Source organism: Streptomyces flavotricini (assembly GCF_020639365.1).
Lineage (GTDB): Bacteria > Actinomycetota > Actinomycetes > Streptomycetales > Streptomycetaceae > Streptomyces > Streptomyces flavotricini.
In genome coordinates, this window is sequence record NZ_JAINUL010000001.1 from 6,234,029 (window position 1) to 6,282,586 (window position 48,558).

Sequence of the window (48,558 nt, forward strand, 5' to 3'; positions counted from 1 at the left end):
AGACTTCCTCCACACCTACAACCACCACCGCTGCCACACGGCACTCGGCGGACACCCGCCCATCAGCCGAATCAACAACGCTGCGGGTCAATACAGCTAGGCCGTGTCTTTCGGATCAGGGCGGCCCGGGTCCGAAAGGCACGGCCTAGTCCCCGTACGCCGCTGTCGAGGCGATCAGGCGGGCCGAGGCCGGCGGGACGCTGATCCCGTGGATCTGCGAGGGCGCCACCCGGTCCGGCCGGGGGTCCGCCGGGACCGCCCAGTGCGGGGCCATCCTGGCGCAGTCACCCAGCAGCCGTGCGAAACCGGGCCGCGTGTCGGCGGCACCCTTCGCGGCGCCGTCCTTGGCCGTGCCCGCGTACCCGAAACCATCGGTGTAGGTCATGGGGCACGGTAGGCACGGCCCGGCGGGCGAAGAAAGACCTACTACGGGGTAGTTTCGGTCGGTCGGCGACCGGGCGGCGACCGGGTAGTTTTGACTGTCCCCCTCGCCGTCCTCCGCAGGAGCGTCCACGCCGTGCGTATCGCAGTCACCGGCTCCATCGCCACCGACCACCTCATGACCTTCCCCGGCCGCTTCGCCGACCAGCTGGTCGCGGACCAGCTGCACACGGTCTCCCTCTCCTTCCTCGTCGACAACCTCGACGTACGCCGGGGCGGCGTCGGCCCGAACATCTGCTTCGGCATGGGCCAGCTCGGCACCCGCCCGATCCTCGTCGGCGCGGCCGGGTACGACTTCGACGAGTACCGCGCGTGGCTGGACCGGCACGGCGTCGACACCGAGTCCGTGCGGATCTCCGAGGTGCTGCACACCGCGCGCTTCGTGTGCACCACGGACGCCGACCACAACCAGATCGGCTCCTTCTACACGGGCGCGATGAGCGAGGCCCGCCTGATCGAGCTGAAGGCCGTCGCCGACCGGGTGGGCGGGCTCGACCTCGTCCTCATCGGTGCCGACGACCCCGAGGCGATGCTGCGCCACACGGAGGAGTGCCGGACGCGGGGGATCCCGTTCGCCGCCGACTTCTCGCAGCAGATCGCCCGGATGGACGGCGAGAACATCCGCACGCTGATGGAGGGCGCGACGTACCTCTTCTCGAACGAGTACGAGAAGGGCCTGATCGAGTCGAAGTCCGGCTGGACGGACGCGGAGATCCTGGGCAAGGTCGGCACGCGCGTGACCACCCTCGGCTCGCGGGGCGTGCGGATCGAGCGGGTCGGCGAGGAGCCGATCGTGGTCGGCTGCCCGGACGAGACGGCGAAGGTGGACCCGACGGGCGTCGGCGACGCGTTCCGCGCCGGGTTCCTGACCGGCCTCGGGTGGGGCGTGGGGCTGGAGCGGGCGGCGCAGATCGGCTGCATGCTGGCCACCCTCGTGATCGAGACGCTGGGCACGCAGGAGTACACCCTGGCCCGTGCCCACTTCATGGAGCGTTTCACGAAGGCGTACGGCGAGGACGCCGCCTCCGAGGTCCGCGCCCACCTCGCCGCGTAGCCCCGGACGCCGGCGGGGCTGGAGGTCAGACCCGCCGGCGGACCGTGTACGCGACCCCCGCCGGGCGCGGGGCCTCGCCCTCGTAGGTGTGGCCGCGCATCGTGCACCAGGCAGGGATGTCCAGGCGGGCCACCTCGTCGTCCGACAGGACGGTGACGGTGCCGCCGACCGGGACCGTGCCGATCGCGCGGGCCAGCTCGATCACCGGCTGGGGGCAGCGCAGGCCCAGGGCGTCGATCTCCAGCGCATCCGACACCGGCGCCACGGCCGCCGGTTCGCCGACGCCGAGCGTGGCGCGGACCCCCGCCACCACCCCCGGCAGGACCTCCAGGAAGCCGTTCACCTCCTGCGCCGTGGTCCCCGTCGGCAGGGAGACCCGTACGTTCCCCTCCGACAGCACGCCCATCGCCCGGAGCACATGACTCGGGGTCAGCGTGGAGCTGGTGCACGAGGAGCCGGAGGAGACCGAGTAGCCCGCCCGGTCCAACTCGTGCAGCAGCGTCTCCCCGTCGACGTACAGGCAGGAGAACGTGACCAGGTGCGGCAGCCGCCGCTCCGGGTCCCCGACCACCTCCACGTCGGGCACCAGCCGGGCCACGCGGCGCCGGATGCGGTCCACCAGGATCCGCAGCCGGGCCGCCTCCGCCTCGGCCTCGGCCCGTACGGCGCGCAGCGAGGCCGCCGCCGCCACGACCGCCGGGAGGTTCACGAAGCCGGGGGAGCGCCCCGACTCCCTTTCGTCCGCGGGGAACTGGGGGGAGAAGCGGACGCCCTTGCGGACGGCCAGCAGTCCGACCCCCGCCGGTCCGCCCCATTTGTGCGCGCTCGCGGTGAGCACCGACCAGCCGTCCTCCACCGGGCCCCAGCCCAGGGACTGCGCCGCGTCCACGAGCAGCGGCACCCCGGCCGCCGCGCAGACCTCGGCCACCTCCGCCACCGGCTGGACGGTGCCGACCTCGTGATTGGCCGACTGGAGGCAGGCCAGGGCCGTCGACGCGTCCAGCGCGCCGGCGTATCCGGCCGGGGACACCGCGCCCGCGCGGTCCACCGGGACGTGGGTCACCGTCCCGCCGGCGGCCGCGTGCGCGTCCGCCGCGTGGAGTACAGAACTGTGTTCGACCGCCGATACGACCAGATGACCGCCGACGCGCCGGCGCCCGGCGAGCGCTCCGGCGACCCCCGTGTGAACCGCGTGCGTCCCCGAAGGAGTGAACACGAGCTCGTCTGGGCGACACCCCACGGCCTCCGCCGCCGCTTCGCGCGCCGCGTCCAGGAGCAGCCGGGCGCGCCGGCCCTCCCGGTACAGCCGGGCGGGGTCCGCCCAGCCCTCGTCCAGGGAGGCCTGCAACGCCTGCCGGGCCACGGGGTGCAGGGGAGCGGCGGACGCTGTGTCGAAGTACGGCATCGGGCCACGCTAACCGGCGCCCGGCGGCGTTCGAGGTCAGGGGCCGTCAGATGCTCTCCGGAGGCCGCCATTCAGGGGGTGTTGGGCCGTCCCCCGTACGGCGGATCCATCCCTTCGGGGGCAGTAGCGGCGCGTTGGGCACCCTCCCCGCGCGACCCCAAATAGCGTCCAGTAGGGTTTGGTCCGCATAAACATCCAAACCCCTGCCTGCGTCAGGGCCGGCGACCGACCCGAATACGGCCGCGGCCGGCCGCGCGGGCCGAGACTCTCGGGAAGGCGCTACGTGAGTCCCTACGGCTCCGACCGCTCGCCGCGGCGCCCGATGCGGCGGAAGCTGCTGCAGGCGCTGACTGCGGGCGCGGTCCTGGCGACCGCCACTGGTTGCTCGTACAACTGGCAAGACTTCCCCCGGCTCGGAATGCCCTATCCGGTCACGGAGGAGGCGCCTCGCATCCTGTCCCTGTGGCAGGGGTCGTGGGCAGCTGCCCTCATCACGGGCATCCTGGTCTGGGGCCTGATCATCTGGAGCATCATCTTCCACCGGCGCAGCCGGACGAAGGTGGAGGTCCCCCCGCAGACCCGGTACAACATGCCCATCGAGGCGCTGTACACCGTGGTCCCGCTCATCATCGTCTCGGTGCTCTTCTACTTCACCGCGCGTGACGAGTCGAAGCTGCTCGCCCTCACCCCGAAGCCGGCTCACACGATCAACGTGATCGGCTTCCAGTGGAGCTGGGGCTTCAACTACGTCGAGAACGTCGACGGAGACGCGGCGACCCCGAAGGCCGGCGAGGTCCCCAAGGAGCTCGCCAACATCCCGGACCGCTTCACCAAGGAATTCCCCGCGGGCGCCGAGGGCGTCTACGAGAAGGGCGTTCCCGGCGACCGGAACCTGGAGACGGGCAACCCGGGGCCGACCCTCTGGCTCCCCAAGGGCGAGAAGGTCCGCTTCATCCTGTCGTCGAACGACGTCATCCACTCCTTCTGGGTGGTCCCCTTCCTGTTCAAGCAGGACGTGATCCCGGGCCACACCAACGTTTTCGAGGTCACCCCCTCCGAAGAGGGCGTCTTCATGGGCAAGTGCGCCGAGCTCTGCGGCGTCGACCACTCCCGGATGCTCTTCAACGTCAGGGTCGTCTCGCCCGAGGCCTACCGGGCGCACCTCAAGGAACTGGCCGAGAAGGGGCAGACCGGCTTCCTCCCGGCCGGCATCAAGCAGACTGACCCGGCCCGGAATGCGGAGACGAACAAACTGTGAGCATCCTCAACGAATCTCAGGGTGCCGCCGCCGACTCGTATGAAAACGAGCTGCCGGTACGGCGCAAGCAGCCGGGCAATGTCGTCGTGAAGTGGCTGACCACTACCGACCACAAGACCATCGGCACGATGTACCTGGTCACGTCGTTCGTGTTCTTCATCATCGGCGGTCTGCTGGCGCTCTTCATGCGCGCCGAGCTGGCTCGTCCGGGCACGCAGATCATGTCGAACGAGCAGTTCAACCAGGCGTTCACCATGCATGGCACGATCATGCTGCTGATGTTCGCCACTCCGCTCTTCGCGGGCTTCGCGAACTGGATCATGCCGCTGCAGATCGGCGCGCCCGACGTGGCGTTCCCGCGGCTGAACATGTTCGCGTACTGGCTGTACCTCTTCGGCTCGACCATCGCGGTGGCCGGCTTCGTGACGCCGAACGGCGCCGCCGACTTCGGCTGGTTCGCCTACTCCCCGCTGTCGGACGCGGTCCGCTCGCCGGGCATCGGCGCCGACATGTGGATCATGGGTCTGGCCTTCTCCGGCTTCGGCACGATCCTCGGCTCGGTCAACTTCATCACCACGATCATCTGCATGCGCGCCCCCGGCATGACGATGTTCCGCATGCCGATCTTCACCTGGAACGTGCTGCTGACCGGTGTCCTGGTCCTGCTCGCCTTCCCGGTGCTGGCCGCCGCGCTCTTCGCGCTGGAGGCCGACCGCAAGTTCGGCGCCCACGTATTCGACGCCTCCAACGGCGGCGCATTGCTGTGGCAACACCTCTTCTGGTTCTTCGGACACCCAGAGGTGTACATCATCGCGCTGCCATTCTTCGGAATCATTTCCGAGATCATCCCGGTCTTCGCCCGCAAGCCGATGTTCGGTTACATCGGCCTGATCGCCGCGACGATCTCGATCGCCGGCCTCTCCGTGACCGTGTGGGCCCACCACATGTACGTCACCGGCGGCGTGCTGCTTCCGTTCTTCTCCTTCATGACCTTCCTGATCGCGGTACCGACCGGTGTGAAGTTCTTCAACTGGATCGGCACCATGTGGAAGGGCTCGCTGTCCTTCGAGACCCCGATGCTCTGGACGATCGGCTTCCTGGTCACCTTCACCTTCGGTGGTCTGACCGGCGTCATCCTGGCCTCGCCCCCGATGGACTTCCACGTCTCCGACTCGTACTTCGTCGTCGCGCACTTCCACTACGTCGTCTTCGGCACCGTGGTGTTCGCGATGTTCGCCGGCTTCCACTTCTGGTGGCCGAAGTTCACGGGCAAGATGCTGGACGAGCGCCTCGGCAAGATCACCTTCTGGACGCTGTTCATCGGCTTCCACGGCACGTTCCTGGTGCAGCACTGGCTGGGCGCCGAGGGCATGCCGCGCCGTTACGCGGACTACCTCGCGGCCGACGGCTTCACCACCCTGAACACGATCTCGACGATCAGCTCGTTCCTGCTGGGCATGTCGATGCTGCCGTTCATGTACAACGTCTGGAAGACGGCGAAGTACGGCAAGAAGGTCGAGGTCGACGACCCGTGGGGTTACGGCCGTTCGCTCGAGTGGGCGACGTCCTGCCCGCCGCCGCGGCACAACTTCCTCACCCTGCCGCGGATCCGTTCCGAGTCGCCGGCGTTCGACCTGCACCACCCTGAGATCGCGGCCCTCGACCACCTCGAGGACCACAGCGTCGCCGCCAAGGGCGTCACCGGTGGCAAGGAGGCCGGCAAGTGAAGATCCAGGGCAAGATGTTCCTCTGGCTCTCCTTCTTCATCCTGATCATGGCCGTCGTGTACGGCGTGTGGTCGAAGGAGCCCGTCGGTACCACCGCGCTCTTCCTGGCCTTCGGCCTGAGCGTCATGATCGGCTACTACCTGGCCTTCACGGCCAAGCGCGTCGACGAGATGGCCCAGGACAACCTGGAGGCCGACGTCGCCGACGAGGCGGGCGAGCTGGGGTTCTTCTCCCCGCACAGCTGGCAGCCGCTCTCGCTGGCGATCGGTGGCGCCTTCGCCTTCATGGGTGTCATCTTCGGCTGGTGGCTCATGTACTTCTCCGCTCCGCTGATCCTGATCGGTCTGTGGGGCTGGGTGTACGAGTACTACCGCGGTGAGAACCAGAACCAGTAGGACCGCAGCACCGAGACAAGACCTGGGGCCCGGACACCTCCAATGGAGGAGTCCGGGCCCCTCGTTTGCAGTCACCCCGCGCGCAGTAATGGTCATATCTTCATAGCGTGGGCTCCATGAAGCACTCACCGCGTCTTTGGACGGTAGTCAGCTGCTCTGTGCTGGTGGCGTCCCTCGGGGCCGGCGCCACCGCTTGCGGGCCCGGGGACAACCCGCTGTCAGCCCGCCCGTACGACGCGGGCGACCAGGTCGTCTTCAACCAGCCGCCGGGCGGGCGGCCCGTCGACCCCGAGAAGCCCCTGGAGATCACCGCCAAGGGCACCGGCGGCAGCCGGATCACCGACGTGTCCGCCGTGGACGCCCAGGGACGCCGCCTCGCGGGCGAACTGAGCGCCAAGGGCGACCGCTGGCACAGCACCGCCCCCATGGCCGCCGGCGTCCATTACACGGTCCTGGTGAACACCGAGGACGAGCGGGGCGCCCCGGGGCAGCGCAGGCTGGCGTTCGAGACGACTCCGGCCGACAAGGTCCTCAAGGTCGAATTCGGGCCGGACGAGGGCAAGTACGGCGTCGGACAGCCCCTCACGGCCGTGCTCAACGAGCCCATCACGGACAAGGCCGCCCGGGCGATCGTGGAGCGGGGCCTGGTCGTCAGCACGCCGCCGGGCGTCGAGGGCGCCTGGCACTGGGTGGACGACAAGAACCTGCACTTCCGCCCCAAGGACTACTGGCCCGCGCACTCCACCGTCTCCGTACGGAGCAATCTGGAGGGCATCAAGATCACCGATGAGCTCCACGGGGCCGCCGCCACGCCGTTGACACTGGAGATCGGGGACCGCGTCGAGGTCACCACGGACGCCTCCGCGCACTACCTGACGTTCGAGCGCAACGGAGAAGTGATCAACACCATTCCGGTGACCACCGGAAAGCCCGGCTTCTCCACCCGCAACGGGGTCAAGGTGGTGCTCGGCAAGCAGTACTTCGTCCAGATGCGCGGCGACACCGTCGGCATCGGCGGCAGCGAGTACTACAACCTGCCCGTCTACTACGCGACCCGCGTCACCTGGAGTGGTGAATACGTGCACGCCGCGCCGTGGTCCCTGGACTCACAGGGCTCCGAGAACGTCAGCCACGGCTGCACCGGCATGAGCACGAGCAACGCCGCCTGGTTCTACGAGAACATCACCGAGGGCGACATCGTCCGGGTGATCAACAGTATCGGCGATGACATGGAGCCCTTCGGCAACGGCTTCGGCGACTGGAACCTGGACTGGAAGGAGTGGCGCGACGGCAGCGCCCTCCTCAAGGGCACCCAGGAAGGCCGCAGTCCGATCGACCAGGCCCGGCTGCGCCCGCAGGTCTGAGCCCGGCGGGCCCGCGCTCCGGGCGCGGGCCCGGCCGGCCGCCGCGACCGGCGCCGGCGCACCGAAGTCCGTACGTACGGATGACGGCGCGCCGGCGCCGGCGCTAGGTCACGCGGCCGACGACAGCCGGGAACGCACCAGGGCCGCCAGGGCGTCGGCGAACTCCACCGGGTCGACCGGAAGGGTCACCGCCGCGTCCGCGCGGCTCCAGGTGGCCAGCCAGGCGTCCTGCGGACGCCCCATCAGCAGCAGTACCGGAGGGCACCGGAAGATCTCGTCCTTGATCTGCCGGCACACGCCCATGCCGCCGGCCGGGACCGCCTCGCCGTCCAGCACGCACACGTCGATCCCGCCCGCGTCCAGCTCGCTCAGGACGGCCGGGAGCGTGGCGCATTCCACGAACTCCACCGGTGGCAGGTCCGCGGCCGGCCTGCGCCCGGCCGCCAGCCGCACCTGCTCGCGGGTGCTCGCGTCGTCGCTGTAGACCAGAACCCGTGCAGTCGACCGCATTTCGTTCCTCCACGGTGCCGTGAATCACGTTGATGTTGCGCGGGATGCTACTCCGTCCGACCCGGTGTCAACATCGGTTCGGACAGCCTCGCCGATGAAGGTCCCCGGGCCGATCTGATGGGCCGTTCGGGCCTTGCACACGCCCCTGACACTCCGAACGGCACCCCCCGGGGTGAGGGCGGGATAAGCGACCGACATAATGTCGGTCGTGGCGACAGCAACGACAGTAGATACCGGGCACGCGCACCCGACGGTCAACCGGCCGAACCTCGTCAGCGTCGGAACCATCATCTGGTTGAGTTCCGAGCTGATGTTCTTCGCGGCCCTCTTCGCGATGTACTTCACCCTGCGATCCGTGACAGGTGCCGAGTACTGGTCAGAGCAGGCTTCGGCCTTGAATCTGCCCTTCTCGGCGACGAACACGACGATCCTGGTGCTTTCCTCCCTCACCTGCCAGCTCGGCGTATTCGCAGCCGAGCGCGGTGACGTGAAGAAGCTCCGGTCGTGGTTCATGATCACATTCGTCATGGGTGCGATCTTCATTGGCGGCCAGGTGTTCGAGTACACCGAGCTGGTCAAGCACGAGGGCATGTCTCTCAAGTCAGGTCCGTACGGCTCGGTGTTCTACCTGACCACCGGCTTCCACGGTCTGCACGTGACGGGCGGTCTCATCGCCTTCCTGCTGGTCCTCGGCCGGACGTACGCGGCCAAGAGGTTCACCCACGAACAGGCCACGTCGGCCATCGTCGTGTCCTACTACTGGCACTTCGTCGATGTCGTCTGGATCGGCCTCTTCGCGACGATCTACCTGATCAAGTAGCGAACACGTCACCGGGCCAGACCCGGCACTCCATCCAGAAACACCGACGCAGAAGATCCTGACACCGGGGTAATCCGTGAAAAAGCTCTCCGCACGACGACGCCATCCGCTGGCGGCGGTCGTCGTTCTACTCCTCGCGCTGGCGGCCACTGGGGGGCTGTACGCCGCCTTCGCCCCCGCGGGCAAGGCGCAGGCCGATGAAACCGCCCAGTCCCTCGCCATCGAGGAGGGCAAGAAGCTCTACGCCGTGGGTTGCGCAAGCTGCCACGGAACCGGCGGTCAGGGTTCCACTGACGGCCCCAGCCTGGTCGGCGTCGGCTCCGCGGCCGTCGACTTCCAGGTGAGCACGGGCCGCATGCCCGCCCAGCAGCCCGGCGTGCAGGTGCCGAAGAAGCCGGTCATCTACGAACAGGCGCAGATCGACCAGCTCGCCGCCTACATCGCCTCCCTCGGCGCCGGCCCCATCGTGCCGACCGAGAAGCAGTACGACCCGGCGGGCGCCAACATCGCCAGGGGTGGTGAGCTCTTCCGCAACAACTGCGCGCAGTGCCACAACTTCACCGGCGAAGGCGGCGCGCTGACGAACGGCAAGTACGCCCCGAACCTTGAGGGCGTCTCGCCGAAGCACATCTACGAGGCCATGCTCACCGGCCCGCAGAACATGCCCTCCTTCCCGGACAGCACCATGCCGACGAAGGAGAAGAAGGACATCATCGCGTACCTCGAACACGTGAACGGCGACAAGTCGACCAGCCCCGGTGGTCTCAAGCTCGGTGGCCTCGGCCCCGTCTCCGAGGGTCTGTTCGGCTGGATCTTCGGTCTGGGTGCGCTGATCGCTGTCGCCGTCTGGGTCGCGGCCCACACCGCTAAGGCCAAGAAGTCATGAGTAGCCAAGACATTCCCGAAGAGAAGCACCTGCCGAGCGAGCAGGGCGACGCGCACCACGGTGGCGTCGCAGTCGCGGACGACCCGTTCGCCGACCCGGGCCTGCCGGTCCACAAGCCCCGTATCCAGGACATCGACGAGCGGGCCGCGAAGCGCTCCGAGCGCACCGTGGCGATGCTGTTCACGCTGTCGATGCTGGCCACGATCGGCTTCATCGCCTCGTACGTGATCCTCCCGGTCGACAAGATCGTCTACATCTTCCCGATCGGGAAGGTGAGCGCGCTGAACTTCGCGCTCGGTCTGACCCTGGGCACGGCCCTCTTCTGCATCGGCGCGGGCGCGGTCCACTGGGCCCGCACCCTGATGTCCGACGTGGAGGTCGCCGACGAGCGCCACGAGATCGCGGCGCCGCCGGAGCTCAAGGCGAAGGTCATGCAGGACTTCGCCGACGGCGCGCAGGAGTCGGGCATCGCCCGCCGCCCGCTGATCCGCAACACGATGCTGGGCGCGCTGTCGATGCTGCCGCTGTCCGCTCTCATGATCATGCGCGACCTGGGCCCGCTGCCCGAGGAGAAGCTGCGCAAGACCGTGTGGGCCAAGGGCAAGCTGCTCATCAACGACAACACGAACGAGCCGCTGCGTCCCGAGGACGTGCAGGTCGGTTCGCTGACCTTCGCCAGGCCCGAGGGCCTGGAGGAGGAGCAGCACGACTTCCAGACGCAGATCGCCAAGGCCGCCCTGATGATCGTCCGCATCAAGCCGGAGGACATCAAGGACAAGCAGGAACTCGAGTGGTCCCACGAGGGCATCGTGGCCTACTCGAAGATCTGCACCCACGTCGGCTGCCCGATCAGCCTGTACGAGCAGCAGACCCACCACGTGCTCTGCCCGTGCCACCAGTCCACCTTCGACCTCTCCGACGGCGCCCGAGTCATCTTCGGTCCGGCCGGCCACGCGCTTCCGCAGCTGCGGATCGGCGTGAACGGTGAAGGCTTCCTCGAAGCGCTCGGCGACTTCGAAGAGCCCGTCGGTCCTGCATTCTGGGAGCGCGGATGAGTACTGCCACTGACACAAAGCGGCCGGCGCCCTCCAAGGGCGAGCGGGTAGCGGACTGGGCGGACGGACGCCTGGGCATCTACAGCCTGGCCAAGTCCAACATGCGCAAGATCTTCCCGGACCACTGGTCCTTCATGCTGGGTGAGATCTGCCTCTACAGCTTCATCATCATCATCCTCACGGGTGTGTACCTGACGCTGTTCTTCCACCCGAGCATGAACGAGGTCGTGTACCACGGCTCGTACGTGCCGATGCAGGGCGTCCAGATGTCCGAGGCCTTCGCCTCGACTCTGAACATCAGCTTCGAGGTCCGCGGCGGTCTGCTCATCCGGCAGATCCACCACTGGGCGGCGCTGATCTTCGTCGCGGCGATGCTCGTGCACATGATGCGCGTGTTCTTCACCGGCGCGTTCCGCAAGCCGCGCGAGGTCAACTGGATCTTCGGCTTCCTGCTGCTGGTCCTCGGCATGTTCACCGGTTTCACCGGTTACTCCCTGCCGGACGACCTGCTCTCGGGCACCGGTGTCCGCTTCATGGAGGGCGCGATCCTGTCCGTGCCGATCGTCGGCACGTACCTGTCGTTCTTCCTCTTCGGCGGCGAGTTCCCCGGCGGCGACTTCGTCGCGCGGTTCTACTCGATCCACATCCTGCTGCTGCCCGGCATCATGATGGGCCTGCTGGTGGCCCACCTGATCCTGGTCTTCTACCACAAGCACACCCAGTTCGCGGGTCCCGGCAAGACGAACAACAACGTCGTCGGCATGCCGCTGCTGCCGGTCTACATGGCCAAGGCCGGAGGCTTCTTCTTCCTGGTCTTCGGTGTCATCGCGGCCATCGCGGCGGTCGCCTCGATCAACCCGATCTGGGCGCTCGGCCCGTACCGGCCGGACCACGTGTCCACCGGCGCGCAGCCCGACTGGTACATGGGCTTCTCCGAGGGCCTCATCCGTGCGATGCCCGGCTGGGAGATCAACCTCTGGGGCCACACGCTCGTCCTGGGCGTGTTCATCCCGCTGGTGATCTTCCCGCTGGTACTGGCCACGATCGCGGTCTACCCGTTCATCGAGTCCTGGGTCACCGGGGACAAGCGCGAGCACCACATCCTGGACCGCCCGCGCAACGTCCCGACCCGTACGGCCTTCGGTGTGGCCTGGCTGACGTGGTACGTCATCCTGCTGATCGCCGGTGGAAACGACATGTTCGCGCAGTACTTCCACCTGTCGATCAACAACATCACGTGGTTCGCCCGCATCGGCTTCTTCGTCGGCCCGGTCATCGCCTTCGTCATCACCAAGCGGATCTGCCTCGGCCTCCAGCGCCGGGACCGGGACAAGGTGCTGCACGGTCGCGAGACCGGCATCATCAAGCGCCTGCCGCACGGTGAGTTCGTCGAGATCCACGAGCCGCTGACGCAGGGCAAGCTGCACACCCTGACCGCGCACGAGCAGTACAAGCCGGTCGAGATCGGCCCGACGGTCGACGAGAACGGTGTCGAGCGCAAGGTCGGCCGCATGGAGAAGCTCCGCGCGAAGCTCAGCAAGGGCTACTACGCGGAGGACAGCCAGATTCCGAAGCCCACGGTGGAGGAGTACAAGGAGATCCAGAGCGGCCACGGCCACCACTGATCCCGCTTGAGGGACTGATTCAGGTCAGTCCTGGTGTCGCCACGGCAAGAGCCCCGTCCAGTGTCCGGACGGGGCTCTTTGCCGTCCCCGGGGCTGGATAGGCTGAACCCCTTCCCATTCGAGTGGGCCCCGACATCGGGTGGCCGATCAACAGCAGGAGCGGACCATGAACGTTGCGACCCCGGCAGGCGGCGACAGCGTGGCGGCCCGCGGCTGGCCGGGCGTCCTCGATGCCCTGCTGTCCGGCCAGGACCTGCGCGCGGACGAGACGGCCTGGGCCATGGACCGGATCATGCGCGGAGAGGCCACGGACGCCCAGATCGCCGGCTTCGTGGTGGCGCTGCGGGCCAAGGGGGAGACGGTCGCGGAGATCAACGGCCTCGTACGGTCCATGTACGGGCACGCCAACCTGATCGAGGTGCCGGGCCGGACGGTGGACATCGTCGGCACGGGCGGCGACGGGGCCAAGACGGTGAACATCTCGACGATGTCCTCGATCGTGGTGGCCGGTACGGGTGCGAAGGTGGTCAAGCACGGCAACCGGGCCGCGTCCTCCGCCAGCGGCTCCTCGGACGTCCTGGAGAAGCTCGGGGTCAACCTGGACCTCACCCCGGCGCGGGTGGTCGAGGTCGCTCAGGAGGCCGGCATCACCTTCTGCTTCGCGGTGAAGTTCCACCCGGCGCTGCGGCACGTGGCGGCGGCCCGCAAGGAGCTGGGCATCCGGACCACCTTCAACTTCCTGGGCCCGCTGACCAACCCGGCGCGGGTACGGGCGCAGGCCACGGGCGTGGCGGACGCGCGGGTGGCCCCCATCGTGGCGGGCGTGCTGGCGGAGCGGGGCTCCTCCGCGCTGGTGTTCCGCGGGGACGACGGCCTGGACGAGCTGACGACGACGGCGACCTCCCGGGTGTGGTGGGTGCGCGACGGCCGGGTGGACGAGCAGTCCTTCGACCCGCGTGACGTCGGCATCCCGCTGGTCGACGTCTCGGCGCTGCGGGGCGCGGACGCCTCGTACAACGCGGACGTCGCCCGCCGGCTGCTGGCCGGCGAGACCGGCCCGGTGCGCGACGCGGTCCTGCTGAACTCCGCGGCCGCCCTGGTGGCCCTGGACCCGGGCACGGGGACCCTGGAGGACCAGATCCGCGCCGCGATCGCCCGTGCGGCGGAGTCCGTCGACTCGGGCGCGGCGAGGGCGGCCCTGGACCGCTGGGTGGCGGCCAGCAACGCATAGGGGCGTCCTGCGCCCGTTCCTTTCCGGCCAAGGCCCCGGTCCGCATGGTGGACCGGGGTCTTGTGCGCGGGGGATCTTGTGGCAGGATGCTGACCAGGTCACGAGTGACAGCGTTTTGGCCCCGGCTTGCTGTCCGGCAACCCTCCTTCCGTGGCGGGGTGCCCCGGGTGATGACCAGGTCGCAGGCAGAAAGGCCTGCGGCAAGCGCGGATCCCTCGACACCAGGGGTCCTGGTCTCTCGAGGAGCTTTTCCGTGAGCAAGCGAATGCGATAGGGCGACTCCGCCCCTTCTTCACCCTCCGTGCGGTCCTGAGCCGTCCGCGCGTCGAGGCAACTCCCGTACCCCCTCCGCACCCGTGCATCCGCGCACCCGTTTCCGGGACGCGTGTGCCGCGTGCGTCCGCGTACGGGCCGTCCGAAGCCATTCAGCCTGTCCTGCCGGGAGATACCGCCATGTCCGCGTACCCGAACACCGCCGCCACCGACGTCGTGACCGCCTCCGCCGACCCCGCCTGTGCCGAGCCGCTGCCTGTGCTCGGCCGGGACGTCACCGTCCCGCTCGTCACCGGCGGCGAGGTCACCTACGCGGCCCTCGACTACGCGGCCAGCGCCCCCGCGCTGCAGCGGGTCTGGGACGACGTCGCGGCGTACGCCCCGTACTACGGCAGCGTGCACCGCGGCGCCGGCTACCTCTCCCAGCTGTCCACGGACCTCTTCGAGCAGAGCCGGGCGACGGTCGCCGGGTTCCTCGACTGCCGCCCCTCCGACCAGGTCGTCTTCACCCGGTCCACCACCGACTCGCTGAACCTGCTCGCCGCCGTGCTGCCGGCCGACTGCCAGGTGTTCGTCTTCGAGACCGAGCACCACGCCTCGCTGCTGCCGTGGGGGAACGCGCAGGTCACGTACCTCAACGCGCCGCGGACCCCGGCCCAGGCCGTGGAGACCCTGGAGCGGGCGCTCGCCGCGCGCGAGCCGTACGGTTCGGCGCTGGTCTGCGTCACCGGAGCGTCCAACGTCACCGGGGAGCTGTGGCCGGTGAAGGAGCTCGCCGCCGCGGCGCACGCCCACGGCGCGCGGATCGTCCTGGACGCCGCCCAGCTGGCCCCGCACCACCCAGTCTCCGTGCAGGAGCTGGACGTGGACTGGGTGGCCTTCTCCGGGCACAAGCTGTACGCGCCGTTCGGCTCGGGCGTGCTGGCCGGCCGGGCGGACTGGCTGCAGCGGGCGGAGCCGTACCTGGCCGGCGGCGGCGCCTCCCGGAAGGTCGCCCGCCGCGCGGACGGCGGCGTGGACGTCGAATGGCACACGACGGCGGCCCGCCACGAGGCAGGCTCCCCGAACGTCATCGGCGTGTACTCGATCGCCTCCGCCTGCAAGGCCCTGACCGAGGCGGGCTTCGAGGGCCTCGTCGCCCGCGAGCGGCACCTGATCGCCAAGGTCCGCGAGGGCCTGGCACAGGTCCCGGCCGTCCGGATCCTGTCCCTCTTCGGCGACGACTCCCCCTCGCGTTCCGCTGGGGGGACCCCCACGCGGGTCGGGGTCATCTCCTTCGTGGTCGACGGCTGGAACAGCTCGCACTTCGCGGCGGCGCTGTCGGCGGAGTACGGGATCGGCGTCCGCGACGGGCTCTTCTGCGCCCACCCGCTGGTCCGCACCCTGCTGGGCAGCGAGCCGCAGGCCCAGGGCGAATGCGGAGCCCCCGAGGCGGCCCCGGGGGAGCGCTCGCTGAACGCGATCCGCGTCAGCTTCGGCGCCGGCACCCCGGACGAGCACGTCGACCGCTTCGTCGGCGCCGTGAAGGAGCTGGTGGCCGACGGGGCGAAGTGGCAGTACCGCACCGAGGAAGGCCGCTGCGTCCCGGCCGTGTGAAACGGTACGGATCATGACCTACCGGGGTGTCCTACCGGGACCCGGTACCGACCGTCAACGCCTGCGTGGAAGGGGACCCGGAGGGATGCCCGCGCGGCTACCCCTTCCGGCCCCAGGGGGGCGGGCCGCCCGGCCGGGGGAGAGCCTGCCGGGGTTGTGAGGGCTCGCTACGCGTCGAGGCCGATGGCGAAGGCCGCTTCCAGGTCGTGCTGGGAGTACGTGCGGAACGCCACGTGCGTGTCCGTCGCCTCGACGCCCGGGATCTTGCTGATGCGGCCCGGGATGATGTCCGCCAGGTTCTCGTGGCGGGCCACGCGGACCAGGGCGATCAGGTCGTACGTCCCGGTGACGGAGTAGACCTCGCTGACGTTCTCCAGCGCGGCGATGGACTCGGCGATCTCGGGGATGCGGTCCACGCTGGTCTTGATGAGCACGATCGCGGTGATCACGGCTGGCTGTCTCCCTCGGTGGCCGTCGCTGGTCGCCTCACTCTAGTCGTACGCCGATAGCGCACCCACGCGTAGACGAAGCCGAGCGAGAAGCCCACCAGGTGGGCGAGGTACGCCACCCCGGGGCCGCTGCCCGCGCGGTGCGCCGCCACCCACTGGAGGGCGAACCAGAACAGCAGGACCAGCCACGCCGGGAAGCGCAGCGGGAGGAACAGGAGGAAGGGGAACAGGCTCGTCACGCGGGCGCGCGGGAACAGGCAGAGGAAGGCGCCCAGTACCGCGGAGATCGCCCCCGAGGCGCCGACCAGGGTCTGGTCCGAGGAGGCGTTGGCCGCCGCGTACGCCGCCAGCGCCAGGTAGCCCGTACAGATGTAGAACGACAGGAACTCCGGTCGCCCCATCCGCTCCTGCGTCATCACGCCGAAGACGTACAGGAACAGCATGTTGCCGAGCAGGTGCAGCCAGCTGCCGTGCACGAACAGGGCGGTGAGCGGAGTCAGCAGGGCCCGCGCCGAGCCGGTGAAGAGCTCGTCCGGGACCACCCCCCAGCGCCGGAAGTACGCGGTCCCCGTCTCCAGTAACCGCTCGCCCGTCCCGTACGAGGGATTCAGCCCCGAGGACGGGCCGAGGAGGAACACCACGCAGCAGCCGGCGATCAGCGCGTGGACGACCACCGGGCCCCGGGCGGCCTCCCGGAGGGCCTGCCACTTTACGATCATGCGATCGAGCATGACCCAAGCGAACCCTCCCGGAGCACCGGCAGGCCGTAGGGTTACGAGCTGCGGTCCGCCGATTGACGCGGACGGCGGCTTTAATTGAATCAGCTACGAAGGAGAGAGCGGCCTGATGACGGTTCCCCTGCCGACCGACACCACCCGGTGGCGCTGCACGCTGTGCGGCAACCTCACGCGTTTCGACGTCACTCGTTCGTTGAAGGTCGTGGAGTACGTCCACCTGGACCTTGCCGGGGAGCCCAAGGTCGAGGAGCGCGAGGTGGTCAATGAGACCATCGAGTCGGTCCGCTGCCGGTGGTGCAACGCGGTGGACCAGATCGAGCTCGTGGACAGGCCGGGCGCGGACTCCTGACGGAGCCCCGCCCGCAGGTGAATGACGGTAGGGGTGACGGATTGTGGAGCCAGCAAGCGGCGCTGAGCCGGCCGACGCGGCCGGCGACGCCGCCGAGGTGCTCGACCGCCCGCTGCCGGAAGGCGTGCGGCGCCGGGTCGTCGCGCTCGTCTCGGACGCCTTCGGCGGACTGACGGTCGCGGACCTCCCGGCGCAGCTGCGCCAGTACGCCCGGTTCACCCCGACCCGGCGCGCCAAGTTCGCGGGCAACGCGATGGCCGCGGCGGTGGAGGCGGACGCCGTCTTCCGGGGCCGCGTCGCCGAGAAGCTGCGCGAGGCGCAGGCCGAGCTGGCCGGCGCCCTGGAGTCCGGCGCCCCGCCGGCCGCCGCGGACCCGCTGGACGTGGCGGCCGCCGCCTACGTGCTGCGCCCGGTCGGCTGGGTGAAGCTGGTGGCCGCCGCGGGCGAGGAGGCGCAGCGCGCCGACGCCGAGCGGGTCGGCGAGGAGACCCGGCGCGAACTGGACCGGCTGCGCGAGGAACTGGCCCACGCTCGGGACGCGCAGCGTCTGGGCGGTGAGCAGGTGCGGGCCGACCTGGACGCGGCGCGCAAGGAAGTGGAATCGCTCCAGCGCAAGCTGCGCAGCGCCCAGAGCGACGTGAAGCGCGGCGAGGCGGCCCTGCGCAAGGTCACCGCCGAGATCGAGGGGATCCGGGGCGAGGCCGCCGCGCAGGTGACCGCCGCCGAGAGCGAGACCCGGCGGCTCAAGTCCCGCCTCGCGGAGGTCGAGACGGCGCTGGAGACCTCCCGCCGGGCCACCCGCGAGGGCCGCAGCGTCGAGGACATGCGGCTGCGGCTGCTGCTGGACACCGTGCTGGACGCGGCCCAGGGGCTGCGCCGCGAGCTGGCGCTGCCGCCGGTCTCGACGCGGCCGGCCGACACCGTGGACGCGGTGGAGCCGGGCCGGATGACCCCGAAGGACATCGCGGCGCGCGCCCTGTCGGAGACCGATCCGGCGCTGCTGGACCAGCTGTTGGCGCTGCCCCAGGCCCATCTGGTGGTCGACGGGTACAACGTGACGAAGACCGGCTATCCGACGATGCCGCTGGAGAAGCAGCGGCTGCGGCTGCTGGGCGGGCTGTCGATGCTGGCCGCGCAGACGGGCGCGGAGATGACCTGCGTCTTCGACGGCGCGGAACTGGCGGCCCCGGTGCTGCTCGCGCCGCCGCGCGGGGTGCGGGTGCTGTTCTCCAAGCCCGGCGTGACGGCGGACGAGCTGATCCGCCAGCTGGTGCGCGCGGAGCCGCCCGGCCGGCCGGTGGTCGTGGTCTCCACCGACCGTGAGGTGGCCGACGGTGTGGCGAAGGCCGGAGCACGCCCCGTGACGTCCGCTTTGTTGCTGAAGCGGCTTTCGCGCGTTTCGTAACTCCTAGCTGGAATGCCCGATTTCGCAGAGCCGGCAGGGAACGTACCGTCAAGTGCCCTGCACAGAGCGTGGGCTGTAGGTAAAGAACCTGGTCGGCGGCCAAGTTTTTTGCCGACAGGATTTGAACTGATCACAGCGAGGTCACTAGGGTCGGCTCAAACCTTCGTGCGGCAGTTCACTCATTCGGGGTGACGGCGGAGGTGCGCTGCCGAGCCCTGCGACTGTATTCGGCGGCTCCAGGCATAAGGAGCTCGCGTTCGTGGCGTCCCACCGTCGACCCAAGCCGCCGACCCGCACCCGCGTGAGCGTGCTCACCGCCCTCGCCACCGCGGCCGTCGCCCTCTCCTCCCAGTCGGCCATGGCCGCCCCGGCCAAGCCGAGCAAGGACGAGGTCAAGAGCAAGGTCGACGCCCTCTATGAGGAGTCCGAGCAGGCCACCGAGAAGTTCAACGGGGCCAAGGAGCGCCAGGAGAAGCTGGAGAAGGAAATCTCGCAGCTCCAGGACCAGGTCGCGCGCGGCCAGGACGAGCTCAACGGCCTGCGCAACACGCTCGGTTCGATGGCGACGGCCCAGTACCGCGGCGGCGGCCTCGACCCGTCCATGCTGCTCCTGCTCTCCTCCGACCCGGACGCCTTCCTCGACAAGGCCTCCACGCTCCAGCAGGTGAGCGGCAAGCAGGTCGAGGCGATAACGAAGATCCAGGCCAAGCAGCGCAGCCTCGCGCAGCAGCGTCAGGAAGCCACCGGCAAGCTCGCCGACCTCGAAGCCGTCCGCAAGGAACTCGCCGAGAAGAAGGCGGCGGCCCAGAGCAAGCTCGCCGACGCCCAGGCCCTCCTCAACACGCTGACCGCCGAGGAGCGGGGCCAGTTGAAGAGCGACGCGGCCAAGGACGGTCAGGCCGCCGCGGACGCCGCCGGCTCCAAGGGTGCGGTGAAGGGCTCGGGCCGGGCCGGGGCGGCCCTCGCCGCCGCGATCACCCAGAAGGGCGACCGCTACCACATGGGCGACACCGGCCCCGACTCGTGGGACTGCTCGGGCCTGACCCAGTGGGCCTACGCCCAGGCCGGCGTCAAGATCAGCCGCGTCACCACCACGCAGGCCAACGACGGCACGCGCATCTACAACCAGAGCGACCTCCAGCCCGGAGACCTGGTCCTCTTCTACGACGACCTGCACCACGTCGGCCTCTACGCGGGCAACGGCCAGGTCTTCCACGCCTCCAACCCGACCGGTGGCGTCCGTTACGAGGCCATGAAGAACATGCCGTTCCAGTTCGGCGTCCGCGTCGGCTGACCCGCCCGAGGGCCGCGCGCCCGCCCCGGGCCGCGCCGTACACCGCCCATCCGGGCGAATTCCGCGCCCCTGCTGTGACCACACGCCCCGCCGGTGACCTGCGTCTCCGGCGGGGCGTCGGCGTATGCGCCCCGCCGGGGTCGTTGGCCGGGGTGTAGCGGCGCGGTTACTGTCTGCCAGCGCGGAACCCGGCACACGGCCGCCCACGGGGGGCGGACCCGGTCCCGCGCAGCGGAAGGGAGCGGCTCCAGTGGCGTCCCATCGTCGGCCCGGGCTCGGCAGCCTCGACAGGAACACCAAGGTCACCTTCCTGACCGCCGCCGCGGCCGCCGCCGCGGCAGCCCTGACCGGCGCGCCGGCACTCGCGGCCCCCACCCTCCCGCAGGAGCCCGCGGCCGGCGCCCGTGCCCAGGTCGACCGGCTCTTCGAGGAGGCCGAACAGGCCACCGAGCGCTACAACCGGGCGGACGAGCGGGCCGGCCGGCTGCGCACCGAGATCGACCGGGCCCAGGACGCACTGGCCCGCGGCCAGGAGCGCATCAACACCATGCGCGGCCTCCTCGGCGCCTTCGCCGGAGCCCAGTACCGCTCCGGCGGCATCGACCCCGCCGTCGAGCTGATGCTCTCCGAGGACCCCGACGAGTACCTCGACAAGGCCTCCCAGCTGAACCGGCTGACGGACCGCCAGGCCCGACAGCTCGACGAACTGCGCAAGGAGCAGCGCCGGCTGGGCCAGCAGCGCCACGAGGCCTCGCAGAAGCTGGCCGAACTCGACACCGTACGGGCCGACGTGGCCCGCCAGAAGCGCGCCGTCACCGCCAAGCTGGCCGCGGCCCGCCGGCTCCTCAACGCCATGCCCACCCAGGAGCGGGCCGAGTTCGAGCGGGCCTCGCGCTCGGGCGGGCGCCCCGACGGCCTGCCCGAGCCGAACTCCCTCGGACCCTCCTCGGGCCGCGCCGCGACCGCCGTGATGGCCGCCCGGGCCGCCGTCGGCCGCCCGTACATCTGGGGCTCCACCGGGCCCTCCGGATTCGACTGCTCCGGGCTGATGGTGTGGTCGTACCGGCAGGCGGGGGTCTCCCTGCCGCGCACCTCGCAGGCCCAGCGGTACGCGGGCCGCCAGGTCCCGCTCTCGCAGGCGCAGCCTGGCGACCTGGTCACGTACCGCTCCGACGCCAGCCATGTCGGCATGTACGTCGGCAACGGCCAGGTGGTGCACGCCCCGTACCCGGGGGCGCGGGTGCGCTACGACCCGGTGGGGATGATGCCGGTGTCCTCCGTGACCCGTCCCTGAGCCGCCCCCGGCCCGGGGCGTGCGTACGATCGTCGGATGTCCCCGGTCCACCGGCCCTTCCTCCTGCGCGTACTGCCGCTCCTGCTGGGCGTGCTGCTCGCCGGATGCGCCGCGCCCGCACCGCGCGACGCCGCCGAGGGGGACATCCGGGAGGCCGTCGCCGCCTGGTCGCGGACGCCGCCCGCGCAGCTCGCCCGGATCCCGCTGGAGGGATGGGCGTACGAGGTCTCCGCGGTCCGGCGCGACGGCGAGCGGGCCACTGCCCGGGCGGAGCTGCGCTACCGGCTCACCGGCTACGACAGGGCTGCGGCCGGGTCGGCCCGCGAGGTGCTGCTGAGCCGGGACGGCGGGGCGTGGCGGGTCACCGGGGACCGGGCCGCGCCGGGCGCACCGCCCCAGCTGTGGGACCAGGGCCCGGTGGAGGTGGTCGAGGGCGCCCACGCGCTCGTGCTCGGCGCCGGCGGGTCCCCGCAGACCCTGTCCGAGGTCGCGGCGGAGGCCGAGCGGGCGGTGCCCGCGGCGAGCGCCGCCTGGCCGAAGCCGTGGGCGGGCCGGGTGGTGGTGCTGGTGCCGGGCTCGCTGGAGCGGATGGCGCAGCTGCTGGGCCGGCCGGCCGCCGAGTACCGGGGCATGGGGGCCGTCACGACGGGCCGGGTGGGCGCGGCGTCGGCCCCCGCCGACCGCGTCGTCGTCAACCCGGAGGGCTGGGCGGAGCTCAGCGCGGCGGGCCGGGGGGTGGTCCTGACCCACGAGGTCACGCACGTGGCCACCCGGGCCGCCACCACCGCCCGGACCCCGCTGTGGCTCTCCGAGGGCTTCGCGGACTGGGCGGCGTACCGCGGAGGGTCCACCACCGCGCAGCAGGGCGCGCCCGCGCTGGGCCGGGCGGTCCGCGCGGGGGAGCTGCCGGCCGCGCTCCCCGCCGACGGGGCGTTCGCCTTCGGCGGCGACCCGCAGGCGCTGGCCCGCGCGTACGAGGGCGCCTGGCTGGCCTGCCGGCTGATCGCGGCCAAGTGGGGCGACACCACGCTGGTCCGCCTCTACGAACGGGCGGGCCGCGAGCCCCTGGCCACGGCCCTGGAGGAGACCGTCGGAGGCGATCTGCCCGGTCTCACCCTGGCCTGGCAGGCGAGCCTGCGCCAGGAGCTGGGCGCGCCCTAGCTGGGGGGTGTCCGCAAGTGGCGCCGGCCGCCCGCAGGGCGGTCCCGCGGCGTCCGGTGCGTGCGCTCGGTGTGCCGGGCGTCGCGGGGCAGGCGGGCTTGTGCGGACACCCCCCGGGACCGAGCCGGTGGCTGGGGGAGGGGCCGCGCCGGGGCGTCCGGTACTGTCGGCAGGCGATGCACAAGACGCTGATCGTGACCAACGACTTCCCGCCGCGACCGGGCGGCATCCAGGCCTTCCTGCACAACATGGCACTGCGGCTGGATCCCGACCGGATCGTCGTCTACGCCTCCACCTGGAAGCACGGCGCGGAGGGGCGCGAGGCCACCGCCGCCTTCGACGCGGAGCAGCCGTTCCAGGTCGTGCGCGACCGTACGACGATGCTGCTGCCGACCCCGCGGGTGACCCGGCGGGCCGTCGGGCTGCTGCGCGAGCACGGCTGCGAGTCGGTGTGGTTCGGGGCGGCGGCCCCGCTGGGGCTGATGGGCCCGGCGCTGCGCAGGGCCGGGGCGAAGCGGATCGTGGCCACCACCCACGGGCACGAGGCGGGCTGGGCGCAGCTGCCGGCCGCTCGGCAGCTGCTGCGCCGGATCGGCGAGGGCACGGACACGCTGACGTACCTGGGCGAGTACACGCGCTCGCGGATCGCCTCGGCGCTGACGGACCGGGCGGCCGCGCGGATGGTGCAACTCCCTCCGGGGGTGGACGAGAAGACCTTCCACCCCGGGTCGGGCGGGGCGGAGATCCGGGCCCGGCTGGGGCTGTCGGACCGGCCCGTGGTGGTCTGCGTCTCGCGGCTGGTCCCGCGCAAGGGGCAGGACACCCTGATCGAGGCGATGCCGCGGATCCTGGCCGCGGTGCCGGACGCCGTACTGCTGGTGGTAGGCGGGGGCCCGTACGAGGCGGACCTGCGGGCGCTGGCCGTCTCCACCGGGGTCGCGGACTCGGTGGTCTTCACGGGCGCCGTCCCCTGGGCCGAACTGCCCGCCCACTACGGCGCCGGGGACGTCTTCGCGATGCCCTGCCGGACCCGGCGGGGCGGGCTGGACGTGGAGGGCCTGGGCATCGTCTACCTGGAGGCCTCGGCGACCGGACTGCCGGTGGTCGCGGGCGACTCCGGCGGGGCGCCGGACGCGGTACTGGAGGGCGAGACGGGCTGGGTGGTGCGGGGCGGGGTCCCCGAGGACGCGGCGGAGCGCGTGATCGCCCTGCTCCGGGACCCGGAACTGCGCCGCCGCATGGGCGAGCGGGGCCGCGCCTGGGTCGAGGAGAAGTGGCGCTGGGACCTGCTGGCCGACCGGCTGCGCGAACTGCTCTGACCGGCCCCGGAAGGTGGCCGTCATCGTCAACGGGTCCCCCCTGGCGGGCGACCGGGCCGCGGCCGCGGCGTACCGCGCCACGAGATGCGGCGTGCTCGCCTTCGGCGAGGCCCCGCGCCAGGAGCCGGAGCCGCGGCGGGTGCGGGTCCGCGCCGTCGGGCCCGGGATCCCGGACCGTGATCCTCCGCCACACCTGACTGTTCCTCAGATGTCTGTCAACACCGCCTCTGGGTGGACGGCCCGATTCCGCCCATGATGCGGCCATGACACCTCAGCTGACGCGCCGTCACTTCCTGGGTATCGGCGCCCTCCAGACCGCCGCGGCCCTCGGCTTCACCCGCATCGGTATCCAATCGGCCGCCGCCGCGGAACCCCCCGCCGCGCAGTACGCCCCCGCCATCGTCGTGGGCTCCGGCTACGGCTCGGCCGTGGCCGCCCTCCGGCTCGGGCAGGCCGGCGTACGGACCGTCGTCCTGGAGATGGGCCGGCTCTGGAACACCCCGGGCCCGGACGGCAAGGTCTTCCCCTCCACCTCCGCGCCCGACCAGCGCTCCATGTGGTTCCGCACCCGCACCGAGGCCCCGCTCGCCCAGTTCCTCTGGCTCGACGTCGTCAACCGGGACATCAGCCCCTACCCCGGCGTCCTCGACCGCGTGAACCACGGCGACATGTCCGTCTACGTCGGCCGCGGCGTCGGCGGAGGATCCCTCGTCAACGGCGGCATGGCCCCGACACCCCGGCGCTCGTACTTCTCCGAGGTGCTGCCCCGGGTCGACGCCGACGAGATGTACGGCACGTACTACCCGCGCGCCCGCGCCATGCTGGGCGTCAACGACATCGACCCGGGCTGGTTCGAGTCCACGGAGTGGTACCGGTTCGCCCGGATCTCCCGCAAGCACGCCCAGAACACCGGCCTGAAGACCACCTTCGTGCCGAACGTGTACGACTTCCGGTACATGCAGCGCGAGGCCGCGGGCACCGCCACCCGCTCGGCGCTGGCCGGAGAGGTCATCTACGGCAACAACTTCGGCAAGAAGAGCGTCGACAAGACCTACCTCGCGGCCGCGATCGGCACGGGCAACGTCACCATCGAGACCATGCAGCGCGTCGTCGGCGTCCGCCAGGAGCCGGCCGGCGGCTACGTGCTCACCGTGCAGACCAGCGATCTGACGGGACGGGTCACCCAGGTCAGGGAACTCGGCTGCAAACAGCTCTTCCTCGGCGCCGGCAGCCTCGGCACCACCGAGATCCTGCTGCGCGCCCGCGAGCGCGGCACCCTGCCCGGGCTCAGCGAGAAGGTCGGGCTGGGCTGGGGACACAACGGCAACATCATGACCGCCCGGGCCAACCACCTGTGGGACACCGTCGGCTGCAACCAGGCCACCATGCCCGCCCTGGGCATCGACGACTGGGACAACGCCGCCAACCCGGTGTTCGCCGAGATCGCCCCGCTGCCGATGGGCTTCGAGCACTGGATCTCGATGTACCTGGCCATCACCAAGAACCCGGAGCGCGGCCACTTCACCTACGACGCGGCCACCGACTCGGCGCGGCTCAACTGGCGCCGCGACCAGAACACCCCGTCGGTCCAGGCCGCCAAGAACCTCTTCGACCGGATCAACCGGGCCAATTTCACGATCTACCGGTACGACCTGTTCGGCGACAACAGGAACTTCGCCGACAACTTCACGTACCACCCGCTCGGCGGCTGCGTCCTCGGCGACGCGACCGACGACTACGGCCGCGCCAAGGGCCACCAGGGGCTGTACGTCGTCGACGGCTCCCTGATCCCGGGCTCGCTCGGGGTCAACCCGTTCGTCACCATCACCGCGCTCGCGGAACGGAACATGGCGCGGATCCTCGCGGAGGACCCGCGCTAGCCGCCGGGCCTCAGCCCCGGTACAGGGCCTCGATCTCGTCCGCGAAGTCCTTCGCCACCACATTCCGCTTCAGCTTCAGCGAAGGCGTGATGTGACCCGACTCCTCCGTGAACTGGGAGGGCAGAATGCGGAATTTCCGCACCGATTCCGCCTTGGAAACCGCCGCGTTGCCGTCGTCCACGGCCTGCTGGACGGCGGCGATGAGGTCCGCGTCCTCGCGCAGCTCCGCGGCCGTGACCCCGGCCGGCTTGCCGTGCTCCGCGGCCCAGCGGCCCAGGAACTCCTCGTCGATCGTGACCAGCGCGGCCACGAACGGCCTCGCGTCGCCGACCACCATGCACTCCGCGACCAGCGCGTGCGCCCGGATCCGGTCCTCGATCACCGCGGGGGCCACGTTCTTGCCGCCCGCCGTGACGATGAGCTCCTTCTTGCGCCCGGTGATCGCGAGGTAGCCGTCCTCGTCGAGGGTGCCGACGTCGCCGGTGTGGAACCAGCCGTCGGTCAGCGCCTCGGCGGTCGCCGTCTCGTTCTTCCAGTACTCCTTGAAGATGTGCTCGCCGTGCAGCAGCACCTCGCCGTCGTCGGCGATGCGCACCACGGAGCCCGGCAGCGGCTGGCCGACCGTACCGATCTTCGTACGGTCCCACGGGTTGAAGGCGGTGGCCGCGCAGGACTCCGTCAGGCCGTAGCCCTCCAGGACCGTGAAGCCGATGCCGCGGAAGAAGTGGCCGAGCCGCTCGCCCAGCGGGGCGCCGCCGGAGATCGCGTACTCGCCGCGCCCGCCGAGGACCGTGTGCAGCTTGCTGTAGACGAGCTTCGAGAACAGCTTGTGCTTCAGCTTCAGGCCGAAGGACGGGCCGCCCGGGGCGTCCAGCGCCCGGCTGTACGCGATGGCCGTCTCGGCCGCCGCGTCGAAGATCCTGCCCTTGCCGTCGGCCTGGGCCTTGGCGCGCGCCGAGTTGTAGACCTTCTCGAAGACGCGCGGCACGCCGAGGATCAGCGTGGGGCGGAAGGACTGCAGCTCGTCGGTGAGGTTCTTGATGTCCGGTACGCAGCCCAGGCGGATCGGCGCCAGTACGGCGGCCACCTCCACCAGGCGTCCGAAGACGTGCGCGGCGGGCAGGAAGAGCAGCACGGAGCACTCGCCGGTGCGGAACAGCGGGCTCAGGCGCTCCACCACGTTGCCGCACTCGGCGAAGAAGTTGCGGTGGGTCAGCACGCAGCCCTTGGGGCGGCCGGTGGTGCCCGAGGTGTAGACGATGGTGGCCGGGTCGTCGGCGTTCGCGAGGGAGCTGCGCGCGTCGACCTCGGCGTCGGTGACCGCGCTGCCCGCGGTGTTCAGAGCCGCGAGCGCGCCCTGCTCGATCTCCCAGACCTCGCGCAGCTCCGGCAGCCGGTCGCGCAGCGAGGCCACGGCCGCGCTGTGGGCGGGGCTCTCGGCGATCACGGCGACGGCGCCGGAGTCGCCGAGGATCCACTGGATCTGCTCGGGCGAGCTGGTCTCGTACACGGGGACGGTGACGCCGCCCGCGCTCCAGATCGCGAAGTCGAGCAGCACCCACTCGTAGCGGGTGCGCGAGATCAGCGCGACGCGGTCGCCCGGCCGGATGCCGGACGCGATCAGGCCCTTCGCGGCGGCCCGCACCTCGGCGAGGAACTCGGTCGCCGTCACGTCCTGCCAGCCGCCGTCGACCTTGCGGCCCATGACTGCGGTGTCGGGATGCTGAGCGGCGTTGCGGCGGATGAGATCCGTCAGGTTCCCGTCCGACGGGACCTCGTACAGGGCCGGAAGGCTGAACTCGCGCAAGACTGCTGCTCCTCTGGGCGCCATCGCCACCATGTGGACCGACCGGACGTTACCCACCGGTAGTGGGTTCCGGATAGAGGGAACCGGCCAGATGTTCCGTGCGTCACATGACACGGCTCTGCCATGCCGACAGTAGTCGACCCCGTTTGCGACTCGGAAGTAACCGCAGGTAGGCCGCCTGTGCGGGCCCCGTCTACCCCCGGCTCCCGGGCGCCCCTAGGGTGGGGCGCATGGGTGGCAGGAAAAGCAGCACGCGCGTCCACGTCGTCAGCGACGTCCACGGCAACGCCGCGGCGCTCGCCCGGGCCGGGGACGGCGCCGACGCGCTGATCTGCCTCGGCGACCTCGTGCTCTTCCTCGACTACGCCGACCACTCGCGCGGCATCTTCCCCGACCTGTTCGGGGTCGAGAACGCCGACCGGATCGTGGAGCTGCGCACCGAGCGCCGCTTCGAGGAGGCCCGCGACCTCGGGCGCCGGCTGTGGGCCGGGCTCGACCGGGAACGGCTGATCGAGGGCGCGGTGCGCCGCCAGTACGCCGAGATGTTCGCCGCGTTCCCGCAGCCCACGTACGCCACCTACGGCAATGTCGACATCCCGGGTCTGTGGGCCGAGTACGCCGGACCCGGCACCACCGTCCTCGACGGGCAGCGGGTGGAGATCGGCGGCCGCGTCTTCGGCTTCATCGGAGGCGGACTGCCCTCTCCGATGCGCACCCCGTACGAGGTGGACGAGGAGGAGTACGCCGCCAAGGTCGAGGCGCTCGGCGAGGTCGACGTGCTGTGCTCCCACATCCCGCCGGAGGTGCCGGAGCTCTGCTACGACACGGTCGCGCGCCGGTTCGAACGGGGCAGCGAGGCCCTGCTCGCGGCGATCCGGCGGACCAGGCCGCGGTACGCGCTGTTCGGACACGTGCACCAGCCGCTGGCGCGGCGGATGCGCATCGGCGGCACGGAGTGCGTGAACGTCGGCCACTTCGCCGCCACCGGCAGGCCGTGGGCCCTGGAGTGGTGAGCCGGGCCCTGGAGTGGTGACCTCCGCACGCACGGTAGCCTGCACGCGGCGGCCGCAGGCCGCACACTTCCTCGAACAATCCCTGGAGGGGCGACCGCCATGGCCGAACACACCAGCTCGAGCATCACGATCGAGGCGGCGCCGGCCGACGTGATGGCCGTGATCGCCGACTTCGCCCGCTACCCCGAGTGGACCGGCGAGGTGAAGGAGGCCGAGGTGCTGGCCACCGACGCCGAGGGCCGCGCCGAGAAGGTCCGGCTGCTGCTCGACGCGGGCGCGATCAAGGACGACCACACCCTCGCCTACTCCTGGAAGGGCGCGGACGAGGTCAGCTGGACCCTGGACAAGTCGCAGATGCTGCGCCAGCTCGACGGCTCGTACCGGCTCGCCCCGCTGGACGGCGGCAAGCGCACCGAGGTCACCTACCAGCTGACCGTCGACGTCAAGATCCCGATGCTCGGCATGATCAAGCGCAAGGCGGAGAAGGTCATCATCGACCGCGCCCTGGCGGGCCTGAAGAAGCGCGTCGAGTCGGCCTGATCCATGCGCATCCTGCTGATCACCGGTCCCGGCGGGGCCGGGCGGACCACCGTGGCCGCCGCCACTGCCCTCGCCGCCGCCGGGAACGGTGCGCGGGTGCTGCTGCTCTCCGGGGACGCCGGGGATCCCCTGGCCGCACTGGTCGGGGAGCCGACGGGGGAGCCCGTCGAAGCCGCGCCCGGGCTGGCCGCCGTACCGGCCGGCGGGGTGCTCGTGGCCCGCGTGGACTCCGGCGCGGAGTTCCGCGAGGAGCTCGTCGCCCTCCAGGAGCGCGGATCGGCCCTCCTCGGCATGGTCGGGGCCCGGCCGCTCGGGGCCGAGGAGCTCACCGAGCTGCCCGGCGCCGAGCAGTTCGCCCTGCTGCGCGCCCTGCGCCGGGCCGCCGCGGCCCCGGAGACCGACCTCGTCGTGGTCGACCTGCCGCCGCTGCACCAGGCCGTGGCCGCCCTCGCCCTCCCCGCCCAGCTGCGCCGCTACCTGGCCCGGCTGCTCCCGGCCGAGCGGCAGGCGGCCCGCGCCCTGCGGCCCGTACTGGCCCAGCTGGCCGGCGTGCCCATGCCCGCGCAGTGGCTGTACGAGGCCGCCGCGCGCTGGGACGAGGAGCTGGCCGCCGTCCAGGCCGTCGTGGAGGCCGGCACCACCTCGCTGCGGGTGGTCGCCGAGCCGGGACCGGGCGCCGACGCCGCGCTGCGGACCGGGCTGCTCGGCCTCGCCCTCGAACAGCTCCCGGTCGCCGCGATCGTCGCCAACCGGACGGTGCCCCAGGGCTCGCCCGACCCCTGGCTGGCCGGGCTCGCCGCCCAGCAGGAGAAGTACGCCGCCCAGTGGGCCGGGGCCGCCGAGGACGTGCCCGTACTGCCGCTCGGCCACCTCGGGCGGGACCCGCAGGGGCCGGACGACCTGCTCCGGCTCACCGGGGCGCAGGGGCTCGTTCCACCCCCTTCGGGGGCCGCCCGCGCCCGCCGGGCCTGGGCGGTCGAGGACCGGCTCGCCGACGACGGGGTACTCGTCTGGGTGGTGCCGCTGCCCGGCGCCCACAAGCGGGACCTCGACCTGGTCCGGCGCGGCGACGAGCTGCTGCTCGCCGCGGGCCCGTACCGCAGGATCGTTCCGCTGCCCTCCGCGCTGCGCCGCTGCACGGTGTCCGGCGCCGCCCTCGCCGACGGGGTGCTGCGCATCCGCTTCACGCCGGACCCGGGGCTCTGGCCCCGCAGGCCCTGAACCGCGTACCCCCGTTCGGGTACCGTCGGAGGTAGTACGTCCGCACGCCCAGCAGCTGCCGCAGGAGAGTCCGCCATGAGCGAGGCCACCGACCGTCCCCGTCCCACCGACGACGACGCCTGGGCCAAGGCCTGCGCCGAGGACCTCGCCGCAGAGCAGGAGCGCCGCCGGTCCCGAGAGGGCGCGGGCGGCGCCGGCGGCACCGGGACCGCCGCCGAGGAGCTGTTCAAGCTGTTCGAGGCGGTCGCCGACAAGGTGTCCGCGCTGAACAACCCGCTGCTCGGCGCCGCCGCCCAGGGCGCCGTACGCCAGTTCGTCAACCAGGCGAAGGCCGCCGCCAAGCCCGTCGTAGAGCGCAACCCCGATGTCTTCGACCACCTCGCGGCCGCCGGCTCCGAGCTGCTCGCCGCCTACCGCTCGGCCGTCGAGGGCCACGAGCGCCGCTGGACCCGCGACGAGCCCGCCCCCGGCGCTCCCGCTGATCATCCCTCCAGTGACCACTCCGACCCGCGTGACGAGGGCGGGAGCGGTCCGACGCAGCGGATCGATCTCGACTGAGACCCTCAGGGGGGCCGACGGATCATGAACGGGCCCGTGGGGTCCGGCACTGATCCGCCGGATGCCCCCTCGCCCTCGGGTACCGTTGGCCGTGGCGGGGTTTGACCGGAAACCGAGGGACTAATGGGACTCACCATCGGCGTCGACATCGGCGGCACGAAGATCGCGGCCGGCGTGGTCGACGAAGAGGGCACCATCCTTGAGACGTACAAGGTGCCCACCCCGCCGACCGCGGACGGAGTGACGGACGCGATCTGCGCCGCAGTGTCCGAAGTCAGCAGCAACCACACCATCGAGGCCGTCGGCATCGGCGCCGCCGGATACGTGGACGACAAGCGCGCGACCGTGCTCTTCGCGCCGAACATCAACTGGCGCCACGAGCCGCTCAAGGACAAGGTCGAGCAGCGCATCGGCCTGCCGGTCGTCGTCGAGAACGACGCGAACTGCGCGGCCTGGGGCGAGTACCGCTTCGGCGCCGGCCAGGGCCACGAGGACGTCATCTGCATCACGCTCGGCACGGGCCTGGGCGGCGGCATCATCATCGGCAACAAGCTGCGCCGCGGACGCTTCGGCGTGGCCGCCGAGTTCGGGCACATCCGGGTGGTCCCGGACGGCCTCCTGTGCGGGTGCGGGAGCCAGGGCTGCTGGGAGCAGTACGCCTCCGGCCGCGCGCTCGTCCGGTACGCGAAGCAGCGCGCCGCCGCCACCCCCGAGAACGCGGTGGCCCTGCTCGCGCTCGGCGACGGCACTCCCGACGGCATCGAGGGCAAGCACATCAGCGAGGCCGCACGGGCCGGTGACCTGGTGGCCGTCGACGCCTTCCGCGAGCTGGCCCGCTGGGCGGGCGCGGGCCTGGCCGACCTGGCCTCGCTCTTCGACCCGTCGGCCTTCATCGTCGGCGGCGGGGTCTCCGACGAGGGCGACCTCGTCCTCGACCCGATCCGCAAGTCCTTCAAGCGCTGGCTGGTCGGCGGCGCGTGGCGCCCGCACGCCCAGGTGCTGGCCGCGCAGCTCGGCGGCAAGGCCGGGCTCGTGGGCGCTGCGGACCTGGCCCGCCAGGGCTGACACCGACCGTTGTCCGAACTGCCCGCCGCGCCCTCTGTGGGACGGCGGGCAGTCTGGCTATGTTGCCGTCCATGCTCCCGAACTCTGTGACGGAACCCGACGGTTCCGCGGTGATCCGAGCCCTCAGCTACAACATCCGCTCGATGCGGGACGACGAGGAGGCGCTGGTCCGGGTGATCCGCGCCTGCGCCCCCGACCTGGTGTTCGTCCAGGAGGCCCCACGGTTCTTCCGCTGGCGCAAGCACGCGGCGCGGCTGGCCTCGAAGACCGACCTGGTGGTGCTGAGCGGAGGCGCCACGGCCGCGGGCCCGCTCCTGCTCTGCTCCCTGAGGGCCTTCGTGGAACGGACGGAAGACGTCCTGCTTCCCCTGACGCCCGGCCTGCACCGGCGGGGCTTCGCCACGGCGGTGGTCCGCTTCGGGGCGGCGCGGGTGGCGGTGCTGAGCGCACACCTGTCGCTGGACGGGGCCGAACGCCGGGCCCAGGCCGACCTCTTGCTGGACCGCCTGGGGTCCGCGGACGCCCCGTACGCCATCGCGGCGGGCGACATCAACGAGCCCCCGTCGGGCCCGGCGTTCCGCCGGCTGTCCGCGGAGCTCCAGGACTGCTGGACGGTCGCCCCCTGGGGCGGTGAGCACACCTTCGTCCGCTCGACCCCGCCCCGCCGTATCGACGCGATCTTCGCAACGCGGGGCGTGGAGGTCCTCACCTGCGGCGTCCCGACGCCGCTGCCGGGCATCACGGAATCGGACCTGGACAAGGCGACCGACCACCTCCCGGTCCTGGCCACCTTCCGCCTCCCGGCCGGCGCCGGCGCGTGAGGCGCGGGGTCCGGGGCGCAGCCGCCCCGGACCCCGCGCCTCACGGTGGAACCCGTCCTACACCACGGCTCCGCGCCCGGGATCGTCATCCTCGTCGTCACCCTGGGACATCCGCGCGATGAGCGTCGCGAACCCGCCCAGGAACCCACCGATCCCCAGCGTCGTGAGCCACCACGTCATGTCCCACTGCAGCAGCACCGCCACCAGCAGCAGCACCGGCCCGCCCACCACCGCCAGCCACGCGAACTTCGCCGTCGTGTCCGCCGGCGGCAGCTCGGGCTCCGGCGGGACGAAGTGGCCCTCGTCCGTCTCGTCCGGCTCCGCCGGCGTGTGATCGCGGGGCCCGGTCCCGGGCCCCGTCCCGCCGATGCCCACCCCCGGCGCGAACACCACCGAGCTCCCCAACGCCGTCGGCGCGGGCGGCGGCTCGGCCGGAGCCTGCGGCGGCTCCGCGGAGGGCGCGGGCGCCGAGGGCTCCGGCTCCACGTCCTCCTCCGGCAGCATCAGGTTCTCGATCGGCCGGAACGGCCTGGCCCCCGGCGGATCCGGCGGCTCCTGCCCGTACCCGGCGACGATCGCCGCCCAGGCCGCCTCCTCGTCCAGCGGGGGTACACCCCCCGGGGACTCCTCGTGCTCAGCCACCGCTGGCCGCCCCCTCCCTGCCGACGCTCTCCGCGAGCCGCCCGACGAACGCAAAACTGTCCGCGAAGATCCGCTCCGCGTCATGGTCCAACGTCGCGACGTGGTAGCTCTGTTCCAGCAGGGTCTCGGTGACGTCCGTCGACGAGATCCGCGCGAGGATCCGCGCCGAGTCGGCCGGGTTCACGACGTGGTCCTGCACGCTGTGCAGCAGCAGCACCGGCTGCGTGACCTGGGGCAGCTCGGTGTCGACCAGCCGCAGGAACTGCCGCAGCGAGGCCGCGGCCCGGGTCGGGACCCGGGTGTAGCCGACCTCGGCGACACCCGGCTTCGCGATGTCGCTCGCGATGCCCGGGGTGGACCGCAGGAAGTGCTGCGCGACCGGAAGGGCGAAGGCCATCGGGTCGTTGATCTTGTTGACCGGGTTGACCAGGACGATGCCGCTCACGGCGTCACCGTGCCGGGCCGCCAGCCGCAGGGTCAGCGCGCCGCCCATCGACAGCCCGAAGACGAACACCTTCGTGCACCGGTCCAGCAGCTCCCGCAGCGCCCGGTCCACCTCGGCGTACCAGTCCTGCCAGCCGGTGAGCTGCATGTCCTGCCAGCGCGTCCCGTGCCCGGGCAGCAGCGGCACGGAGACCGTCAGACCCTGCTCGGCCAGGTACTCCGCCCACGGGCGCATGGACTGAGTGGTACTGGTGAAGCCGTGGCAGAGGAGGACACCGACCTCTCCGCCCTCGTGGCGGAACGGCTCGGCTCCAGGGAGGACGGGCACCAGGGTCTCCTTCGACGGGTGGGGGGTGCGTAGCGCTGTGTGACTTCACCGTACGCGACGGGGGTGACACCGACCAGGGTCGTCGCCCCCTCCGCCCCGAGCCAGGGGATATGGTCTGTTCGACAGACACAGGAAGGCTTTCGAGTTGATCTACGGCGCAATGAAGTTCTCCATCGGGGGGTCCCTGAAGCTCGCCTTCAGGCCGTGGGTGGAGGGCCTCGAGAACATTCCCGCCGAGGGGCCGGCGATCCTCGCGAGCAACCACCTGTCCTTCTCGGACTCCTTCTTCCTGCCGGCCGTGCTGGACCGGAAGGTCACCTTCATCGCGAAGGCGGAGTACTTCACCTCCCCGGGCGTCAAGGGCAAGCTGACGGCCGCCTTCTTCAAGGGCGTCGGCCAGCTCCCGGTGGACCGCTCCGGCGCGCGCGGTGCGGGCGAGGCCGCCGTCAGGAGCGGCATCGAGGTCATCGAGCGCGGGGAGCTGTTCGGTATCTACCCCGAGGGGACCCGTTCACCCGACGGCCGCCTCTACCGCGGCAAGCCCGGCGGCCTGGCCCGCGTGGCCCTGGCCACCGGGGCGCCGGTCATTCCCGTGGCGATGATCGACACGGAGAAGATCCAGCCGCCCGGCAAGGTCGTCCCCAAGCTGATGCGCCCCGGCATCCGGATCGGCAAGCCGATCGACTTCAGCCGCTACCACGGCATGGACGGAGACCGCTTCATCCTGCGCTCGGTGACCGACGAGGTCATGTACGAGATCATGAAGCTGTCCGGCCAGGAGTACGTCGACATCTACGCGACGGCCGCCAAGCGCCAGATCGCCGACGCGGAGAAGGCGGAGAAGGCCGCCAAGGCCGCCGCCGACAAGAACGCCGACAAGAACGACAAGGGCGCCGAGAAGGCCGCGGAGTAGAGCACGGGCGGCATCGCCCGCACGGGGTGGGGGAGATGGCGAAACGCGAACGTGTCGTGCGCATGTCGGTCGAGCAGCCGCTGTGGCGGGCACTGACCGCCTACCGGCTGCTCACCATGGTCTACGCAGGCCTGCTGTTCGCCTCGGCGTACCGGGACTTCGACCGGCCCTGGGTCGCGGCCGGCTACCTCGCCGTACTCGCCGTCTGGACCCTGGCCACCCACCGCCGGGTGGCGAACGCCGCCAGCTGCACCAAGCGGTTCCTGGGTGCCGACCTCACCGTCGCGCTCGCCGGCATCCTGCTCACCCCGATCGCGGACACCCACGAGCGGATCGCCGGGGGCGGCCCCACCCTCCCCTCCATCTGGACCGCGGGCTCCGTACTCGCCTTCGCGATCAAGGGCGGCTGGCGCTGGGCCGGCTTCGCCTCGACCTTCGTGGCCGCGGCCAACATCGTCGTGCACGGCGGCCAGCCCACCCGCGACACCCTGCACAACGTGCTGCTGGTCTGGGTCGCCTCCATCGCCATCGGGTACGTCGTCGAGGTCGCCCGGGCCAGTGAGGCCACCCTGGCCCGCGCCCTGGAGATCGAGGCCGCCACCCGTGAGCGCGAGCGGCTCGCCCGCGACATCCACGACGGGGTCCTCCAGGTCCTCGCCATGGTCCAGCGGCGCGGCACCGAGCTGGGCGGGGAGGCCGCCGAGCTCGGCCGGATGGCCGGGGAGCAGGAGGTGGCGCTGCGCACCCTGGTCTCCAGCGGGCTGGTGCCCACCTCCCGGATCTCCCGGGACGGGTCGCTCGGCGCGCTGGTGGACTCGTACGAGGTGGACGAGCCCGGCGCCGACGAAGGCGAGCTGGACCTGCGGAGCCTGCTCGCCCCGCACGCGGGGTCCCGGGTCAGCTTCGCCGAGCCGGGTACGCCGGTGCTGTTGCCGGTGCCCGCGGCGAAGGAGCTGGCCGCGGCCGTCGGGGCCGCCCTCGACAACGTGCGCAAGCACGCGGGGGACGGGGCCAGGGCCTGGATCCTGGTCGAGGACTGGGGCGACGAGGTGATCGTGACCGTTCGCGACGACGGCCCGGGCATCCCGGCCGGCCGCCTCGACCAGGCCGAGGGCGAGGGCCGGATGGGCGTGGCCCTGTCCATCCGCGGCCGGCTGCGGGACCTCGGCGGCAGCGCCGAGCTGGTGTCCGTCCCCGGGCAGGGCACCGAAGTGGAACTGAAAGTACCGAGGGGGAGAACCCAGTGAGCCAGAGCGCCGAGCAGCAGCCGCAGCCGCACGAGATCAAGGTGATGGTCGTCGACGACCACCCCATGTGGCGGGACGCGGTCGCCCGCGACCTCGCCGCCGCGGGCTTCGACGTGGTCGCCACGGCCGGCGACGGCCCCGAGGCCGTCCGCCGGGCCGTGCCCGCCGCCCCGCACGTCCTGGTCCTCGACCTCAACCTGCCCGGCATGCCCGGGGTGCAGGTGTGCAAGGAGCTCGTCGGCGCCGACCCCGCGCTGCGCGTCCTGGTGCTGTCCGCGAGCGGGGAGCACGCCGACGTCCTGGAGGCGGTGAAGTCCGGCGCCACCGGCTACCTGCTGAAGTCCGCGGGCGCACAGGAGCTGATCGACGCCGTCCGCCGCACCGCCGCGGGCGACCCGGTGTTCACCCCGGGCCTGGCCGGGCTGGTGCTCGGCGAGTACCGGCGCCTGGCCACCGACCCGGCGCCCGCGGCCCCCGACGAGCCCAAGGTCCCCCAGCTGACCGACCGGGAGACCGAGGTGCTGCGGCTGGTGGCCAAGGGGCTCTCGTACAAGCAGATCGCGGAACGCCTCGTCATCTCGCACCGCACGGTGCAGAACCACGTGCAGAACACCCTCGGCAAGCTCCAGCTGCACAACCGGGTCGAGCTCGTCCGGTACGCGATAGAGCGCGGTCTCGACGACGCGTGACGGGGGACGTTCACCGTCTCGCACCTCGTACGCATGTCCTCGTACGAGTGAACGGTGGGACGCAACGCCCCGTATTTCCACCGGAATTGACCCTCCCCAGGGCCTTGCTGTGACCTGAGTCACCATTAGCGTGACCGGCATGCGGGCTCGCCGGGCCCTGTGGCGAAGGGAGATTCCATGAAGGTCGGAGTGCTGACGGGCGGCGGCGACTGTCCCGGTCTCAACGCGGTCATCCGGGCCGTCGTCCGCAAGGGCGTCCAGGAGTACGCCTGCGAGTTCGTCGGGTTCAAGGACGGCTGGCGCGGCGCGATCGAGGGCGACACCGTCCCGCTCGGCATCCCCGCCGTCCGCGGCATCCTGCCGCGCGGCGGCACGATCCTCGGCTCCTCGCGGACCAACCCGTTCAAGCAGGAGAACGGGGTCCGGCAGATCAAGGAGAACCTCGCCAAGTACGAGGTCGAGGCCCTCGTCGCGATCGGCGGCGAGGACACCCTGGGCGTGGCCGCCAAGCTGTACGGCGAGTACGGCATCCCCTGCGTCGGCGTCCCGAAGACCATCGACAACGACCTGTCGGCCACGGACTACACCTTCGGCTTCGACACGGCGGTCGGCATCGCCACCGAGGCCATCGACCGGCTGCACACCACGGCCGAGTCGCACATGCGGGTGCTGGTCGTCGAGGTGATGGGCCGGCACGCCGGCTGGATCGCCCTGCACTCCGGGCTGGCCGGCGGAGCCAACGTCATCCTCATCCCGGAACAGCGCTTCGACCTGGACCAGGTGTGCGCGTGGGTGACCTCCCGGTTCAAGGCGAGCTACGCGCCGATCGTGGTGGTCGCGGAGGGTGCGATGCCCAAGGACGGGGAGATGGTGCTGAAGGACGCCACCACCGACTCGTTCGGGCACGTGCGGCTGTCGGGCGTGGGGGAGTGGCTGGCCAAGGAGATCGAGGCACGGACCGGCAAGGAGGCCCGGACCACGGTGCTCGGGCACATCCAGCGCGGCGGCACGCCGAGCGCGTTCGACCGGTGGCTGGCGACGCGGTTCGGGCTGCACGCGATCGACGCCGTGCACGAGGGCGACTTCGGGAAGATGGTCGCGCTGAAGGGCACGGACATCGTGCGGGTCCCGATCGCCGAGGCGACGGCCAGGCTGAAGACGGTGGACCCGGCGCTGTACACGGAGGTCGGGGTGTTCTTCGGCTGAGCCGGAGCGGGCCGGTTCGGAGTGGGTGAACGGGCCATGGGCGGTATCGGACGTAAAGTGCCGGAACGACCCATGGTCCGTTTGGTTGTGCACAGCTCGGGAGCGAACGTGGAAATCCTGGCATTCGGGGTGCAGGGTGACGAGAGGCCGCTGATCGAGAAGGCCTTCGCGGCCGCCGGGCAGCACGAGGTGCGCTGCCTGGACGTCTTCCTCACCGAGGACACCGCCCCCATCGCGGCCGGGTACGAGGTCGTCTCTTCGAGCGTGAACGCCGATCTGAGCGGGCGGGTGCTGCGGACCCTGGCCGGGGGCGGGACGAAGATGATCGCCCAGCGGTCGACGGGCTTCAACAACATCGACCTGGACGTCGCCCGCCGGCTCGGCATGACGGTGAGCCGGGTCTCGTACTACTCCCCGTACTCCGTGGCCGAGTTCGCGTGGACCCTGGCGATGGCCGTGAACCGGCGGATCATCCGGGCCTCGAACCGGACACGGGACTTCGACTTCCGGCTGAACGGGCTGATGGGCCGCGACATGCACGGCCGTACGGTGGGCGTGCTCGGTACCGGGAAGATCGGCGAGGCGTTCACCCGGATCGCGCACGGCTTCGGCATGAACCTGCTGGGCTGGGACGTCGTGGAGAACCCGGCGTGCGTGGAGCTGGGCATGAAGTACGTGGACAAGGAGGAGCTGTTCACGTCGGCGGACCTGGTCAGCCTGCACGTACCGCTGCTGGAGTCGACGCACCACGTCATCGACGAGGCGGCGCTGCGGATGATGAAGGACGACGCGATCCTGGTGAACTCCAGCCGGGGCGGGCTGATCGACTCGGAGGCGCTGGTGTCCCAGCTGCGGGCGGGGCGATTCGAGGGGGTGGGACTGGACGTGTACGAGGCGGAGGCAGGGCTGTTCTTCCTGGACAAGTCCCTGGAGGCCGTCGAGGACGACACCCTGGCACGGCTGATCACGTTCCCGAACGTCGTGGTGACCTCTCACCAGGCGTACTACACGCACGACGCGGTGGGGCAGATCATCGACACGACGGTCCGGAACGTCGCGGACTACGTGGCGGGGCGCCGGTCGGAGAACACGCTGGTCCCCGAGTGACGCGCGTTCGCCCCGAGTTCAGACCGCGGCCGTGCGCGCGGTGCGGTCGCATGGCCTAGATTCGCCCGTGTGGACATACCTTCCGCGGCCCGCTGGCTCTTGCTGGCCGCCGCCGCTGCACAGTTCGTGTACGCCGTACGGGCCCTGCGGCCCGCGCTCCGCTCCCGGCCGGGGGAGCGGGTGGACCCGTGGCTGGCCTTCGCGGACCCGGCGGTGGGCGTACCGGTGTCGCTGGCCCTGGCCTTCGGGAACCTCACGGCCTTCCTCGCGGGCATGGCGGCGCTGGCCCCGGTCCTGACCTGGCAGCTGGTCCGCGGCATCGCGGCCCGCCGGGGTGAGCCCGGCAAGCCGACCCCGGCGTAGCGGCCCCGCCGCGCGGAGCCGCCACGCCGGATCCCGCCATGATCCGAAAGACCCCTAGACCGCGGCCGGGGCCATGCCGAGCAGGAGGTCCCGGAGCAGGGCCGGCCCGTTCAGGGTCAGGACGGACTCCGGGTGGAACTGGACCCCTGCGAAGGCCGGCCCCCGCAGGGCGTGCACCTCCCCCGTGGCCGGGTCGCGGGAGACCTCCACCGCCCGCTCCGAGAGGCGGGCCGCCGCGGCGTCGGGGCAGTGGGCCGTGTACGTGTTGTAGAAGCCCACCACCTCCTGCGTGCCGAAGAAGTCGATCCGCGTCTGCGCCCCCTGCGCCGGTTCCGCCTTGCGGACCAGCGGCAGGCCCAGTTCCGCCGCCAGCAGCTCGTGACCCAGGCAGACGCCGAGCAGGCCGTGCCGGTGCCCGGCCAGCAGTTCACGGGCCAGCGCGCGCAGCATCCGCATCTTCGGGTCGGCCGCGTCCGCCGGGTTCCCCGGCCCCGGGCCCAGCACGATCGGACCGGCCCACGACAGGGCCGCCTCCCGCAGCCCGGCACCGTCGTAGCGGCGTACGGTCACCTCCAGCCCCGCCACCCGCAGCACGTGCGCCAGCATCGCCGTGAAGGTGTCCTCGCCGTCCACCACCAAGGCGTGGCCGACCCGGGCCGCGGGGCGGTCCTGCATCCGGAGCCAGAACGGGGCCAGGTCCGCCCGCCGCGCCGCCAGCGCCGCCTCGACCCGGGGATCCTCGCCGAGGCGCGCCCCCTCGAAGCCGGCCCGCGGCGGCGCCGGGCGGACCCCGAGCGCCGCCAGCACCCCGGCCGCCTTCGCGTGCGTCTCCGCGACCTCGCCCGCCGGATCCGAGTGCCGTACCAGCGTCGCCCCCACCGGCACCCGCAGCGTGCCGTCCGCCGCGATGTCCGCCGTCCGGATCAGGATCGGCGAGTCCAGCGTCTGGGACCCCGAGGCGTCCACGCCCAGCAGGGCCAGTGCCCCCGCGTAGTAGCCGCGCCCGCCCGCCTCGTACCGCTCGATCACCCGGCAGGCGTTCTGCACCGGCGATCCCGTCACCGTCGCCGCGAACATCGTCTCGCGCAGCACCTCCCGGACGTCCAGCGAGGACCGGCCGCGCAGCTCGTACTCGGTGTGCGCGAGGTGCGCCATCTCCTTCAGCCGCGGCCCGACGACGACCCCGCCCCTGTCCCCGACCGTGCACATCATCTTGAGCTCCTCGTCCACGACCATGGACAGCTCCTCGGTCTCCTTGCGGTCGCCGAGGAAGGCGAGGAGGGACTCGGCGGTCGGGCCCCCGGCCGGGTAGCGGTACGTCCCGCTGATCGGGTTCATGACCACCGTGCCGCCGGTCATCCGTACGTGTACTTCCGGGCTGGCCCCGACCAGCGTCCGGTCGCCGGTGTGGACGACGTACGTCCAGTACGCGCCCCGCTCACCCACCAGCAGACGCCGGAACAGTGCGAGCGCGTCGGCCCGCCCGAATCCCTCGATCCGGCCCTCGTACGTGCGCCGGATGACGAAGTTCGCCCCCTCGCCGCGGCCGATCTCGTCGCGGATCACCCGCCCGACGGTGGCCGCGTACTCCTCGTCGCCCACGTCGAAGCCGCCGTCGGCGACCCGCACCGGATGCTCCGGCAGCGCCGCCAGCGCCTGCGCGAGCGGGATCTCGTACGCCTCCTCGGCGGTCAGTACGGCGAGCGGCGTGCCGTCGTCGCGTACGTCGAACCCGCGCTCGCGGATCTGCCGGAACGGGACGAGGGCGAGGGTGGGCAGCTCCCGTACGGGCAGCTCGGCCAGGCGCCCGGCCTCGTGGACCGGGCCGATCAGGACCTCGACGGTGTCGTGGTCGCGGCCGGGGGTGCGACGGCGCAGCAGGGCGAACGGCGGGCAGGCACCGTCGTCGAGCAGGCGGCGGATCGGGTCGGGCGTGCTGCTGGGTTCCATGGGCTGGCGTCCTTCTCCGTGGGGCGGGACGAAGGAGGGGCGACCGGGCCCGGAAAACACCGAAGGCCGCCCCTCGGGCGGCCTTCGCGTCGTGCGTGTCAGTGGGTACGCGCGAGAAGTGGGCCGCCGGAAGCGGGCCACCACCAGTTCTGGTTCGAGTGCGCGTACATGCCGCCGACGATAGCCCACCCGCGAGCCCGTCTGCGAGTCCCACACGTCCCGGGAGACACCCGTCTCACGGAGTGGGCACCGGGCTGGACCTGGCGCAAGACGCCGTAATGTGTACGAGGTGACCGTGAACGCTGAAACCCAAGCCCCCGCCGCCAAGGCGACCTGGCGAGACCTTCCCGCGGCGCAGCAGCCTTCGTACCCCGATGCCGAGGCACTGCGCGCTGTCGTCGCGGACCTCGAGTCGTATCCTCCGCTCGTTTTCGCGGGTGAGTGCGACCAGCTGCGCGCCCGTCTGGGAGCCGTCGCCAGGGGCGAGGCGTTCCTGCTGCAGGGCGGCGACTGCGCCGAGGCCTTCGACGCCGTGTCCGCCGACCACATCCGCGCCAAGCTGAAGACGCTGCTCCAGATGAGCGCCGTCCTGACGTACGCGGCCTCCGTGCCGGTCGTCAAGGTGGGCCGCATCGCCGGCCAGTACTCGAAGCCGCGCTCCAAGGACACCGAGACCCGCGACGGCGTCACCCTGCCGACCTACCGCGGCGACTCCGTCAACGGCTTCGCCTTCACCGAAGAGGCCCGGATCCCGGACCCCGAGCGGCTGAAGCGCATGTACCACGCGTCCGCGTCGACGCTGAACCTCGTGCGCGCCTTCACCACCGGCGGCTACGCCGACCTGCGCCAGGTGCACGCCTGGAACCAGGACTTCGTGAAGTCCTCCCCCTCCGGGCAGCGCTACGAGCAGCTCGCGCGGGAGATCGACAACGCGCTGAACTTCATGAAGGCGTGCGGCACCGACCCGGCCGAGTTCAAGGCCGTCGAGTTCTACGCCTCGCACGAGGCGCTCCTGCTCGACTACGAGGGCGCGCTGACCCGTACGGACTCCCGCACCGGGAAGCTGTACGACACCTCCGGCCACATGGTCTGGATCGGCGAGCGCACCCGCCAGCTGGACCACGCGCACATCGAGTTCTGCTCGCAGATCGCCAACCCGATCGGCATCAAGCTCGGCCCGACCACCACCGTGGACGAGGCGCTGACGTACATCGACCGCCTGGACCCCGAGCGCGAGGCGGGCCGGCTGACCTTCGTCGTGCGCATGGGCGCCGACAAGGTCCGCGACAAGCTCCCGGAGCTGGTCGAGAAGGTCACGGCCTCGGGTGCGACGGTCGCCTGGGTCACCGACCCGATGCACGGCAACACCTTCGAGGCGGCCTCCGGCCACAAGACGCGCCGTTTCGACGACGTGCTCGACGAGGTCAAGGGCTTCTTCGAGGTCCACAAGGCCCTGGGCACGCACCCGGGCGGCATCCACGTCGAGCTCACCGGTGACGACGTCACCGAGTGCGTGGGCGGCGGCGACGAGATCTTCGTCGACGACCTGCACCAGCGCTACGAGACGGCCTGCGACCCGCGGCTCAACCGCAGCCAGTCCCTGGACCTGGCCTTCCTGGTCGCCGAGATGTACCGCGACCAGTAAGCGCGGATCAGTACGTAGGTACCTACGACTGTGGGGCACGGATCGATGTGATCCGCGCCCCACAGTCGTTTCCAGGGCTTTTGGGTACGCCTCACTTTGGGTACGGTTAGGTAAGCCTCACCGAATACGGGATGGCTGCAGAAACCATTCCTGTCAGGGAGGTGAACCGCGTGTACGTCTGCTCTTGTTTCGGGATCACCGACAAGCAGGTCAAGGACCACGCGGCCGCCGGGGCCTGCACCCCCCGCCAGATCGCCTCCGTCACCAAGGCCGGCACCGACTGCGGATCCTGCGTGCGCACCATCCAGGGCATCCTGGGCCGCGGGGCCTGCCCGCGCCGGGAGCTGCTGGAGAAGGGCAGCGCGGCCGCCGTGCTCGCCGCCGACCCGGAGCTCGCGGAAGCCGCGTAGGGCTCGCGGAAGCGCGGAGCGGCCGCGGGGCCGCGGAGGGCGGGAGCCCGCGGCTCAGCTCTCCGGCTGCTCGATCAGCTGCGCGATGTACAGCGGCTCGCCGATGCTCTCGATGAGCTCCAGCTGGGTGTCGAGGTAGTCGATGTGGTGCTCCTCGTCCCCCAGGATCTCCTCGAAGAGCCGCGCCGAGGTCACGTCGCCCTTGCCGCGCATCACCTCGATACCGCGCTTGAGGCGGTCGATGGCCTCGACCTCGACCTGCCGGTCCGCCTGGAACATCTCCGTAAGGGTCTGGCCGACCCGGACGTGGAAGAGCCGCTGGTAGTTCGGCAGCCCGTCCAGCATGAGGATGCGCTCGGTGATCTTGTCCGCGTGCTTCATCTCGTCGATGGACTCTTCACGCGTGTACTTGGCGAGCTTGGTCCAACCCTTGTTGTCCTGGATCCGGTAGTGGAGCCAGTACTGGTTGATCGCCGTGAGCTCGCCGGTCAACTGCTCGTTCAAAAACTCGAGGACCTCGGGGTCGCCCTGCATCGCAGAGGCTCCTTCCAGGCAGTGTCAGCTACGTGACGGGGCTGGGGGATATGGCCGGTATCGCCCCAGTCGTGACTGGGGGAGTGCGCGCATCCTTGCACCGCCGCAGGGGGCCGTCCAGTAAGTGCCTCCTTAGTGTGAGTTGGCGTGAGTTGCCCGTATAGGGGCATACCTGGTCGTGACCACCCTGCGGCGTCTGTCACCATGGAGGCATGGGTCAGCCGGAAAGCCGGGAATCTCCGGGAGCAGAGCAACTGGAGCTTCCTCCGGGGCAGCGGCTGCAGCGCGGCTGGCCGGTCACCCACTACGGCCCGGTCCCCAAGTTCAAGCCGGACCGCTGGGAGTTCCGCGTCTTCGGGGCCACCGCCGACGGTGAGAAGCACTGCTGGAACCACGAGGAGTTCACGGCCCTGCCGTTCGAATCCGTCGTGGCGGACCTGCACTGCGTGACGAAGTTCAGCATGACGGGCGCCGAGTGGGGCGGGATCCTGGCCCGCGACATACTCGCCCTGGCGCCGCCGTCGCCGCAGGTCACGCACGTGATGGTGTGGGCCGAGTACGGCTTCAGCTCCAATCTGCGACTGGCCGACTTCGCCACCGACCGGACCGTCTTCGCCACCCACGAGGGCGGCGAACTGCTCACCGCCGAACACGGCTTCCCGGTACGGCTCGTGGTGCCGCACCTGTACGCGTGGAAGGGCCCGAAGTGGGTCCGCGGCATCGAGTACATGACCGCCGACCGCCGCGGCTTCTGGGAGGAGCGCGGCTACCACAACATCGGCGACCCCTGGCGCGAGCAGCGCTACTCCTACCAGGAGGAGCCCGGGGACGGCCCCGAGCTGTAGGGGGCGTCTTGCCGGTCACGCCGGGCTCGCGGCGGCGGGCGCCGCGCCTCGCCGCGTTGTCCTCGGTCGCAGGCATCCCCCGGCTACCGCGGGGAGGTGCCCCCCCCGCCGCGTCACCTCCCTCGTCCGCCCCGGTGGCGTCCGCCCGGGTCCGTCAGTGGTACTGGTGGACGACCGCGTGGCCCTTGCCGCGGCCGATCAGCCACTTGTTGACCGGCGTCGTCACCACGAAGGCGAGTGCGAGCGAGATCGCCAGTGCGATCCAGAACAGCGCCTCCGAGAGGTGCGCGTCCATCGCTCCCGGCCAGAGTGCGATCACACCGTTGTCGATCAGCTCCATGACGGCGATCGAAAGGGTGTCCGCCGCCAGCGCCACCCGGACGGCCGTACGCAGGTCCACGCCCGCGGCGAGGACCCCGCGCAGGGTGAGCGCGTAGCCGAAGAAGAACGCCAGGACGATCGCCAGGATCATCGTCGCAACGTTGCCCCAGCCCAGTGCCGTGCCGATGACCATGCCGAGCACCTCGCCGATGGCGCACCCGGTGAGGCAGTGGAGGGTGGCCCCGGCGGCCGCGGCCCAGCTCGCCCTGCCGTGGCCGGCGCGGTTGTCTCGGTGTTCGCGGCGCGAGTGCTGCCCGTGGTGCCCGTGCTCGTCGTCTGCATGTGCGTGTTCCATCGGAACCCCCTGGGGACGCCGGATAACGGTCCTGCGTACACCAGAACCGTATACCCCCTAGGGGTATTCCGCGCGGCGGGCGCGGTCAGTGCGGCCCGCGCAGTTCCTTCAGCAGGGCCACGTCCGCCGCGTGGCCCTCCTTCCCGCCCGGCGTCTCGGTGATCAGCGGAACGCCCTCCATGGCGGGGTGGGCGAACAGCTCCGCGAAGGCGTCCCGGCCGATGTGGCCCTGCCCGATGTTGGCGTGGCGGTCCTTGTGGGAGCCCACGCCCTCCTTCGAGTCGTTGGCGTGGATCAGCTTCAGCCGCCCCTCGCCCACCGTGTCCACCAGCAGGTCCAGGGTCTGCTTCGTCCCGCCCGGCTCCGCCAGATCGTGCCCGGCGGCGAAGACGTGGCAGGTGTCCAGGCAGATCCCGAGCTTCGGGTGGTGGTCGAGGGCCTCGAAGTACGGTCCGAAGTCCCAGGTCCGCGAGCACAGCGAGAAGCCCTGCCCGGCCGTGGACTCCAACAGCAGGAACGGGTCGTCGTCGTGCGTCAGCTCGTCCAGCAGCGGCAGCAGGTGCTCCCTGACCTGCGCGTACGCCGCCTCGCGCGGCCGTCCCGCGGTCGCCGAGCCGGTGTGCACGACCACCCCGAGCGCGCCGATCTCCCGGCCGCGGCGCAGCGAGTGCCGCAGCGACTCCACCGACTTCTCCACGGTGGCCTCGGTGTGCGAGCCGAAGTTGATCAGGTACGGGGCGTGGACGTACGCCGGGATCGACTCCTGCGCGCACTGCGCGCGGAAGAGCTCGTCCTGCGCCGGGTTCCCCACGGGGGTCGCCCAGCCGCGCGGATTCGCGACGAAGACCTGTACGGCCTCGGCGCCCATCTCCCTCGCGTACGTCAGCCCCACCGAGGCGAGCCCGCCGGCGACGGGGACGTGCCCGCCCACGGGATTGCGCGTGGCCCGGTCCATCCCCCTACAGCCCCTTCGTGCGCAGGACGATGGTGCTGCCCTCGGGCGCGCTCTGGCCGCCCGGCACCGACTGGGCGTCCACCGTGTTGCTGAAGGAGATGAGCGGACGCTCCACCTTCACCTTGAACCCGGCCGCCTCCAGCGTCTTGCGGGCCACGTCCGCCTCCTGGCCGGTCACGTTCGGCACCGGGACCTGCCGGGGGCCCTTGGACACGGTGAGCGTCACCGTGTCACCGGTCGCGGCCTGGGTACCGGCGCCGATCGACTGGTTGGCGACCGTACCGGCCGGGAACGGCGAATTGACCTCTTCGGCGGCCATCTCGACCTTGAGGCCGAGGTCCTGGAGGGCGGCCCGTGCCTGGTCCAGGGGCCTTCCGACCACATTGCCCACCTGCACCGGCCGGCCCTTGCTGACCACGATCGCGACCGCCGTGTCGGTCGAGCGCTTCTGCCCGCCCACCGGGTCGGTGGAGATCACCGCACCCTGGGCGACGTCCTGGCTGAAGGCCTGCGTGACCATGCCGGGCGCGAGCCCGCTCCTGGTCAGCTCGGCCTTGGCCTCCTCCAGCGGCTTGCCCTTCAGGTCCGGTACGAAGACGAGCTCGGGGCCGCGCGAGACCGTCAGCACCACCGCGCCGTTGCCGCGGATGCGCTTGCCGCTCTCGGGGTCGGAGTTCATGACCGTCCCGCGGTCGAAGGCGTCGCTGAACTTCCGGTCGACCCGCTTCACGCCGAGCCCGGCCGCGGACAGCTCGGACTTGGCCTGCGCCTCGGTCTTCCCGAGCAGGTTGGGGACCTTGGTGAACTGGCCCGAGTTGATGTACCAGACCCCGGTGCCGATACCGAGCGCGAGCAGCACGCCGACGACGACGAGCAGGGTGGCGCGGCGCGGACCGCGCGGCCGGGGCGGGACCGGCGCCCGCTCGGGCGTGGCCCCGGGCCGGTCCGGGAGCTCCAGCAGGGACGTCCGGTCCACGGGCGGCTGCGCCGCGAGGGGGCGCGGGATCACGCTGGTGCGGTCCTCGGTGGCACCGCGGTCCTCGGCACGCGCCTGCGGCGGTACGGCGTCCAGCTCGGCGTCGCCGAGCAGCGCGCGGGCGTCGAGGGTCAGCCCGAGCAGCCCGGCGGCGTCGGTCGGCCGCAGCTCCGGATCGCGGGCGGTCGCGTACGTGACGAGCTGGTCCAGGATGCCGGGCAGCCCCGGGACGGCGGCCGACGGGGGCGGTACGTCCTCGTGGAGGTGCTGGTAGAGGACCTGGGCGGGGGTGCCGCCGGTGTGCGGCTTGGAGCCGGTGAGCATCTCGTACAGCACGACACCGCAGGCGTAGACGTCCACGCGGGTGTCGGTGACGCCGTTCTCGATCTGCTCGGGGGCGAGGTAGGAGACGGTGCCGAGGACGGCGCCGGTGGTGCTGGTGACGGTGTCGACCGAGCGGACCAGGCCGAAGTCGGCCACCTTGACCCGGCCGTCGTCGCCGATCAGGACGTTCTCGGGCTTCATGTCGCGGTGCACGAACCCGGCGCGGTGGGCGGCGCCGAGGGCCGCGAGGACCGGTTCGAGGATGTCGAGGGCCGCCCGGGGCCGGAGCGCGCCGCGCTCGCGGAGCACGTCGCGCAGGGTGCAGCCGGAGACGTACTCCATGGCGAGGTACGTGTACGGCCCGTCGGTGCCCTGGTCGAAGACGGCGACGACGTTGGGGTGCGCGAGGCGGGCCACGGACTTGGCCTCACGGATGAAGCGGTCGACGAAGCCGGCGTCGGCGGCGAGCGCCGGGTGCATCACCTTGAGGGCGAGCACGCGGTCGAGGCGGGTGTCGACGGCCCGGTAGACCGTCGCCATGCCGCCGGCCGCGATGCGGGCGTCGACGCGGTAGCGGCCGTCGAGTGTCTGCCCGACGAGGGGGTCATCCAGGGTCGTATCCACCCGGCGATTCTACGAGCGTCCGCGGCGCCGCCCACCAGGGGCCGGTGCGGTTGCAGCGCAGCTGTGACGTGAGCCTCCCGCATCCCCCTCGCCGGGGCCCGGGGCGGCGCCGGGCGGGGCCGCGCCC

At 71.4% G+C, this 48,558-nt stretch carries 46 protein-coding genes, 1 pseudogene and 1 riboswitch; of the genes and pseudogenes, 34 read left to right on the top strand and 13 right to left on the bottom strand.

Translation table 11 applies throughout. The annotated features are described in order from the left end of the window. A pseudogene (locus tag K7B10_RS28405) lies at positions 1–100 on the top strand (IS481 family transposase); the annotation flags it as partial. Positions 101–145: 45 nt separating this feature from the next. Here the strand turns inward: K7B10_RS28405 and K7B10_RS28410 are convergent. Next, on the bottom strand, positions 146–385 hold the full coding sequence (locus K7B10_RS28410; protein WP_229340338.1) for a hypothetical protein: 240 nt from the start codon (positions 383–385) through the stop codon (positions 146–148). Between the two features lie 132 nt (positions 386–517). Between K7B10_RS28410 and K7B10_RS28415 the strand changes: the two genes are divergently transcribed. Next, positions 518–1,495, top strand: coding sequence for a carbohydrate kinase family protein (locus K7B10_RS28415; RefSeq protein ID WP_030863490.1), 978 nt, complete (start codon positions 518–520; stop codon positions 1,493–1,495). A gap of 25 nt (positions 1,496–1,520) precedes the next feature. On the opposite strand, the gene K7B10_RS28420 is transcribed toward K7B10_RS28415, so the two are convergent. Continuing rightward, on the bottom strand, positions 1,521–2,900 hold the full coding sequence (locus K7B10_RS28420) for a cysteine desulfurase/sulfurtransferase TusA family protein (RefSeq protein ID WP_229340340.1): 1,380 nt from the start codon (positions 2,898–2,900) through the stop codon (positions 1,521–1,523). 283 nt (positions 2,901–3,183) lie between these two features. On the opposite strand from K7B10_RS28420, the gene ctaC reads away from it, so the two are divergent. The 4 genes from ctaC (at position 3,184) to K7B10_RS28440 (ending at position 7,644) form a co-directional block, all read left to right on the top strand. Beyond that, positions 3,184–4,158: an aa3-type cytochrome oxidase subunit II gene (gene ctaC, locus K7B10_RS28425; RefSeq protein WP_229340342.1), complete on the top strand. Its 975-nt coding sequence runs from the start codon at positions 3,184–3,186 to the stop codon at positions 4,156–4,158. Then, positions 4,155–5,885, top strand: a complete 1,731-nt coding sequence (gene ctaD / locus K7B10_RS28430; RefSeq protein WP_229340343.1) for an aa3-type cytochrome oxidase subunit I — start codon at positions 4,155–4,157, stop codon at positions 5,883–5,885. Before ctaC ends, ctaD begins: the two co-directional genes overlap by 4 nt. Beyond that, positions 5,882–6,280 carry a cytochrome c oxidase subunit 4 gene (locus tag K7B10_RS28435; protein ID WP_030863499.1) on the top strand — a complete coding sequence of 133 codons (399 nt, stop codon included), beginning with the start codon at positions 5,882–5,884 and terminating at the stop codon, positions 6,278–6,280. Before ctaD ends, K7B10_RS28435 begins: the two co-directional genes overlap by 4 nt. Positions 6,281–6,396: 116 nt before the next feature. After that, positions 6,397–7,644, top strand: coding sequence for a L,D-transpeptidase (locus K7B10_RS28440; protein WP_229340345.1), 1,248 nt, complete (start codon positions 6,397–6,399; stop codon positions 7,642–7,644). Between the two features lie 108 nt (positions 7,645–7,752). On the opposite strand, the gene K7B10_RS28445 is transcribed toward K7B10_RS28440, so the two are convergent. Further along, positions 7,753–8,154, bottom strand: coding sequence for a DNA-binding transcriptional response regulator (locus tag K7B10_RS28445; RefSeq protein WP_229340347.1), 402 nt, complete (start codon positions 8,152–8,154; stop codon positions 7,753–7,755). A 199-nt stretch (positions 8,155–8,353) separates the two neighbouring features. Between K7B10_RS28445 and ctaE the strand changes: the two genes are divergently transcribed. The 6 genes from ctaE to K7B10_RS28475 all read left to right on the top strand — a co-directional run bounded on the left by ctaE (position 8,354) and on the right by K7B10_RS28475 (position 15,640). Next, complete coding sequence (ctaE, locus tag K7B10_RS28450; protein WP_030863506.1) at positions 8,354–8,974, top strand: aa3-type cytochrome oxidase subunit III; 621 nt, start codon at positions 8,354–8,356, stop codon at positions 8,972–8,974. Positions 8,975–9,050: 76 nt separating this feature from the next. Next, a complete protein-coding gene (gene qcrC / locus K7B10_RS28455; RefSeq protein WP_229340349.1) occupies positions 9,051–9,860 on the top strand; it encodes a cytochrome bc1 complex diheme cytochrome c subunit in 810 nt (269 codons plus the stop codon). Continuing rightward, positions 9,857–10,915: a cytochrome bc1 complex Rieske iron-sulfur subunit gene (gene qcrA, locus K7B10_RS28460; RefSeq protein ID WP_030863512.1), complete on the top strand. Its 1,059-nt coding sequence runs from the start codon at positions 9,857–9,859 to the stop codon at positions 10,913–10,915. Before qcrC ends, qcrA begins: the two co-directional genes overlap by 4 nt. Then, entirely contained in the window at positions 10,912–12,540 is a 1,629-nt protein-coding gene (gene qcrB / locus K7B10_RS28465) for a cytochrome bc1 complex cytochrome b subunit (protein WP_229340351.1), read from the top strand. Before qcrA ends, qcrB begins: the two co-directional genes overlap by 4 nt. A 166-nt stretch (positions 12,541–12,706) precedes the next feature. Continuing rightward, positions 12,707–13,771 (top strand): anthranilate phosphoribosyltransferase, encoded by a 1,065-nt coding sequence (trpD, locus tag K7B10_RS28470; RefSeq protein WP_229340354.1) that lies wholly within the window; start codon positions 12,707–12,709, stop codon positions 13,769–13,771. A gap of 96 nt (positions 13,772–13,867) precedes the next feature. Further along, positions 13,868–13,984: riboswitch (SAM riboswitch) on the top strand. 240 nt (positions 13,985–14,224) lie between these two features. Further along, positions 14,225–15,640 (top strand): aminotransferase class V-fold PLP-dependent enzyme, encoded by a 1,416-nt coding sequence (locus K7B10_RS28475; RefSeq protein ID WP_229340356.1) that lies wholly within the window; start codon positions 14,225–14,227, stop codon positions 15,638–15,640. 167 nt (positions 15,641–15,807) lie between these two features. Here K7B10_RS28475 and K7B10_RS28480 read toward each other — a convergent pair whose 3' ends face one another. Together K7B10_RS28480 and K7B10_RS28485 are read right to left on the bottom strand one after the other, a co-directional pair. Then, positions 15,808–16,089, bottom strand: a complete 282-nt coding sequence (locus tag K7B10_RS28480) for an Lrp/AsnC family transcriptional regulator (RefSeq protein WP_030013053.1) — start codon at positions 16,087–16,089, stop codon at positions 15,808–15,810. Beyond that, entirely contained in the window at positions 16,086–16,808 is a 723-nt protein-coding gene (locus K7B10_RS28485) for a rhomboid family intramembrane serine protease (protein WP_229340358.1), read from the bottom strand. Before K7B10_RS28485 ends, K7B10_RS28480 begins: the two co-directional genes overlap by 4 nt. Before the next feature lie 127 nt (positions 16,809–16,935). On the opposite strand from K7B10_RS28485, the gene K7B10_RS28490 reads away from it, so the two are divergent. The 7 genes from K7B10_RS28490 to K7B10_RS28520 all read left to right on the top strand — a co-directional run bounded on the left by K7B10_RS28490 (position 16,936) and on the right by K7B10_RS28520 (position 25,528). Further along, positions 16,936–17,175 (top strand): hypothetical protein, encoded by a 240-nt coding sequence (locus K7B10_RS28490; protein WP_229340360.1) that lies wholly within the window; start codon positions 16,936–16,938, stop codon positions 17,173–17,175. Positions 17,176–17,215: 40 nt separating this feature from the next. Beyond that, the gene (locus K7B10_RS28495) at positions 17,216–18,580 is read left to right on the top strand and encodes an NYN domain-containing protein (RefSeq protein WP_229345473.1); all 1,365 of its coding nucleotides are present in this window, start codon (positions 17,216–17,218) and stop codon (positions 18,578–18,580) included. 259 nt (positions 18,581–18,839) lie between these two features. After that, positions 18,840–19,874, top strand: a complete 1,035-nt coding sequence (locus K7B10_RS28500; RefSeq protein WP_229340363.1) for a C40 family peptidase — start codon at positions 18,840–18,842, stop codon at positions 19,872–19,874. 250 nt (positions 19,875–20,124) lie between these two features. Next, positions 20,125–21,168: a C40 family peptidase gene (locus K7B10_RS28505; protein ID WP_229340365.1), complete on the top strand. Its 1,044-nt coding sequence runs from the start codon at positions 20,125–20,127 to the stop codon at positions 21,166–21,168. A 36-nt stretch (positions 21,169–21,204) separates the two neighbouring features. After that, the gene (locus K7B10_RS28510; RefSeq protein ID WP_229340366.1) at positions 21,205–22,329 is read left to right on the top strand and encodes a hypothetical protein; all 1,125 of its coding nucleotides are present in this window, start codon (positions 21,205–21,207) and stop codon (positions 22,327–22,329) included. A gap of 176 nt (positions 22,330–22,505) precedes the next feature. Next, entirely contained in the window at positions 22,506–23,648 is a 1,143-nt protein-coding gene (locus tag K7B10_RS28515; RefSeq protein WP_229340368.1) for a glycosyltransferase family 4 protein, read from the top strand. Between the two features lie 263 nt (positions 23,649–23,911). After that, on the top strand, positions 23,912–25,528 hold the full coding sequence (locus K7B10_RS28520; protein WP_229340370.1) for a GMC oxidoreductase: 1,617 nt from the start codon (positions 23,912–23,914) through the stop codon (positions 25,526–25,528). A gap of 10 nt (positions 25,529–25,538) precedes the next feature. On the opposite strand, the gene K7B10_RS28525 is transcribed toward K7B10_RS28520, so the two are convergent. Further along, positions 25,539–27,335, bottom strand: a complete 1,797-nt coding sequence (locus K7B10_RS28525; RefSeq protein WP_229340372.1) for an AMP-dependent synthetase/ligase — start codon at positions 27,333–27,335, stop codon at positions 25,539–25,541. Positions 27,336–27,565: 230 nt separating this feature from the next. Here K7B10_RS28525 and K7B10_RS28530 point away from each other — a divergent pair, with 230 nt between their 5' ends. The 6 genes from K7B10_RS28530 (at position 27,566) to K7B10_RS28555 (ending at position 32,553) form a co-directional block, all read left to right on the top strand. Next, entirely contained in the window at positions 27,566–28,348 is a 783-nt protein-coding gene (locus K7B10_RS28530) for a metallophosphoesterase family protein (protein ID WP_229340374.1), read from the top strand. Positions 28,349–28,447: 99 nt separating this feature from the next. Continuing rightward, positions 28,448–28,888, top strand: a complete 441-nt coding sequence (locus tag K7B10_RS28535) for an SRPBCC family protein (RefSeq protein ID WP_030863550.1) — start codon at positions 28,448–28,450, stop codon at positions 28,886–28,888. Positions 28,889–28,891: 3 nt separating this feature from the next. Continuing rightward, entirely contained in the window at positions 28,892–30,109 is a 1,218-nt protein-coding gene (locus K7B10_RS28540; RefSeq protein WP_229340377.1) for an ArsA family ATPase, read from the top strand. 75 nt (positions 30,110–30,184) lie between these two features. Then, positions 30,185–30,667 (top strand): DUF5304 domain-containing protein, encoded by a 483-nt coding sequence (locus tag K7B10_RS28545; RefSeq protein WP_229340379.1) that lies wholly within the window; start codon positions 30,185–30,187, stop codon positions 30,665–30,667. Positions 30,668–30,790: 123 nt separating this feature from the next. After that, complete coding sequence (locus K7B10_RS28550; RefSeq protein WP_229340381.1) at positions 30,791–31,732, top strand: ROK family glucokinase; 942 nt, start codon at positions 30,791–30,793, stop codon at positions 31,730–31,732. A gap of 59 nt (positions 31,733–31,791) precedes the next feature. After that, entirely contained in the window at positions 31,792–32,553 is a 762-nt protein-coding gene (locus tag K7B10_RS28555; protein ID WP_229340383.1) for an endonuclease/exonuclease/phosphatase family protein, read from the top strand. A gap of 57 nt (positions 32,554–32,610) precedes the next feature. On the opposite strand, the gene K7B10_RS28560 is transcribed toward K7B10_RS28555, so the two are convergent. Further along, positions 32,611–33,195: a hypothetical protein gene (locus tag K7B10_RS28560; RefSeq protein WP_229340384.1), complete on the bottom strand. Its 585-nt coding sequence runs from the start codon at positions 33,193–33,195 to the stop codon at positions 32,611–32,613. Then, a complete protein-coding gene (locus tag K7B10_RS28565; RefSeq protein WP_229340386.1) occupies positions 33,188–33,967 on the bottom strand; it encodes an alpha/beta hydrolase in 780 nt (259 codons plus the stop codon). The genes K7B10_RS28560 and K7B10_RS28565 overlap by 8 nt, the downstream gene beginning before the upstream one ends. 160 nt (positions 33,968–34,127) lie before the next feature. Here K7B10_RS28565 and K7B10_RS28570 point away from each other — a divergent pair, with 160 nt between their 5' ends. The 6 genes from K7B10_RS28570 (at position 34,128) to K7B10_RS28595 (ending at position 39,492) form a co-directional block, all read left to right on the top strand. Continuing rightward, positions 34,128–34,880 (top strand): lysophospholipid acyltransferase family protein, encoded by a 753-nt coding sequence (locus tag K7B10_RS28570; protein ID WP_229345475.1) that lies wholly within the window; start codon positions 34,128–34,130, stop codon positions 34,878–34,880. Between the two features lie 35 nt (positions 34,881–34,915). Then, positions 34,916–36,127: a MacS family sensor histidine kinase gene (macS, locus tag K7B10_RS28575; RefSeq protein ID WP_229340388.1), complete on the top strand. Its 1,212-nt coding sequence runs from the start codon at positions 34,916–34,918 to the stop codon at positions 36,125–36,127. Positions 36,128–36,171: 44 nt separating this feature from the next. Continuing rightward, the gene (locus K7B10_RS28580; RefSeq protein WP_134075812.1) at positions 36,172–36,816 is read left to right on the top strand and encodes a response regulator; all 645 of its coding nucleotides are present in this window, start codon (positions 36,172–36,174) and stop codon (positions 36,814–36,816) included. Between the two features lie 177 nt (positions 36,817–36,993). After that, positions 36,994–38,022: a 6-phosphofructokinase gene (locus K7B10_RS28585; protein ID WP_229340390.1), complete on the top strand. Its 1,029-nt coding sequence runs from the start codon at positions 36,994–36,996 to the stop codon at positions 38,020–38,022. Between the two features lie 108 nt (positions 38,023–38,130). Continuing rightward, on the top strand, positions 38,131–39,129 hold the full coding sequence (locus K7B10_RS28590) for a 2-hydroxyacid dehydrogenase (protein WP_229340392.1): 999 nt from the start codon (positions 38,131–38,133) through the stop codon (positions 39,127–39,129). Between the two features lie 69 nt (positions 39,130–39,198). Beyond that, positions 39,199–39,492 carry a hypothetical protein gene (locus tag K7B10_RS28595; protein ID WP_229340394.1) on the top strand — a complete coding sequence of 98 codons (294 nt, stop codon included), beginning with the start codon at positions 39,199–39,201 and terminating at the stop codon, positions 39,490–39,492. A 54-nt stretch (positions 39,493–39,546) separates the two neighbouring features. Here K7B10_RS28595 and K7B10_RS28600 read toward each other — a convergent pair whose 3' ends face one another. Then, the gene (locus K7B10_RS28600; RefSeq protein ID WP_229340396.1) at positions 39,547–41,442 is read right to left on the bottom strand and encodes an anthranilate synthase family protein; all 1,896 of its coding nucleotides are present in this window, start codon (positions 41,440–41,442) and stop codon (positions 39,547–39,549) included. A gap of 280 nt (positions 41,443–41,722) precedes the next feature. On the opposite strand from K7B10_RS28600, the gene K7B10_RS28605 reads away from it, so the two are divergent. Together K7B10_RS28605 and K7B10_RS28610 are read left to right on the top strand one after the other, a co-directional pair. Then, positions 41,723–43,087: a class II 3-deoxy-7-phosphoheptulonate synthase gene (locus K7B10_RS28605; RefSeq protein ID WP_372481476.1), complete on the top strand. Its 1,365-nt coding sequence runs from the start codon at positions 41,723–41,725 to the stop codon at positions 43,085–43,087. Positions 43,088–43,248: 161 nt separating this feature from the next. Next, positions 43,249–43,497 carry a (2Fe-2S)-binding protein gene (locus K7B10_RS28610; RefSeq protein ID WP_372481477.1) on the top strand — a complete coding sequence of 83 codons (249 nt, stop codon included), beginning with the start codon at positions 43,249–43,251 and terminating at the stop codon, positions 43,495–43,497. Positions 43,498–43,551: 54 nt separating this feature from the next. Here the strand turns inward: K7B10_RS28610 and bfr are convergent, their stop codons facing one another. Then, positions 43,552–44,031: a bacterioferritin gene (gene bfr / locus K7B10_RS28615; RefSeq protein ID WP_030863600.1), complete on the bottom strand. Its 480-nt coding sequence runs from the start codon at positions 44,029–44,031 to the stop codon at positions 43,552–43,554. 212 nt (positions 44,032–44,243) lie between these two features. On the opposite strand from bfr, the gene K7B10_RS28620 reads away from it, so the two are divergent. Continuing rightward, positions 44,244–44,876, top strand: coding sequence for a sulfite oxidase-like oxidoreductase (locus K7B10_RS28620; protein WP_229340400.1), 633 nt, complete (start codon positions 44,244–44,246; stop codon positions 44,874–44,876). A gap of 154 nt (positions 44,877–45,030) precedes the next feature. On the opposite strand, the gene K7B10_RS28625 is transcribed toward K7B10_RS28620, so the two are convergent. The 3 genes from K7B10_RS28625 to pknB all read right to left on the bottom strand — a co-directional run bounded on the left by K7B10_RS28625 (position 45,031) and on the right by pknB (position 48,431). Then, entirely contained in the window at positions 45,031–45,552 is a 522-nt protein-coding gene (locus tag K7B10_RS28625; protein ID WP_229340402.1) for a DUF4396 domain-containing protein, read from the bottom strand. A gap of 85 nt (positions 45,553–45,637) precedes the next feature. Beyond that, a complete protein-coding gene (locus tag K7B10_RS28630) occupies positions 45,638–46,507 on the bottom strand; it encodes a deoxyribonuclease IV (RefSeq protein WP_229340404.1) in 870 nt (289 codons plus the stop codon). Positions 46,508–46,511: 4 nt separating this feature from the next. Continuing rightward, entirely contained in the window at positions 46,512–48,431 is a 1,920-nt protein-coding gene (pknB, locus tag K7B10_RS28635) for a Stk1 family PASTA domain-containing Ser/Thr kinase (RefSeq protein WP_229340406.1), read from the bottom strand. Positions 48,432–48,558 lie beyond the last annotated feature (127 nt).

Bases quoted from the DNA above. Each gene is read 5' to 3' on its own strand.
- K7B10_RS28630 (WP_229340404.1), bottom strand. From the start codon at position 46,507: ATGGACCGGGCCACGCGCAATCCCGTGGGCGGGCACGTCCCCGTCGCC.
- K7B10_RS28475 (WP_229340356.1), top strand. From the start codon at position 14,225: ATGTCCGCGTACCCGAACACCGCCGCCACCGACGTCGTGACCGCCTCC.
- K7B10_RS28570 (WP_229345475.1), top strand. From the start codon at position 34,128: ATGAAGTTCTCCATCGGGGGGTCCCTGAAGCTCGCCTTCAGGCCGTGG.
- K7B10_RS28485 (WP_229340358.1), bottom strand. From the start codon at position 16,808: ATGATCGTAAAGTGGCAGGCCCTCCGGGAGGCCGCCCGGGGCCCGGTG.
- K7B10_RS28520 (WP_229340370.1), top strand. From the start codon at position 23,912: ATGACACCTCAGCTGACGCGCCGTCACTTCCTGGGTATCGGCGCCCTC.
- K7B10_RS28535 (WP_030863550.1), top strand. From the start codon at position 28,448: ATGGCCGAACACACCAGCTCGAGCATCACGATCGAGGCGGCGCCGGCC.
- K7B10_RS28545 (WP_229340379.1), top strand. From the start codon at position 30,185: ATGAGCGAGGCCACCGACCGTCCCCGTCCCACCGACGACGACGCCTGG.
- K7B10_RS28530 (WP_229340374.1), top strand. From the start codon at position 27,566: ATGGGTGGCAGGAAAAGCAGCACGCGCGTCCACGTCGTCAGCGACGTC.
- K7B10_RS28550 (WP_229340381.1), top strand. From the start codon at position 30,791: ATGGGACTCACCATCGGCGTCGACATCGGCGGCACGAAGATCGCGGCC.
- K7B10_RS28445 (WP_229340347.1), bottom strand. From the start codon at position 8,154: ATGCGGTCGACTGCACGGGTTCTGGTCTACAGCGACGACGCGAGCACC.
- ctaE (WP_030863506.1), top strand. From the start codon at position 8,354: ATGTCGGTCGTGGCGACAGCAACGACAGTAGATACCGGGCACGCGCAC.
- macS (WP_229340388.1), top strand. From the start codon at position 34,916: ATGGCGAAACGCGAACGTGTCGTGCGCATGTCGGTCGAGCAGCCGCTG.
- bfr (WP_030863600.1), bottom strand. From the start codon at position 44,031: ATGCAGGGCGACCCCGAGGTCCTCGAGTTTTTGAACGAGCAGTTGACC.
- qcrB (WP_229340351.1), top strand. From the start codon at position 10,912: ATGAGTACTGCCACTGACACAAAGCGGCCGGCGCCCTCCAAGGGCGAG.
- K7B10_RS28585 (WP_229340390.1), top strand. From the start codon at position 36,994: ATGAAGGTCGGAGTGCTGACGGGCGGCGGCGACTGTCCCGGTCTCAAC.
- K7B10_RS28515 (WP_229340368.1), top strand. From the start codon at position 22,506: ATGCACAAGACGCTGATCGTGACCAACGACTTCCCGCCGCGACCGGGC.
- K7B10_RS28440 (WP_229340345.1), top strand. From the start codon at position 6,397: ATGAAGCACTCACCGCGTCTTTGGACGGTAGTCAGCTGCTCTGTGCTG.
- K7B10_RS28620 (WP_229340400.1), top strand. From the start codon at position 44,244: ATGGGTCAGCCGGAAAGCCGGGAATCTCCGGGAGCAGAGCAACTGGAG.
- trpD (WP_229340354.1), top strand. From the start codon at position 12,707: ATGAACGTTGCGACCCCGGCAGGCGGCGACAGCGTGGCGGCCCGCGGC.
- K7B10_RS28600 (WP_229340396.1), bottom strand. From the start codon at position 41,442: ATGGAACCCAGCAGCACGCCCGACCCGATCCGCCGCCTGCTCGACGAC.
- K7B10_RS28410 (WP_229340338.1), bottom strand. From the start codon at position 385: ATGACCTACACCGATGGTTTCGGGTACGCGGGCACGGCCAAGGACGGC.
- K7B10_RS28555 (WP_229340383.1), top strand. From the start codon at position 31,792: ATGTTGCCGTCCATGCTCCCGAACTCTGTGACGGAACCCGACGGTTCC.
- K7B10_RS28420 (WP_229340340.1), bottom strand. From the start codon at position 2,900: ATGCCGTACTTCGACACAGCGTCCGCCGCTCCCCTGCACCCCGTGGCC.
- K7B10_RS28625 (WP_229340402.1), bottom strand. From the start codon at position 45,552: ATGGAACACGCACATGCAGACGACGAGCACGGGCACCACGGGCAGCAC.
- K7B10_RS28580 (WP_134075812.1), top strand. From the start codon at position 36,172: ATGGTCGTCGACGACCACCCCATGTGGCGGGACGCGGTCGCCCGCGAC.
- K7B10_RS28510 (WP_229340366.1), top strand. From the start codon at position 21,205: ATGTCCCCGGTCCACCGGCCCTTCCTCCTGCGCGTACTGCCGCTCCTG.
- K7B10_RS28540 (WP_229340377.1), top strand. From the start codon at position 28,892: ATGCGCATCCTGCTGATCACCGGTCCCGGCGGGGCCGGGCGGACCACC.
- K7B10_RS28490 (WP_229340360.1), top strand. From the start codon at position 16,936: ATGACGGTTCCCCTGCCGACCGACACCACCCGGTGGCGCTGCACGCTG.
- qcrA (WP_030863512.1), top strand. From the start codon at position 9,857: ATGAGTAGCCAAGACATTCCCGAAGAGAAGCACCTGCCGAGCGAGCAG.